General features: G+C 69.4%; 39 protein-coding genes (1 of these 39 running past the window's edge). 17 read left to right on the top strand and 22 right to left on the bottom strand.

Annotation, left to right across the window (positions count from 1 at the left end; genetic code table 11):
- The coding region (locus KY469_15085; protein ID MBW3664423.1) for a hypothetical protein at window positions 1–1,096 on the top strand (1,096 nt) is incomplete at its 5' end.
- A gap of 68 nt (window positions 1,097–1,164) precedes the next feature.
- Here KY469_15085 and KY469_15090 read toward each other — a convergent pair.
- Entirely contained in the window at window positions 1,165–3,159 is a 1,995-nt protein-coding gene (locus tag KY469_15090) for a hypothetical protein (GenBank protein ID MBW3664424.1), read from the bottom strand.
- A gap of 256 nt (window positions 3,160–3,415) precedes the next feature.
- Here KY469_15090 and KY469_15095 point away from each other — a divergent pair, with 256 nt between their 5' ends.
- Window positions 3,416–6,160 (top strand): hypothetical protein, encoded by a 2,745-nt coding sequence (locus KY469_15095; protein ID MBW3664425.1) that lies wholly within the window; start codon window positions 3,416–3,418, stop codon window positions 6,158–6,160.
- Between the two features lie 107 nt (window positions 6,161–6,267).
- On the opposite strand, the gene KY469_15100 is transcribed toward KY469_15095, so the two are convergent.
- The gene (locus KY469_15100) at window positions 6,268–7,434 is read right to left on the bottom strand and encodes an FAD binding domain-containing protein (GenBank protein MBW3664426.1); all 1,167 of its coding nucleotides are present in this window, start codon (window positions 7,432–7,434) and stop codon (window positions 6,268–6,270) included.
- A 67-nt stretch (window positions 7,435–7,501) separates the two neighbouring features.
- On the bottom strand, window positions 7,502–8,023 hold the full coding sequence (locus KY469_15105) for a pyridoxamine 5'-phosphate oxidase family protein (protein MBW3664427.1): 522 nt from the start codon (window positions 8,021–8,023) through the stop codon (window positions 7,502–7,504).
- 111 nt (window positions 8,024–8,134) lie between these two features.
- Here KY469_15105 and KY469_15110 point away from each other — a divergent pair, with 111 nt between their 5' ends.
- Window positions 8,135–9,589: an aldehyde dehydrogenase family protein gene (locus KY469_15110; GenBank protein ID MBW3664428.1), complete on the top strand. Its 1,455-nt coding sequence runs from the start codon at window positions 8,135–8,137 to the stop codon at window positions 9,587–9,589.
- 19 nt (window positions 9,590–9,608) lie between these two features.
- On the opposite strand, the gene KY469_15115 is transcribed toward KY469_15110, so the two are convergent.
- Window positions 9,609–9,977: a hypothetical protein gene (locus tag KY469_15115; GenBank protein ID MBW3664429.1), complete on the bottom strand. Its 369-nt coding sequence runs from the start codon at window positions 9,975–9,977 to the stop codon at window positions 9,609–9,611.
- A gap of 155 nt (window positions 9,978–10,132) precedes the next feature.
- On the opposite strand from KY469_15115, the gene KY469_15120 reads away from it, so the two are divergent.
- From KY469_15120 to KY469_15140, 5 genes are all read left to right on the top strand, one after another.
- Window positions 10,133–11,728: a thiamine pyrophosphate-binding protein gene (locus tag KY469_15120; GenBank protein ID MBW3664430.1), complete on the top strand. Its 1,596-nt coding sequence runs from the start codon at window positions 10,133–10,135 to the stop codon at window positions 11,726–11,728.
- A gap of 360 nt (window positions 11,729–12,088) precedes the next feature.
- On the top strand, window positions 12,089–14,197 hold the full coding sequence (locus KY469_15125) for a hypothetical protein (GenBank protein ID MBW3664431.1): 2,109 nt from the start codon (window positions 12,089–12,091) through the stop codon (window positions 14,195–14,197).
- Window positions 14,194–17,031 carry a PQQ-like beta-propeller repeat protein gene (locus tag KY469_15130; protein MBW3664432.1) on the top strand — a complete coding sequence of 946 codons (2,838 nt, stop codon included), beginning with the start codon at window positions 14,194–14,196 and terminating at the stop codon, window positions 17,029–17,031. Before KY469_15125 ends, KY469_15130 begins: the two co-directional genes overlap by 4 nt.
- 65 nt (window positions 17,032–17,096) lie before the next feature.
- Complete coding sequence (locus tag KY469_15135) at window positions 17,097–18,113, top strand: hypothetical protein (GenBank protein ID MBW3664433.1); 1,017 nt, start codon at window positions 17,097–17,099, stop codon at window positions 18,111–18,113.
- A 65-nt stretch (window positions 18,114–18,178) separates the two neighbouring features.
- Window positions 18,179–20,155, top strand: a complete 1,977-nt coding sequence (locus KY469_15140) for a molybdopterin-dependent oxidoreductase (protein MBW3664434.1) — start codon at window positions 18,179–18,181, stop codon at window positions 20,153–20,155.
- Between the two features lie 53 nt (window positions 20,156–20,208).
- On the opposite strand, the gene KY469_15145 is transcribed toward KY469_15140, so the two are convergent.
- The 6 genes from KY469_15145 to KY469_15170 all read right to left on the bottom strand — a co-directional run bounded on the left by KY469_15145 (window position 20,209) and on the right by KY469_15170 (window position 35,581).
- Window positions 20,209–22,524, bottom strand: a complete 2,316-nt coding sequence (locus KY469_15145; GenBank protein ID MBW3664435.1) for a D-alanyl-D-alanine carboxypeptidase family protein — start codon at window positions 22,522–22,524, stop codon at window positions 20,209–20,211.
- 94 nt (window positions 22,525–22,618) lie between these two features.
- Window positions 22,619–23,104, bottom strand: a complete 486-nt coding sequence (locus tag KY469_15150) for a hypothetical protein (GenBank protein MBW3664436.1) — start codon at window positions 23,102–23,104, stop codon at window positions 22,619–22,621.
- Between the two features lie 279 nt (window positions 23,105–23,383).
- Window positions 23,384–31,831 (bottom strand): tandem-95 repeat protein, encoded by an 8,448-nt coding sequence (locus tag KY469_15155; protein ID MBW3664437.1) that lies wholly within the window; start codon window positions 31,829–31,831, stop codon window positions 23,384–23,386.
- Between the two features lie 185 nt (window positions 31,832–32,016).
- Window positions 32,017–32,403 (bottom strand): hypothetical protein, encoded by a 387-nt coding sequence (locus KY469_15160; GenBank protein MBW3664438.1) that lies wholly within the window; start codon window positions 32,401–32,403, stop codon window positions 32,017–32,019.
- Window positions 32,404–32,478: 75 nt separating this feature from the next.
- Window positions 32,479–32,856, bottom strand: a complete 378-nt coding sequence (locus KY469_15165; protein MBW3664439.1) for a DUF4143 domain-containing protein — start codon at window positions 32,854–32,856, stop codon at window positions 32,479–32,481.
- A gap of 82 nt (window positions 32,857–32,938) precedes the next feature.
- On the bottom strand, window positions 32,939–35,581 hold the full coding sequence (locus KY469_15170) for a hypothetical protein (protein MBW3664440.1): 2,643 nt from the start codon (window positions 35,579–35,581) through the stop codon (window positions 32,939–32,941).
- A gap of 185 nt (window positions 35,582–35,766) precedes the next feature.
- Here KY469_15170 and KY469_15175 point away from each other — a divergent pair, with 185 nt between their 5' ends.
- The 3 genes from KY469_15175 (at window position 35,767) to KY469_15185 (ending at window position 38,759) form a co-directional block, all read left to right on the top strand.
- Complete coding sequence (locus tag KY469_15175) at window positions 35,767–35,988, top strand: antitoxin (GenBank protein MBW3664441.1); 222 nt, start codon at window positions 35,767–35,769, stop codon at window positions 35,986–35,988.
- Entirely contained in the window at window positions 35,985–36,392 is a 408-nt protein-coding gene (locus KY469_15180; protein ID MBW3664442.1) for a PIN domain nuclease, read from the top strand. Before KY469_15175 ends, KY469_15180 begins: the two co-directional genes overlap by 4 nt.
- A gap of 144 nt (window positions 36,393–36,536) precedes the next feature.
- Window positions 36,537–38,759, top strand: a complete 2,223-nt coding sequence (locus KY469_15185) for a S8 family serine peptidase (GenBank protein ID MBW3664443.1) — start codon at window positions 36,537–36,539, stop codon at window positions 38,757–38,759.
- 656 nt (window positions 38,760–39,415) lie between these two features.
- On the opposite strand, the gene KY469_15190 is transcribed toward KY469_15185, so the two are convergent.
- Window positions 39,416–40,873, bottom strand: a complete 1,458-nt coding sequence (locus tag KY469_15190) for a 13E12 repeat family protein (GenBank protein MBW3664444.1) — start codon at window positions 40,871–40,873, stop codon at window positions 39,416–39,418.
- Window positions 40,874–41,400: 527 nt separating this feature from the next.
- Window positions 41,401–42,618, bottom strand: a complete 1,218-nt coding sequence (locus KY469_15195) for an ATP-binding protein (protein ID MBW3664445.1) — start codon at window positions 42,616–42,618, stop codon at window positions 41,401–41,403.
- 363 nt (window positions 42,619–42,981) lie between these two features.
- On the opposite strand from KY469_15195, the gene KY469_15200 reads away from it, so the two are divergent.
- On the top strand, window positions 42,982–43,965 hold the full coding sequence (locus tag KY469_15200) for a site-specific integrase (GenBank protein MBW3664446.1): 984 nt from the start codon (window positions 42,982–42,984) through the stop codon (window positions 43,963–43,965).
- A 169-nt stretch (window positions 43,966–44,134) separates the two neighbouring features.
- On the opposite strand, the gene KY469_15205 is transcribed toward KY469_15200, so the two are convergent.
- Together KY469_15205 and KY469_15210 are read right to left on the bottom strand one after the other, a co-directional pair.
- Window positions 44,135–44,458, bottom strand: a complete 324-nt coding sequence (locus tag KY469_15205; GenBank protein MBW3664447.1) for a hypothetical protein — start codon at window positions 44,456–44,458, stop codon at window positions 44,135–44,137.
- Between the two features lie 161 nt (window positions 44,459–44,619).
- Complete coding sequence (locus KY469_15210; GenBank protein ID MBW3664448.1) at window positions 44,620–44,967, bottom strand: hypothetical protein; 348 nt, start codon at window positions 44,965–44,967, stop codon at window positions 44,620–44,622.
- 173 nt (window positions 44,968–45,140) lie between these two features.
- Here KY469_15210 and KY469_15215 point away from each other — a divergent pair, with 173 nt between their 5' ends.
- Both KY469_15215 and KY469_15220 read left to right on the top strand, forming a co-directional pair.
- Window positions 45,141–45,767: a hypothetical protein gene (locus KY469_15215; GenBank protein MBW3664449.1), complete on the top strand. Its 627-nt coding sequence runs from the start codon at window positions 45,141–45,143 to the stop codon at window positions 45,765–45,767.
- A gap of 274 nt (window positions 45,768–46,041) precedes the next feature.
- Window positions 46,042–46,965, top strand: a complete 924-nt coding sequence (locus KY469_15220; protein ID MBW3664450.1) for an NAD-dependent epimerase/dehydratase family protein — start codon at window positions 46,042–46,044, stop codon at window positions 46,963–46,965.
- A gap of 4 nt (window positions 46,966–46,969) precedes the next feature.
- Here KY469_15220 and KY469_15225 read toward each other — a convergent pair whose 3' ends face one another.
- Window positions 46,970–47,128 carry a hypothetical protein gene (locus tag KY469_15225; protein MBW3664451.1) on the bottom strand — a complete coding sequence of 53 codons (159 nt, stop codon included), beginning with the start codon at window positions 47,126–47,128 and terminating at the stop codon, window positions 46,970–46,972.
- Window positions 47,129–47,551: 423 nt separating this feature from the next.
- Here KY469_15225 and KY469_15230 point away from each other — a divergent pair, with 423 nt between their 5' ends.
- The 3 genes from KY469_15230 to KY469_15240 are packed head-to-tail and all read left to right on the top strand — an operon-like array spanning window position 47,552 to window position 50,225.
- On the top strand, window positions 47,552–48,682 hold the full coding sequence (locus KY469_15230; protein MBW3664452.1) for a glycosyltransferase family 4 protein: 1,131 nt from the start codon (window positions 47,552–47,554) through the stop codon (window positions 48,680–48,682).
- Window positions 48,682–49,590 carry a sulfotransferase gene (locus KY469_15235; protein MBW3664453.1) on the top strand — a complete coding sequence of 303 codons (909 nt, stop codon included), beginning with the start codon at window positions 48,682–48,684 and terminating at the stop codon, window positions 49,588–49,590. The genes KY469_15230 and KY469_15235 overlap by 1 nt, the downstream gene beginning before the upstream one ends.
- Window positions 49,587–50,225 carry a sugar transferase gene (locus KY469_15240; protein MBW3664454.1) on the top strand — a complete coding sequence of 213 codons (639 nt, stop codon included), beginning with the start codon at window positions 49,587–49,589 and terminating at the stop codon, window positions 50,223–50,225. Before KY469_15235 ends, KY469_15240 begins: the two co-directional genes overlap by 4 nt.
- A 35-nt stretch (window positions 50,226–50,260) precedes the next feature.
- On the opposite strand, the gene KY469_15245 is transcribed toward KY469_15240, so the two are convergent.
- The 7 genes from KY469_15245 to KY469_15275 form a co-directional block, all read right to left on the bottom strand.
- Complete coding sequence (locus tag KY469_15245; protein MBW3664455.1) at window positions 50,261–51,013, bottom strand: class I SAM-dependent methyltransferase; 753 nt, start codon at window positions 51,011–51,013, stop codon at window positions 50,261–50,263.
- Window positions 51,014–51,015: 2 nt separating this feature from the next.
- The gene (locus KY469_15250) at window positions 51,016–51,771 is read right to left on the bottom strand and encodes a glycosyltransferase (GenBank protein ID MBW3664456.1); all 756 of its coding nucleotides are present in this window, start codon (window positions 51,769–51,771) and stop codon (window positions 51,016–51,018) included.
- Between the two features lie 290 nt (window positions 51,772–52,061).
- Window positions 52,062–53,372 (bottom strand): oligosaccharide flippase family protein, encoded by a 1,311-nt coding sequence (locus KY469_15255; GenBank protein ID MBW3664457.1) that lies wholly within the window; start codon window positions 53,370–53,372, stop codon window positions 52,062–52,064.
- Window positions 53,373–53,432: 60 nt separating this feature from the next.
- Complete coding sequence (locus tag KY469_15260) at window positions 53,433–54,545, bottom strand: glycosyltransferase (GenBank protein ID MBW3664458.1); 1,113 nt, start codon at window positions 54,543–54,545, stop codon at window positions 53,433–53,435.
- Window positions 54,546–54,562: 17 nt separating this feature from the next.
- Window positions 54,563–55,876 (bottom strand): oligosaccharide repeat unit polymerase, encoded by a 1,314-nt coding sequence (locus KY469_15265; GenBank protein ID MBW3664459.1) that lies wholly within the window; start codon window positions 55,874–55,876, stop codon window positions 54,563–54,565.
- Window positions 55,876–56,376, bottom strand: coding sequence for a glycosyltransferase (locus tag KY469_15270; protein ID MBW3664460.1), 501 nt, complete (start codon window positions 56,374–56,376; stop codon window positions 55,876–55,878). The genes KY469_15265 and KY469_15270 overlap by 1 nt, the downstream gene beginning before the upstream one ends.
- Before the next feature lie 593 nt (window positions 56,377–56,969).
- Window positions 56,970–57,671, bottom strand: the 3' portion of a protein-coding gene (locus tag KY469_15275; protein MBW3664461.1) for a GDP-mannose 4,6-dehydratase. It continues 303 nt past the right edge of the window; the window shows 702 of its 1,005 coding nt (coding positions 304–1,005); the start codon falls outside the window, past its right edge — the gene reads right to left on this strand; its stop codon occupies window positions 56,970–56,972.

Genomic DNA, 57,671 nt, shown 5'->3' on the forward strand with positions numbered 1-57,671 from the left:
CGTGTCGTACTGGGACGGCGGCTACGTCAAGCTCGATGTGACCGACCCGACGAACGCCGAGTTCCTCGGCGACACCGACTACCAGGCCATCGACCCGCTGCTGAAGGAGCGCACCCGCATCGAGCTGCCGCCGGAGGGCAACGGCCACCAGGCCGAGTTCACCGCCGACGACCGCTTCTTCATCGCGACCGACGAGGACTTCGCCCCCTACGCGGTCGGCGACTTCCAGATCACCACCGGACCCAACGCGGGCACCTACCCGTCGGTGGCGGTCGGTGGCGCCGCGCCGGTGACGCTCCTGCCCGACAAGAAGCTGAACGGACCGACCGTGTACGTCGGCTACGCCTGCCCCGACTCGGCGGCGGTGCCGCCTCCCCCCTCGAGCCTGACGCTCGACCCGGGGGAGGAGCGCATCGCGGTCATCCAGCGGGGTCCGGTCAACGACCCCAGCGCCCCGGAGGATCCGTGCTTCCCGGGCCAGAAGGCCGACCAGGCGGTGGCGGCTGGCTACGACGCGGTGCTGTTCGTGAACCACCACGCGGGCGAGGCGGCGAGCCCGACCGCGCCGTTCTGCGGCTCCGGTGCCTTCACCCAGCCGGTCGTCGCGGTCTGCACTACCCACGATGCCTTCCACAAGCTGTTCGACAGTGTCAGCAGCGCGTACCCGGAGGCCGACCCGGTCCTCGGGGACATCGGTCACGAGATCTTCGTCGAAGCGGTGTTCGACGGGTGGGGCTACGTGCACCTGTTCGACGCCGAGACGATGCAGGACCTCGACCAGTACGCGATCCCGGAAGCGCACAGCGAGGCGCACGCGCTCGACTCCGGCGACCTGTCGGTGCACGAGGTCGCCACGCACCCGACCGACGCGCGTGCGGCGTACCTGTCGTACTACGCGGGTGGGATGCGCGCCGTCGAGATCCAGTGCAAGGGCAAGAAGGCCACCAACTGCGAGCTCGTCGAGACCGGCGGCTACCTCGACGAGAACGGGAACAACTTCTGGGGCGTCGAGACGTTCATCCGGGACGGCGAGACGTACGTGCTCGGCAGCGACCGCGACCACGGCCTGTGGGTGTTCACCGATCCCACCCGGTGACCGCACGTCGGTCCGGCGTCAGGGGTGGCGGGTCTCCCGCCACCCCTCCGTCGTACTGACCCGGCGCGTCAGACCGAGGTGCGCCGGCGTGTCGCCCGCAGGCGGAGGTGCGCCCCGACCGCCGCGAGCACGAGCAGCAGCGCGACGAGTCTCAGCGCGCCCCGACCGGTCGCGCCGTCCACGAGCGCCTCGATCTGCGCGAGCGCCGTCACGGCTGCGTCGAGGTCGCCGCTGACGTAGGCGGCGGTGGCGCCGTCGAGCCCCTCGGTGCCCACCAGCCCGATCCGGGCGATGGGGTTGGCGCCCCGCCGCCGCGCGTCCAGTTCGACGAGGTCGTCGCCCACCGACTCGTAGCGGTCGAGCAGCGCCCCGAGCTCGTCGAGGTCCCCGGCGGACTCGTACTCGGGCTCGATCGCGTCACTGGGGTCGGCGTCGACCTCCGAGGTGGCCGCCGCGAGCGCGGCGACGCGCTCGAGGACGGCGTGCGCTTCGGCGGCGCGCTCCTCGGCCGGTCCGAACTCCCAGCGGGCCAGCTTCTCGCGCACCGCGAGCGGGGCGCTCCACGCGCCACCGGCCGCCACCAGCTCGTCGTGGACCACCAGTGCCGCGGCTCGTGCGTCGAGCATCCGCGCCTGACCGTCGTTGAGGACGTGTGCGACGAACACCTCCTCGGCCCGTTCCGACCCGCCCACCCGCTCGAGCAGGTCGAACAGGTAGCGCCAGTCGCGCAGCCGTCGCAGTTTCTCGGGATCGCCGTCGCCCTGGTAGGCGATGTGACCGGCGAGCGCGGCCGCGATGACGTCGCGCAGCCCGTCGTCGCCGATCTCGTCGGCGAGCTGCTGCACCACCGCGTACGACGCGTTGTAGGCGAACTCCTCGACCGCGAAGTCCTCGTCATCGAACGCGAAGACCTCGGTCCAGTCGTTGAGCGGACGGGCACCGGGGGCGGCGGGATCGATCGGGTCGGGTGGCAGGCTCTCCTCGTCGAGCTGCGCTGCGGCGCGGTTGGAGATGGTCTCGGCCAGGCCCTCGTAGATCCAGCGCTGCGTGAACAGCTCGTCGTTGAACCACACGTGGGTCAGCTCGTGCAGCAGGGTGTGCACGTCGAGCTCGTCGCCGACCTCGATCAACGCCAGCTCGGGGACGTAGAAGCCGGCGTAGCCGACGTGGTAGCTCGCCGAGGACTCCAGCACGGTCAGCTCGTCCTCGGGCAGGTCAGCGCCGATGAGCTCGATCAGCGCGGGCAGGCCACGCTCGACGGTCTCGGTCGCGAACGCCGCCCAGGCGTCGTCGCCGGGCCACGCCTTGACGGCGACCTCGGCGTCGCCGATCGACACCTCGCGGACGACGAGGCGGTCGTCGTCACGGGCGGACGCGACCAGCAGCGCATCGTCGAGGTGGGCCAGGTCGTCGAAGCGTTGGATGCGGCGGCCGTCCTGCTGGTCGACCTCGCCGCGCAGCCCGTGCAGCGAGTTCGACAGCGACAGGTGGAACGACTCGGGGAGGTCGAAGACGATGTCGATGCGGCCTGGATCCCCCGGAGCGAAGACGAACCAGCTCGCGAACGCGTCGTTGACGCGGGTGACCGACTCCGACCGGGCGGGCTGGCCGGGCAGGTCGAACTCGACCACGATCGACTGCGGGGCGCCGTGCACCAGGTTGGGTGACAGGTCGACGTCGACCAGCGAGACACCGTCCTCCTCGGCGCGGACGCTCACGGTCAGCTCCCGCCCCGACGAGGTGCGTGCGACGGCGTTGGCGACAGGACCGATGGTGGGGATGGCGAAGCTGTCGACGTACGGCGTCTCGATGTAGAAGGTGCTGACGCGAGAGGGCATCGTGTTGGTGAGCGACAGCTCCATCGTGACTTGGACGAGCTGCGCGGGCGGGTCGAGCCGGTAGGTGGACGTCGCGTCGACGATCAGGCCGTCGTCGGCGTCCTGTGCCGTCGCGGGCTGCGCGAGCAGTCCGAGCGTCGCGAGCGCCAGCGCAGCAACGACGACCGCGCCGCGCACACGCGGGCGCCGACCGAACCGCGATGCGGAGAGCTGAGCGTGTCCCACCGATCCCCCGAGCGCACGGGGGACGCGTCCGGGTCCCCTCGTGGAGTCGTCTCTCACGTCGGCAGGGCGGACCCCCACTCAAGCTCGTCCCCGCTACGGGTCGGGTTGTGTCCAGGTACGGCCATGACGTGGCCGCGTCATGGATCCTCCGTACATCGAGGAAGGGTTCTCGCGGGTCAACGTCGAAGGAGCCGGTACGGGAGAGAGCGTGCTCCTCCTCGCTCACGAACGTGGAGGAGCAGAGGGAGGATGCACGATGCGCGGACGTCACCGTTGGCTGTCGTCGATCACGGTGCTCGCCTTGGCGGTCACCTCGCTGGCTGTCACGAGCGCTCGGACCGGACCGACCCTGGTGGCCACGAACGAGCCGGCCTACCAGGCTCTGGCCCGGGTGTGGTCCGACCCCCACGGGTGCCTGTCGTACGGGCTGCCGCAGACACCCCCGAACGTCTCCCCCTGGGCCAAGGGGCGGGCCTGCGCCACGCAGTTCCTGTCCTACCAGGAGGTGATCGACGGGGCGCGCTTCCTGCAGCAACGCTTCCCCGAGTTCGTGTCGGTCATCCGTCTCGACCAGGCCTACGACGATCCCGACTTCCGGTCCGCCGGCATCCCCCGCACGGTGACCATCGATGACGGCACCGCCAAGGTGCTGAGCCGCGACCGGCGGCCGCTGTACCTGCTCAAGGTCACCGACTCGACCTCCGAGATCCCCGAGTCGCACCGCCTGCACTTCGTGTACGGGCTGTCGATCCACGGCATCGAGCGGGCCGGCGTCGAGGGCGGCGTGCGCGCCCTCGAGGATCTGGTGACCTGGGCCGCGTGCGAGCGTGAGGAGTACCAGCAGGACACGCCGGCGTGCGCCATCGAGGGGCCGTTCCCCAAGCCCATCGTCGAGGGCCAGACCGATCGGCCGGTACCCACGGCGGGCGAGACGCTGCGGCGCTCGGTCATCTACTTCCAGCTCGCCAACCCCGACGGCTGGGCGCGCGGTCAGGCCGATCCGGCGGAGATCCGGGACGGCTCCCCCAACCTCAACTACACGCCGGGCGTGTTCTACCAGCGCTACAACGGCAACGGCGTGGACATGAACCGCGACTGGCCCGGGCAGGGCTACGTCTACCGGCCGTACTCGCCTGCCTCCGAGCCGGAGACTCAGGCGTTCACCGAGGTGCTGCGCGGCATCCGCGACACCATCTCGCCCGACGGACCGCTCGGCCAGCGCTTCGCGGGCGGCATCGACCTGCACGGCCAGCTGGTCGCCGAGGCGTACTCGTTCACCCTCCTCGGTGCGGGACAGCGCGACTACCGCAAGAACCTGTCCACCGTCGACCAGTCGCTGCGGACCTGGGAGGACCAGACCCAGCGGCTGGCGTGGTCGCCCTACATCGGCACCCTGTTCGACGTGGCCGATCAGTGGGGCACCGTGATCGACACCATCGGCTACCAGGTGTCCGGCGCGATGGCGGACTGGTACGAGAACGACGCCATCGGCCTGGGGGCGGTCGGTATCGACAACGAGATGTCGCTGTCGCACCTGGCGCCCAACAACGTGTTCGAGCCGATCAACGAGCAGATGCACATCGACGGGAACAAGGGGCTGATCTACTCCCAGATCGCCTCGATGCTGTCCGAGACCGACGAGGACTTCCTGCTCCAGCCGACGGGCAGGATCGGCTACGTCCGCAACCCGGTGCGGATCGAGGGCGACGGTGCGCCCCGCCTCGACAACCCCGGCTACCCAGCACAGAACGACATCGACGTCGTGGTGCCGTGCCAGTCGACCCTCGGCGTCGACATCGACGCCACGCTGCCGTGCAAGGGCGTCACCTACCAGGGAGGCGGGACGCCCTGGGTGGAGTTCGACGTGCGCGGTCCGGCGGAAGGGATCTGGAACGGCGGTATCACCGTGACCACGACCCACCTGCACGCCACCGGCATCTCGGCGGGCACGATCGCGAGCGTCTTCCTGGAGCGTCTCGACGAGGAGGGCCAGTGGCAGACCGTCGCCAGCGACTTCAACCAGTCGATCATCTACCTGCAGGCGGGCCAGATCGTGACCGCCAACGACCCTGAACCGGGGCGCTGGCGCGTACGGCTGGGCAGCTCCGCGGGGCAGCCGGCTCGCATCCGGATCGACTTCAACCCGGTGACGGCGGAGGAGGATCCGGGACAGGCCGCCTTCTCCGCGTCCTCCATGGACTTCTTCGAGGATCTCAACGACTACATCGCGGATCCGAACCTGCAGGTGGAGCCGGTCTCGGTCGAGCAGATCGCGGCCGACCCGAGTGTGCTGGACGTCTTCGACTCGCTGGTGGTCGTCAACCGGATCGGCGAGCGTGGGTTCCTGACCGGGAAGCTCGGTCTGTCCGCGGCGGTCGCCGACGCGTACTTCGCGGCGCTGCGGTCGTTCGCGGAGGGCGGGGGCAACCTGGTGCTGACCGACGGGGCGCTGGTCGCGGCCGAGGAGTTGGGCGTCGTGCCACTGGGGTCGGTGGCCACGGGCAACGCGGGTGCGGGCCGTGGCCTCGCCGCCCGCTACGAGTTCGACGTCCAGGGGCGCGGCGACACGTGCAACGTCGACCCGCTGCTCGCCGACGTGTGCCTGCCCGGCACCGCCGGCGGGACCACCCGCGTCGCGGTCGAGCCGACCCCGCTCGGCTACTCGCCCGATGGCAACCTCGACGACGGTCTCGACGCCATCGAACCGGTGGCACGGATGCAGCAGGCTTGGGTCGACCGGACCGCGTGGGAGACCGGCTGCACCAAGACGGACCCGGCGGAGTGCACCGCGTCGACGTTCGTGGGCGAAGGATCCGGGCAGACCGCGCTCGGCGAACACGCGGTCGGCGACGGCGTGGTGCGTATCGCCGGGGCGATGTTCCCTGACCCCAACTTCGCCCCCGGTGGCCCGCGTGACATGCGCTTCGGCGTCGCGTCCTACGCGCTGTCGTTCTCGGCCTGGCAGATCTTCCTCAACCTCGTCGACTACCAGCGCACCTGACCGCTCCGCGTCTCGAGTCCAACGAGACGCGACCGGCTTTCAGGCCCGTCGCGGCTCGGGCAGCCGCGGATGGCGCTACGGCCGGGGCGCGGGTCGTCCAACTCCCGTCACTCACCGGGCCCGTAGAGACCGAAAGCGAGCTCGGGGTCGCCGGGTACCCAGGAGTCCTCGAACTGCGAGCGGTTGCCGATGGCGCGGGCGCGTTCGAGCAGCTCCGACCCCAGCCGCAGCTGGCGCCGCTCCCAGTCGGCCAGCGCGTCACCCAGCTCGTCGTGCTCGACCAGGACATCGGCGAGGATCCACGCGTCCTCCGCTGCCTTCGCGGTGCCTGCCGCGGCGTGCGGCCGCACCGCGAAGGCCGCGTCGCCGATGAGCAGCACCCGGCCGAAGGCCATCCGCGGCACCGAGATGTCGTAGATCACCTGCACGAACGTCGCCTCGGTCCTGAGCACGACCTCGGCGATCTGTGGGGCGAGGTGGTGCTCGGCGAACGAGCGGATCTCGTCGACGAACTCGTCACGGGGCGCGCCCGGCGGCAGCGAGGTGCTGTGCTGGCGGCCGTCGCGATCGGTGAGCAGGTCCTCGAGCTCCGCGCCCGCCCCGACGTTGCGGTACCAGACGAAGTTCATCAGGCGGCGCCCCGGCTCGAGCTCGCCCTCGATGCTGGGGATCGGGTAGACGAGGATGTGGCTGTCGGGCACGAGCTGGTAGGTGATGGCGTCGCGTAGATCCTCGAACGTGGCCTCGGTCAGCTCGGCCTCCGGGACGGTGCCACGCCACGCCACGTACCCGGCGTACTCCGGCTCGACCTGCGGCAGCAGCAGCGACCGCGCCGTCGAGGCGATCCCGTCCGCGCACACCAGCAGGTCGCACCCGTGAGACGTGCCGTCCTCGAAGCGCACCTCGACGTTGCCGTCGGTCTGCTCGAAGCCGATCATCTCCTTCTCGAGGTGGTAGCGGTCGGTGCCGAACAAGTCGAGCAGCGCGCGGTAGATCGTGTTCCACGACGAGAACCGGATGCGGCGGTCCTCCTCGAACTGCACGCTGCCGTCGGGCTCGAGGTAGCGCACCTTCGGGGTCGCGGTGATGACGGTCTCGACATCGAGCACGTCGTGCTCGACGAAGTAGCGCACGGTCGCGTCGAGCACCGCGATCCCCGCCCCGCGCGCCTCGAGCTCCGCGGTGGACCGCTCGAACACCTCGACGTCGCAGCCGCTGTCGCGCAGCACCAGCGCGGCGGTCAGCCCCCCGAGGGACCCGCCGACGACGGCCACACGCAGACCCTCGTGCGCGGTCCGGTTCTCGCCTGCCTGGCCCGTCGCGATCGTCCTGCGCCCCCGGCTACGGCCGGCCGAAGGTGGTCACCTTGTCCACCCTCGCTTCGAACAGCACGCGACGCTCGTCGATCGAGGGGTCACGCAACCCGTAGGGCGGCTCGTTGCCGGTGTACTTGACCCAGATCCGGTCCACGTGCTCCGCGGCCCGCTTGCCCTCCTCGGGGTCGTCCTCGTGGACCTCGTTCGTGACCGTGCCCCAGATGCTCAGCCAGTGGTAGGGGTTCTCTGGGTTCATCAGGCAGATCGTGAACTTGGGGTTGTCGCGGAGCCAGCCGGTCTTCTTGCGGTGCTCGGCGAAGTTCAGCAGCAGCGTGTTGCCCTCGTAGTCGAACCAGATCGGGTTCAGCGCGGGCCGCCCGTTGGGCGCGGTGACGGCGATGATCGCCGTGACCGGATCGTCCATGAGCTGGCGGTACACGTCGGGCAGGTCGGTGAGGCTGGAGATCTCCTCCTCCTCCACGACCGTGAACTGTCCGGCGCCGGTGCCCTCGGCGACATCGCGGAACTTGCCTACGGTGAAAGCCATCGCGTCTCCTCGCTCCAACTCCCTTCACACTAGACCAGCCCGGGATGCCCTGCACCGGGCCACCACTTAGCGCTTAGGCTCGCTGCGCGACCGATCGACCGAGGAGGAGCGGTGGCCCGCGAGCGCTACGACCTGGTGATCGGCGGCGAGTCCCGCCCCGCCGCCTCCGGCGAGCGGTTCGTGACCTACGATCCGGCGACCGGCGACGAGCTCGCGTCGGTCGCGCGCGGCGGGGCCGCCGACATCGACGCGGCGGTCGGGGCGGCCCGCGCAGCGTTCCGCAGTGACTGGCGTGACCTGCCCGTGTTCGACCGTGCCCGGCTGCTCCGCAGCTTGTCCGCGGCGATCGCAGCCCGCGAGGACGAGCTCGTGGAGCTGGAGTCGCTCGACAGCGGCAAGCCGCTGAGCCAGGCCCGCACCGACGTGTCCGTGGCGGCCAAGTACTTCGAGTACTACGCGGGCATCGCCGACAAGATCCAGGGTGACACCATCCCGGTCTCCCCGGAGGTGTTCGCCTTCACCACCCGCGAGCCCTACGGCGTGACCGGCCACATCGTGCCGTGGAACTACCCCCTGCAGATCGCCTCGCGGACCCTCGCCCCGTCGCTGGCCGCCGGCAACTGCGTCGTGCTCAAGCCCGCCGAGGAGACCCCGATGACGGCGGTCATCCTCGGTGAGCTCGCGCTCGAGGCGGGGCTGCCTCCGGGAGTCGTCAACGTGGTCCCGGGGATCGGCGAGGAGGCCGGTGCCGCGCTGGTGCGCCACCCCGACGTCGACCACATCGCGTTCACCGGTTCACCGGAGGTGGGGCGCGAGGTCATGCGCTCGGCGGCCGACAACATCACCCCGGTCGGGCTGGAGCTCGGAGGCAAGTCGCCCCACCTGGTCCTGGCCGATGCCGACATCGACGCGGCGGTGCCGTTCATCGTCAAGGCGCTCATCCAGAACGCCGGCCAGACGTGCTCCGCCGGGTCGCGGGTGGTCGTCGACCGCACCATCCGTGGCGACCTGGTGGACGCGCTGGCCGACGCGTTCGGGGTGGTCAGCATGGGCCGGGGCATCGAGGATCCCGACCTCGGCCCGCTGATCTCCGAGCAGCAGCTCGAGCGCGTCGTCGGCTACGTCGAGCGCGGCCGCTCGCAGGGCGCCACCCTCGTCACCGGAGGCGAGCGCGCCGGCGGGGACGGCCTCACCAACGGCTACTTCGTCCCGCCGACGCTGTTCGTGGACGTGGAGAGCGGCAACGACATCGCCCAGGACGAGATCTTCGGGCCCGTCCTGGCGGTGCTCGACTACGACGACGAGGCCGAGGCGCTGCGCATCGCCAACGACAGCCGCTTCGGTCTGGTCGCGGCGGTGTGGACCCGCGACGTCGATCGCGCGCTGTGGCTCGCCCGCGAGCTGGAGGTCGGCCAGGTCTTCGTCAACACCTACGGCGCCGGCGGGGGGGTCGAGATGCCGTTCGGCGGCTGGAAGCAGAGCGGGTTCGGGCGCGACAAGGGCGTCGAGGCGGTGCGCGAGTACACCCAGGTCAAGACCGTGGCCGTGCGCGTCCGACCGAGCTGAGAACATGTCCGTCGAGGAACTAGTCGAGGAACTCGACCGTGATGAACCGGATCTGGCTGTCCCCGGCGTTCTCGAAGTCGTGGATCATCGAGTCCTCGGGGGAGTTGCGCTGGTAGCTGGTGTCGCCCTCGTCGTACCGGCGCACTTTCAGGGTGCCGTCGTCGGAGCGCTGCCGGCCGATGCCCGCGTCGACGACGGTCCAGAAGTACTCCCGGTCGTGGATGTGGAACGCGCCCCGCTCGCCGGGTTGCAATCGCACCTCCCAGACGCGGACGCGCTCGTTCTCGAACAGCACCTTCGACCCGATCTCGCGGTTCTCGGGCGCGGCCTCGAGCTCGTCCGCGAACTCCGACCGGTCGAACGTGCCTTCCTCGAGCACCTCGGGCATCGCCACCACCTTCCCGTCGCTCCCGGCCAGCCTAGGTGGCCTGTGCGCAACACATGCTTCCGCCTGACCGGCCGAGCTCGCCGCTGGCGGTGTTGCCGTCGTCGTCCGTACGGCTCCGGTACGACCTCCTCCGGCGCCTTGCCAGCGGTCGCGGCGTGAGCGCGGCGGCGGACGGTCCCGAGCGCGAGCTAGCCGCGACGATCGTCGGGGCGCTGGCCGCTGCGGGGACCGACACGATGTTCGGGGTGCCGGGCGGGGGCGCCAACCTCGAGTTGGTCGGTGCCGCCGAGGAGGCCGGCCTGCGGTTCGTGCTCGCTCACGGCGAGACCTCGTCGTGCATCATGGCCGGCACGTACGGCGTGCTGCGCGACCAGCCCGGTGTCGCCACGATGACCCGTGGCCCTGGCGCGGCGTCGTCGGTCAACGGGGCTCTGCAGGCCACGCTCGACCGCGCCCCGCTCGTGCTGGTGACCGACACCGTCACGGCCGATCAGGCCGCGTGGGTTCCCCACCAGCGGGTGGACCAGCGCGCGCTGTTCGCGCCGGCGACCAAGCTCAGCGCGACCATCGGGGCGGATGGCGACGCGCTGGCGCGGGCCGCGGTTGCGGTCGCGCTGGCGCAGCCGGCCGGGGCGGTGCACCTCGACTTCGACCCCGGCGTCCGCAGCGACGCGCCGCCGCCGGTCCCGATGCTGGCGGCCGCGGCCGACCCTGCGGCGATCGAGCGCGCGCAGCAGCTGCTGGCGTCCGCGCACCGACCGGTCGTGCTGGCCGGCACCGAGGCGTGGCCGTGGGTGGCCGAGGTGCGCGGGTTCGTGGAGGCCACCGGCTGCCCGGTCATGACCACCTACCAGGCGCGCGGGATGGTCTCGGACCGCTCACCCCACGCGGCGGGGGTCTTCACGAACGGGACGATCGAGCGGCCCCTGATCGACTCTGCTGACCTGATCCTCGCGGTCGGTCTCGACCCCGTCGAGCTGATCCCCAAGCCGTGGACCTACACCGCCCCGGTCGTGTCGCTGCTGCCGTGGCACATGGACGAGCCCTACTACCTGCCGACGGTCGAGCTCGTGGGCCCGGTCGGGGCGAGCCTGGCCGAGCTGCGCCCCGCGGTGGTCGCGGATGGCTGGGACGCCGACGAGGCGGCGAGGTTCCGTCGCGACGCACTGACCTCGCTGCGCGTCCCGTCCGGTGACCGCTTCGACCCGGCCGATGTCATCGAGGCGATCGACGACTGGGCCCCTGACGACGCCACCGTGACCGTCGATGCGGGCGCCCACATGCTCGTCGCCGTCCCGATGGTCACGGTCACCGAGCCGCACGGCCTGCTGATCTCCAACGGCCTCGCGACGATGGGTTACTCGATCCCCGCGGCGATCGCCGCGTCGCTGGCCCGGCCGGGGCGGCGCACGGTCGCGTTCACGGGAGACGGCGGGCTCGGCATGATCCTGTCCGAACTCGAGACGATCGTACGGCTCGACCTCGACCTGACGGTCGTGGTGTTCAACGACGCCGCGCTCAGCCTCATCGAGATCAAGCAGGGCGAACGGCACGGCGGTCAGCCCGCGGTGCGCTACCGCGGCACCGACTTCGCCACCGTTGCCGAGGGCATGGGGTTGCCCGCGACGGTGGTGACCACCCGCGCCGACCTCGAGCGGGTGCTCGCCGCGCACGAGCGGGGCCCGGTGCTCATCGACGCGCGCGTCGACCCCTCGTCGTACCGCCACGTCATCACCGTGACCCGCGGCTGAGCCTGACGTCGGCGGCGCCGGAGGGCCGACGTCGGCGGGGCGGAGACCGTGGCTCCGTGGAGACCTGTGCTCACATGTGAGGCAGAACCTCCACGCAGCGAGGGCGGGGCGGGGCAGGGCGCGCAGGAGCGGGGCGCTGTGCGGCGGGTCTTTGCCGTTGGCAGCAACTCGCCAGTTCCGCGGCAGGTCATGCTGGGGTCCGTGACGAAGTCAGCACCGGAACCGCAGGACGACGGTCGACACAGGGGGACCGACGTGGCGCGACGACTCCGATCACGGGAACTCCGATCACGGGTACTCCCATCACGGGCACCACGGTCGGGGGCGCGACGACCGACGGGGGCGCGGATCGGGAGGTCCGTGGCCGTGATCGGCGTCACGGTGGCCCTGGCCGGCCAGCCGCTCGCCGCTAACGCCCATCCCCGCCCCGGCGTCACGGCGCGGGTCTCGGTGGCGAGTGATGGCGCCGAGGGCGACAAGCCAGCCGCCAACAACCTCCCCGCGATCAGCGCGGACGGCCGCTTCGTGGCGTTCGCGAGCTTCGCCTCCAACCTCGTACCGGGCGGCACCGACCCCGAGTACGAGGACGTCTTCGTGCACGACCGTGCTACCGGTACCACCGAGCACATCTCGGTCTCCAACGACGGAACCCCCGGCAACGACGCCTCGTGGTGGCCCTCGATCAGCGCCGACGGCCGCTTCGTCGCGTTCGCCAGCGCCGCGACCAACCTCGTCCCCGGCGACACCAACGAGCGCTGGGACGTCTTCGTGCACGACCGGGCGACCGGCGTGACCGAGATCGTCTCCGTGGCGAGCGACGGCAGCCAGGCCGAGAACCCGTCGTACTGGTCGGCGATCAGTCCCGACGGCGGGTCGGTGGTGTTCGTCAGCACCGCACCCAACCTCGTCGCGGACGACACGAACGGCCGGCAGGACATCTTCGTCCACGACCGCGCCACCGGCGTGACCGAGCGGGTGTCGGTGTCCAGCGACGGGACGGAGAGCAACGGCCACTCCCGCGGGCCCGTGGTCAGCGCCGACGGTGCCTCGGTGGCGTTCTACAGCTCCGCGTCCAACCTCGTCCCCGACGACGACAACGCCGGCGACGAGGACGTGTTCGTCCACGACCGCGAGACCGGCACCACCGAGCGGGTCTCGGTGACCAGCGACGGCCGCGAGGTCGACGGCCTCGGCAACAACACCTGGACCCCGGCGATCACGCCCGACGGCCGCTTCGTGGCGTTCACCCACTCGGCGTCCACGCTCACCCAGGGCGACAACAACCTCTACTGGGACGTCTTCGTGCACGATCGGCAGGCGGGTACCACCGAACGCGTGTCGGTGGCCAGCGACGGCCGAAGCGGCAACAACAACGCCAACTCCCCGTCGATCAGCGCCGACGGCCGGTTCGTGGCCTTCGACAGCTTCGCCAGCAACCTCGTCCCGGGGGACACCAACCGCGCCTCCGACGTCTTCGTCCACGACCGTGCCACCGGTGCGACCGAGCGGGTCTCGGTGGACAGCGGCGGGAACGAGAGCGACCGCTCCTCCTGGCCCACCGCCATCAGCGCGAACGGCCGCTTCGTCGCCTTCAACAGCCTCGCGAGCAACCTGGTCCCCGGGGACGGCAACGGCGGCCGGGACGTCTTCGTGCGTGATCGCGGCGCACCCCTGGGCGTCGGCGGGCTGGTGGCCGAGCAGACCGGAGGTTCCGTGCGCGTCTCGGGCTGGGCGACCTCCTCGGGCACGGTCACGAGCGAGGCGACCGACGCCGACGACGACGGCGCGTTCGGCCCGCTCGACGCCGACACCCTCGGAGCGGAACTCACCGGGGCCACGCTCACCTACCGCCCCGAGCAGGAGGACCACCTCGTCCGGTGGAGCCTGGAGTCGCTCCCGCGCGGGCCGCTGGTGGCGGGAGCGGTCGGCGGCGGCTACCCCGGAGTGGTGTACGGGCTGGAGTTCGAGGCCGACGGCACCCGCTTCGAGATCCGTGCCCTGCGTGAGTCAGCCACCTCCGATCCTCCTCGCGTGCCCCACGCCGCCCTCTACCGCTGCGCCCCGAGCTGCGTGCAGGAGGCACTGCTGGACGGCGGGTTCGGGACGGTGACGACCGAGGTGTGGGTGGCGCTGCCGCTGGACGTGCTCGGCGCCGAGGTGGAGAGCGAGCTGTCATCGTTGCGCGCTTTCACGGCGATCGGGGAGGCCGCTGTCGGCGGCCTGGTGGAGCTGGACGAGATGGACCTCCCGGCGGCCGGGATCCCCGACCTGCGGGTGGAGCTGGGCATCGCGCCGGACACCACGGTCGAGGACGAGGTCGCCTTCGCACACGCGGTGGCGCCCTCGGAGGGCGCGTTCACCGCTGACGTACCCGTCGACGGGCTCTCCCCCGGCACGTACCGGGTCTGGGCACGGACGTGCCTGGGCGCGGCCTGTGGGCCCGCGTCGTCGGTGGAGGTCGCCCTGTGACCACGCGACCGCGGTGGCCGCGCCACCTGTTGCCGCTGGTCGGCGTGTGGCTGCTGCTCACGCCGTTGGCCGCGGTCGCACACGGTGGAGGGGTCGGCCCGCCGGTGCTGCTCGACCAGGTGGTGCCGACGGTGATGGAGGAGACCGCCACCGTCCCGGTTGACCTCGACGGTGACGGTGCCGACGACCTCGTCGTGCTCAGTCGGGATGGGGTCGCCCAGCGGTACGCGCCCGACGGGACGCCGCTGTGGTCAACGTCCTACGTCGAGATCGCCCATGCCATGGGGGTGGAGCCCTACCGGGCGAACCTGCCCTTCTGGGCCGACTTCGAGGGTCTGACCTCGTGCGGCTCTGCTCGCTCGGTCGCCTTCCACGACGTCGACGGCGACGGGACGCGCGACGTGTTCGCGCTGTTGTGGCTGCGTACGCTGGCACCGAACGTCGCCCGCACGGCAGCGGTCCAGCTCGACGGCGTCACCGGCGAGGTGCTCCGCGCCGAGCCGCTGGACGGACGGGCGCTGGCCCAGACGGTCGGGGACCTCGACGGCGACGGCCGGTTCGAGCACGTCGTGGTCCGCGAGGACGGGCCGCCCGTGGACTGGCGGAGCGGGCCCGAGGAGGACCGGTCGATGATCGAGGGCAGCGGCGCGACTGCCACCGTCCGCGCGACCGACGTCGCGACCGGCGAGCTGCGATGGACCTTCGACACCGGCGCGACCTGGCCGGTCGTGTCGGGCCTCGTCCTGGCCCCAAGGGCCCAGGGCAGCGACGTCGTGGTGAGCCTCGGCGGGTCCAACGACGGGCCCAAGTGCACCGGCTCGGACGTCGGGGCGCAGCCGCAGCGGGTCGTCGCGTTGGCCGGCGCCTCCGGTGCGGTCCGCTGGGACACCACCGTCGACGGCCTCGGTCAGGACCTGCTCGGGCTGCCCGACGGTGGCGTCGTGACGTGGACCGACGATGCCGGCGGTGTGGTGGAGGTGCTCGAGGGTGCCGACGGCTCACGCCGCTGGCGGGTCGGTGGCCTCGCCGGTGGCGGGGTCCTGGGAGCGGTCAGCCGGGCGGGCGGTGAGCTCGCCGTGCTGTCGGCGCGGCCCGTCGACGACGACGAGGTCGAGAGCCGGCTGGCGCTGCTCGATGTCGCGACCGGGGCCACCGTCGCCGACACCCCGCTCGACACGGGCTCCGGCGAGCTGCCGTCGCGCCCGGACCTGCGGCTCGCGGGAACCGGCCTGGAGGACGAGACCGCCCCGGTCGTCGTCGCACGGACCGCCCGGACGGTCTCGGCGGTGACGGCCGCCGGTGACCTCGCCTGGCAGGAGACCAGCGCCGGGACCGCGCGGCACGTGCTGGTCGTCACCGATCCGCCCGACGCCCCGCGGGTGTGGACCCAGGGCACCTTCGAGCGCACCCGCGCGACCGACGACGGCCTCCTCGTCAGCATCGGCTCGATCGACACCACGGACATGTATCGCCTGGTCGCACGGTCGGTGGCCACCGGCGACGCGGACGGCAGCGTGCCTCTGCTCGCGAACGTGCTCGGCGCCACCCGGGCGGACATCAGTGGCGACGGCGTCCCCGACCGGATCTTCGGCGGGCTCGGTCAGGTCCTGATGGCCACCGACGGCACGACCGGGGACGTGGTGTGGCGGACCGACCTGCGCACGCCCATCGTCGACGTGTGGTCGGAGGACCTCGACGCGGACGGCTCACCGGACCTGCTCGTGGAGGCCCCGAAGCAGGCCTTCGGCGTCCGTGGCCACGACGGTGCGGTCCTGTGGAGCTACTCGCTCGAGTTCCCCGTCCTCGACGGCTTCGCGGCCGGCGCGGGCGGGGCGTGGCGGGACGCCGAGGTGAGCGACGTCACCGGCGACGGTGTGCGCGACCTCGTGCTGGGCTTCCGCACCGGGACCGATGAGCGCTGGTCGCCGGCTGGCAACGGCAAGGTGATCGTGCTGGACGGCACCACCGGGGCCGAGCACTGGCGCACCGAACTGCCCTTCTTCGTTAAGGGCGTCAACGCGGTCGCCGTGGGCGACGTCACCGGCGACGGCGTTCCCGACGTCGCCGCATCGCTCGACGCCATCGGCGATGCCGTGTACTACGGCGTTGTCCTGCTGGATGGCACGGACGGCAGTCAGGTCTGGGCCGTCCACGAGTTCACCGGCGGGAAGCGGGACACGTGGGGACGTGACTCGGTCGAGCTGGTGGACCACGGGGGTGACGGCGATCTCGACGTTGCCGTGCTGACCCGGGAGATGGGCGACCTGTTCCCCCAGCTGCGCTACGCCGCGGACGTGCGCGTCCACGAGGGCGCCTCCGGTGCGGTCCTCGATTCGGCCCGCGTCGCCACCCCCGACATCGAGCTGAACGCCGTGACCGCGCTCGACACGGCCGACTTCGGTCCCGCGGGGGAACTCGTGGTCGCCTACGGGCGCTACTTCTCGGAGGGCAGCGGCCACGTCCTGGTCCACGCGTACGACCCCACCGACATGAGCACACGTTTCGCGATTGGGGTCCCGACCGACACCTCGGCCCGAGACGTGGTCACGGGCGATCTCACCGGTGACGGGATCGCGGAGATCGTGCTGCCGACCACGACCGGCCTCTTCGTCGTGGATGGCGCCGCCGCACTGGCTGGCGAACGGCTCGTGCTGGCACGAACCGAGCCGCACCACCCGCTCAAGGGGGTGCTCGTCGACGCGGACGGCGATGGTGTCGCCGAGCTCGAGACGCTCGAGACCCCGGCGGGATGGCCGCTGCAGATCGGGCCGGAGTTCATCAACCACACCGCCGGGGCGGTCCGCTCGCTGGGCCTGCTGGACCTCTCCCCGTGAGACGCGACGGGCGGACGTGTGGCGGGAGTTGACACCGGGACGCTGGTCGGCCTAGAAGCGACGCCGTGGATCCTGACGAGTTCAGCCTTACCGCGGTCGGTCTGACCGAGGCCGAGGAGGGGATCTACCGCGCGCTGGTCCGGCGCCGCCACGCGTCCGCGGCGGAGATCTCACGGGATGTGGGGACGACAGCAGCCCAGGTGCGCCGCGCCATGGAGCAGCTCGAGGCGAAGGGCTTCGTCAGCCGCATGCCGGGGCGCAAGGTCACCTTCGTCGCAGGGCCCCCGGAGGTCGCGGTCGAGGCGGCGATCCACCGCCAGCTCGAGGGCATCGAACGTGCACGCCAGACCGCGCACCGGTTGGCTGACGAGTTCAGGAGCGGATCGGTGGCGGGCGCCCCGGTAGAGGTGGTCGAGGTGGTCCTCGGCCGCGAGGCAGTTGTCCAGCGCTGGGCGCAGCTGCAGCAGCTCGCGACGGAGGAGCTGCTCGCCTTCGACCGCCCGCCCTACTCCCGGCCCACGCCCGAGGCGAACCCGGACGAGGACGTCGCGCTGAGGCGGGGCGTGCGGTACCGCATCGTGTACAGCCGTGAGGCGCTGGAGTGGCCGGGGATGCTGCCGCACATCGAGCGCTACATGGCCGCGGGCGAGCACGCGCGGGTCCTCGCCGAGGTCCCGATGAAGCTCGACATCGTCGACCGCAAACTCGGCCTGGTCCCCCTGACCCTCGACGACCCGGGGCGGATGGAGGGCGCCCTCCTGGTCAACCCCTCACCCCTGCTCGAGGGGCTCGAGGTCCTCTTCGAGACGCTGTGGGACCGCGCGGTCCCGCTCGACGCGGCCCTCGGTGTCGAGCCGGAACCGGACGCGATCTCGGATGAGCACGCCGAGCTGCTGGCCCTCATGGCCGCCGGCCTGAAGGATGCCGCCATCGCCAGGCAGCTCGGAGTGGGGTTGCGGACCGTCCACCGACGGGTCGCCGCGCTCCTGGATGCGCTCGGGGCGGAGACCCGCTACCAGGCCGGTCTGCAGGCCGCGAGGCGGGGGTGGTACGAGGGATCGCCGCAGGAACCTCGCGCGTGACCGAACCGAACGCCCTCGCGGCTCGTCCCCCCGCAGTACCGTGCGGGCCTACGGGAAGGCGGGGCGTGGGCGAGATCCACGAGGTCAGAGGCTGCTGTCCGCTGGATTGCCAGGACAGTTGCTCGTGGGTGGCCACGGTCGAGGACGGCCGCGTGGTCGGGATGGCCGGGGCGAAGGAGCATCCGGTCACCCGGGGCTCGCTGTGCGCCAAGGTGAACGACTACCACGAGCGACCGTACGCACCCGACCGGCTGGTCCGCCCGCTGCGGCGCGTCGGCCCCAAGGGGAGCGGGACGTTCGAGCCCATCTCCTGGGAGGCCGCGATCGACGAGGTAGCGGTGCGCTTCCGACGGGTGGTGGACGAGCACGGCGCCGAGGCTCTGCTGCCCTTCCACTACCTCGGGTCGATGGGCGTCGTGCAGCGTCGCGCGCTGCACCGCATCTTCCACGTGCTCGGCGCGTCACGTTTCCACGGCAGCGTCTGCGGTCAGGCCGGCAACGCCATCGCGGCCGAGGGCTTCCCAACCGGCATGGATCCGGAGGAGATGTCACACGCCCGGTTCGTGCTCGTGTGGGGCGCGAACCCGCTCACCACCTCCCACCACACGTGGCACTTCCTGGCCGAGGCCAGGAGGCGCCACGGCGCCCGCATCGTCTGCATCGACCCGCGGGTCACGAGGACGTCGAAGGCCAGCGACGAGCACGTGCGGGTGATGCCCGGAACGGACTGGGCGCTGGCCGCCGGGATGGGCAGGGTGATCCTCGACGAGGGTCTCGCCGACCTCGATCACGCGCGGCAGGTGGCGACTGACCTCGACGCCTACGCCGCAATGGTCGATCCGTGGACCCCCGACCGTGTCGCCGAGACGTGCGGCATCGACGCCTCGGTGGTGGCCCGTCTGGCGCGCGAGTACGCAGAGGCGCGTCCGGGACTCATCCGGCTGAGCGTCGGCGTGCAGCAGACCGCCAACGGCGAGGCCCTCGTCCGAGCGCTCTACGCGCTGCCGATTCTGGCCGGCCACTGGCAGCACCGGGGCGGAGGCCACTTCTGCGAGACGGTGCCGGTGATGGACGAGGCCGCCGCGGCCCGCCCCGACCTGCTCCCCGGCAGCGTCCGATCACTGGACATGGCGCGGCTGGGGGAGAGCCTGACCGACCCGGAGCTGGATCCACCGATCAAGGCGCTGATGGTGTGGACCGCCAACCCCGCGGTCTCCCAGCCCGACTCGGGCCGGGTGCGCCGCGGCCTCGCCAGGGAGGACCTGTTCACCGTCGTGGTCGAGCACTTCCTGACTGACACCGCACGCTACGCCGACGTGGTCCTGCCCTCGACCACCCAGCTCGAGCACTTCGACGTACAGGGTGCGTGGGGCCACCACTACATCTCCCTCAACAACCCGGCGATCGCACCGGTCGGGCAGACCAAGTCGCACGGGGAGATCATGCGCCTACTCGCAGCGCGGATGGGCCTCGATCATCCCGCTCTCCGCGAGAGCGACGAGGACATCGCTGCCTCCGCCCTACCACCTGGCCTGAGCCTGGACGAGCTGCGCTCGGGTGGCTGGTACAAGTCACCTCCGGCGCCGTTCACGGCGACGGCCAGCGGCGGGGCACTGCGGATCAGCGGTCCGGCGCCGTCGCTGCCGGCTCCACCGGGTGACGGGCTGCTGCGGTTGCTCACGCCCAAGAGCCACCACTTCATGAACTCGACGTTCGCGAACATGCCCAGGCAGCGCAAGGCGATGCGCCGGCCCACGCTGGACATGCACCCCGACGATGCGGGTTCGCGCGGCCTGGTCGACGGCGACCACGTCGAGGTCAACAACGGCTCGGTAACCGTGCGGGGGTGGCTCCGCACCACCGACGACGTGCGCCCGGGGGTGGTGGCGATGGCCGGGAAGTGGTGGGGCGCGCCCGACGACGACAGCGCCGTCGCCAACCTGCTGTCGTCGAGCGCGTGGTCCCCGGGTGGGCAGCCGACGTACAACGACACGTGGGTGCTCGTCGCCGGGGCGGCGCCGTCGACACCAGTGGCTGGCTGAACCGAGGCCATCGAGCGACTCGCCGTGGTCGGTTATCGCCGCCCGGTGGGACGTCAGCGCCCCAGGTGAGGAGCGTCAGCGAAGAACTGCGCCTTGAAGCCGGATGGGTTGAACTCCCAGTGCCACGGTTCGCGGCGGTACTGGTAGAAGCCGAACTCCGCGCCTCTCGTGAACATCCACTTGTAGGCCGGCGAGGCGGTCATGCGCATGATGTTCTTGAAGTTGCCGGTGGAGGTCTCGGTCCACTTCTCGCCGGTGGCGCTCATCGATGATGTCCACAGGTTGAGGTCCATCGCCAGTCCCATCGAGTGCGCCGAGAAGCTCGCGACCGCCTTGGGGTTGTCGGACCTCTTCGCCGCTGCCTCGGCCTTGCTGCGGTCGCGGAAGGCGTTGCGGACCGAGATGACCACCCCGTCCGCCTTCGCCGCCGCGTACAGCTCCGCGAACTTGTCGGCGGCGTGCTTGTTCATCATCTTGCTTCGGGCGCTGCCCTGACCCTCGAGCGTGGCGAGCTGGCTGGAGATGTAGTCGTCGTACGCCTTCTGGTCCTTGGCGAACCGGGCCTTGGTGAGCACCGCGTCGGGACCCAGGTTGGCGCGGCGCTCGCCGCCTCCCGGCCGCACCCGCATCAGCGCGAGGAACAGCGCGTCGGCATCGTCCTGGTGCTTGCCCACGAAGTACCTACCGCTGCTGTGCTCCTTCAGCGACGCGTCGCGTCGGTACCGGGCGACCTCGTCGGCGCTCATCGAGCTGATCGGCTTGGACTTGCGTCCCGGGTAGTCGAGCCAGCCCCACTCGATGCCCTCGAACCGCTTCCGTTCCTTCTCGGGCAGCAGCTCCAGGGTGGAGCGCATCGCGTCCTTGACGAACGCGGCCTGCCCGCCCGGATCCGCCGCGCCGGGCTCGTGGCCAGGGGGTGTCGGCGCGGTGCTAGGGGTGGGGCCGGCCGGGGTGGGGCCGGCCGGGGCGGGGCCGGCCGGGGTGGGTCCTGCCGGGGCTGCGGGGGCAGTCCCACCGGTTCCGCCCTTCGCGGCCGGGTCGGTGCGGGCGACGTCGCGCAGGAACGGCTTGGCGATGCCGTCGCGGATGGACAGCCACTCCTTGGCGAGGTGGGGCTCGTCCTTGCGGATGCGACGGCCGTTGAGCTCGGGGTGGCGGGCGAAGAACAGTAGGTTGGTGAGGTTGTTGGTGTCGAGCCCCTGGGTCTGCATCCACGTGGCGAGATCGGGAAGGCCGAGCATCCCGGCGATCGTGTTGGCCGTGCCGAGGCCCGAGCCGATCAAGCTGACCACGAGCCCGAGCAGGTCCGCGCTGGCGGGCGGTCCGCTCGCCGCCTTCGCACCCTCGGGCGGGGCCTGGTCGACGCGGGGCGGGAGCTTGCCCCCCGCGAGCGTGCCTGAGCGGGGGATCTTCCGGATGATGTTGTTGGCCTTCCACTCCTCGTTGCCGCCGCGCTCGGGCTTGTCCTTGCGCTTGCGGTACTCGGCGCGGATGGCGTCGGCGACGACGTCGAGGAACTCGTCGCGCGTGAGGTCCTTGCCCGTGGTCTTGCGGATGGTCGCGGCCGCGGCCTTGACGGCGAACGCCGGTCGGTTGTTGTAGGCCTGGAACAGCCACGCCCGGACCGTGGGATCGTTCATGTACGGGTGTGTCTTCTTGCCGACCTTCTTGCCGACCTTGCCGTACAGCTCGCGCTCGTCCTGCAGCGCGTACACGACCAGGGCGGAGATGATCTCGTCGTCGAGGCCGGCCTCGAGGAAGCGCGTCGGCCACGGTTCGGTGCGCAGCTCCTCGGGATCGTCGGCGCCCTCGATCTTCGGCTGCTTCACCGTCTTGCCCCGGAGCCGGATGGCGTACTCGCCGCTGCCGATGCGGATGTCGTGACGGGCGAACGCGGAGGGCGCCATCCGGATGACGTCGTACAGCGAGCCCCAGCCCAGCACGACCTGCTTGAAGCCCATGCTGACGTACTGGTTGTCCCACGTGTTGACCCCGGCGACCTGTCCGCGCGACTCGACGTTGGCGACGGACTGGAGCAGGAAGATGTCGCTCTCGGACAGCGGGATGGGCTCGCCCCCGTGGGCCAGGCTCCCGCCCGCCTGCATCTCGCGCAGCTTGACGCTCAGCTTCGGGCCGGCGTAACGCGCGACCCCTTTGCGGCCCTTCTTCTTCCGCTGCACGGTCGGGGCGCCCGGCGGCTCGGAGGTGGAGCCGACCAGAGCGCCGACCGCCGCGTTCCCGGCGCGCTGCTGCAGCTGCAGCAGCCGCACCACCGGCGGCGACGCCTCGGTGCCGCGTCGTGGGTTGGAGGTCGTGAGCGGTGCGGGGCGGCGAGCATCACGCCCGGTCCGCGCCTGCGAGTCCCCCACCGTTCCCCCTGGTGTCTCTGACGCACGTACCCTGACCCCTCCCGGCGCTCCCGTCAAGGCCGCGGAGCGCCGGGGTCTCGCCGTCGGTCAGCGTTCAGCTCCCGTTGGAGAAGCCGCCCTCCTGGACGACGACGTTGCCGTTGATGCGCTGCTGCTGCTCGTCCTCGTCGTCGCGGTCGCAGTCCGGATCAGCCATGTCCACCGTCTTATCCAGACCGAACGTGTCGCTCTCGCGGGGGCCCCCGTTGCCGTCGCCGCCATCCACGGCGTGGGCCTCCCAGATGTCGCCGTTCTCCATCTCCATCTGGAACCACGCCTCGTCGTCCTCGACGTGCAGGCAGAAGATGACGCCGTGGAACCCCTGGCCCTGTCCGGTGCGGCTGGCCTCTCGGTAGTCGAACTGGCCCGTGGCCAGGGTGCCCTCCGGGGCCACAGCGATGGCCTCGTAGCCGATCGAGGCCCCGCCGCCGGGGTCGCCCCAGTAGCCGAACCCGCTCGAGTAGTCGTTGGTGCCCGCCCCGCCCGCCGCGACGAGGCTCAGGGCGAACAGTCCCGCGATCAGCGCGGCCAGTCTCTTCATGTTGGCTCCTCTCGGTGGACGTCCGTGCGTCGATGCGGCATCGGTCCGCGGCACCCGCGGGTGACCGCCCGACCCGACCCTCGCGATCCACGGTCGCGGCGGGGCGGTGGCGGGTGCCGCGCGCATCTTCGGCCATCCCGCGGAGATCGCGGCGTCCGAACGGCCGGGGTGGCGGACGACGCCGCCCCGCCCCGACTCCGTGGAGACCTGGCCTCACATGTGAGGCCAGGTCCACACGCAGCGGGGTTGCGGCGCGGCAGGGTCTCCGCTGCTACGGGGTCACCGCGCGAGCAGCTGCTCCACGGTGGTCTTCACCCCGTCGCCCAGGGCGTCGGGACCGCCGACCAGGACGGCCTCGTCCACCTCGTCACGCAGGCCGCGCACCCAGTCGGCGGTCGACGGGGCGCTGGCGAGGCCGTCGGGCGGGACGAGCAGCAGCAGCCCTCCCGCCTTGGCGGCTGCCGGGCCCGTCGCCAGCGCGTCGGGGAACGCGGCCCCCGTGGCGAACCACAGGCGGTCGGGTGACTGACCCGCGTCGACGGCTCGCCGTGCCACCTCGAGCGAGGTGGTGTACCGGGTGTCGCCGGCCAGCCGCTCCACGGACGGTCCCGAGTTCGCGATGGCACTCTCGACGTCCAGCGAGACCGCCGCCGGACCACCAACGATCACGACGTGGCTGGCACCGCGGATGACCTGTGCGGTCACGTCCGGCAACGCGTCGGGAGCCACGAGCAGGATCGGTCGCTGCTGCTGCGATGCCAGCGCCGACACCGCGACCGCGTCGGGCCAGCCCCGGCTCAGGTCGGGACCGGTCCCGGCGGTCACGTACACGCTGCTGGCCGATGGCAGGTTCTGGGCGATGCGCACCGCGGTCTCGTAGCGATCCGCTCCGCCGATGCGGTCCGCGGACAACCCGGCCGATGTCAGTTGCTCGAGGACCGTGGCCGACACCGCCTCCGGGCCGCCGAGGACGTACGCACGGCGGGCATCCAGCCGAGCGATCTCGCGGAGGACAGCGTCGGGCAGCTGTCCGGTGTCGGTGAGCAGGATCGGGGCGTCCACGGACGCTGCCAGCGGTCCGCCGGCCAGCGCGTCGGCGTACCCGTCCGCCCGGGCGATCACCACGGCCGGCGCCCCGTCGGGGAAGACCCGCTGCGACAGCGCCACGGCGGTGCCGATGCGGGTGTCACCCTCGACACGGACCACGGCAGCGGTCGCCGTACCGTCGGTCGGTACGTCGGTGGGATCGTCGACCGGAGGGGTCGGCTCGTCGACCGGAGGGGTCGGCTCGTCGACTGGAGGGGTCGGCTCGTCGCCCTGAGCGACCCCGAAGCCCCACGTGCTCGCGTGGGACGTACGCACCACGATGACCACGTCGTCACCGTCGAGCGTGCGGCTCGCCACGCAGGGGTCGGGGTCGGCACCGGTCTCGTCCCGACATGCCCCGGCGACATCGCCGTCGCGGGTCACGTCCAGGTCGTCGATGTCCAGCCCGTCGGGCAGCAGCGTGCCGTCGAGACGCAGGGTGAGGACGAGCGGATCGGCGACCGTGGCCGTCGGGGCCTCGATCTGGAGTCGTACGCTCAGCATCTCGTAGCCGGTCGGCGCGTCGGCCGCTTCGGACGCCTCGAGCACGGTGATCGTCCCCGCGACCGGAGACGTGACCGCCACACCGACCGGGTCGGCGCTGGTGGCTTCCGCGGCGCCACCGGTCGACACGGTGCCTCCCGCGACGACCTCGCTCGAGACGGAGTCGTCGTCGCAGACGTCACCGGTGCCGTCGCCGTCGGCATCGGACTGGTCGGTGTTGGCCGTCTCCGGGCAGTTGTCGTCGAGGTCGCCGACCCCGTCGCCGTCGGCGTCGCGGACGAGCACCCGCACGACCGCGGTCGCGGTCCCTCCCGTCGGGTCGCTGACGGTGTAGGCGAACTCGTCGGTCCCCGAGAACGCGCCGTCGGGCGCGTACACGATGGTGCTCGTCTCTGTGACCGTGGCGGTGCCGTTGCTCGGCTCCGTGTCGATCGTCACGGTCAGCGCGTCAGCGTCGACGTCGCGGTCGTTGGCGAGCACGTCGATGTCGACGGGGGAGCCGTCGACCGAGGTGGCGGTGTCGTCGCCGGCGACGGGGGCGTCGTTGACTGCCGCGACCGTGATCGTCACGGTGGCGGTGTGGGTCGCGCCGTGGACGTCGGCGACGGTGTAGCCGAGCGTGTCGGTGCCCGACCAGTCCGCCGCCGGGGTGTAGAGCACCGCCCCGGTGTCGGTGACCGTGGCGCTGCCGCTGGTCGGCTCGGTGCTGATCGTGACCGTCAGCGCGTCACCGTCGACGTCGCTGTCGTTGGCCAGGACGTCGACCGTGACAGGCGTGTCCTCGTCGGTGGCGGCCTCGTCATCGACGGCGACCGGCGCGTCGTTGACCGAGGTGACGGTGATCGTGATGGTTTGGACCGCGCTCGTCGCGGAGGCGGTGCAGGTCGTGCTGACCGGCGCGCAGTCGTCGGGGTCGCCGCGGTCGCTCACCTGGTAGGTGAGGCTGTCCGCCCCGTGGGCGTCGAGGTTCGGGGTGTAGGCCACGATCGGTCCGGAGCCGGTCAGCCCACCCAGCGTCGAGCCGGACACGATGGTGTAGACCAGGTCCGCGTCCGCGGTCTCGACGTCGGCGGCCAGCGCTCCCAGGTCGATGTCGACCGGGCCCGCATCCTCGTCAAGCGTCACGGAGCTGTCGCTGGCGGTGGGTAGGTCGTTGACCGGGTTCACGGTCACGCTGATCGTGGCGAGGCGGCTGGTCGCCGCCACGTCGCAGGGCGCGTCGGTGCAGCCGTCGGGGTCGCCACGGTCGGTCACCCGGTAGGTGAGCGTGTCGCTGCCGTTGACGTTCGCGTCGGGCGTGTAGGACACCGTCGCCCCGGTCAGCGTCGCCTGCCCGGAGGTGGGCAGGTCGACCAGCTCGTAGGTGAGGTCGGCGTCGGCGGTCTCGAGGTCAGCCGCCAACGCCGCCAGGTCGATCCCGAGCGGGGCCGCATCCTCGTCGAGGGTGACGCTGGTGTCGGTGGCGTCGGGTACGTCGTTGACCGGGTCGATGGTGATCGTGACGGTCGCGACCTGGCTCGTCTCCGGGGCGTCGCAGGGCGCCTCGGCGCAGTCGTCGGGGTCGCCGCGGTCGGTCACGCGGTAGGTGAACGTGTCGCTGCCGTTGATGTTCGCGTCCGGGGTGTAGGTGAGCGCCCCCCCGCTGCCGGACAGCTCCCCGACGGTGGGTGCGGACACGACCTCGTACACCAGATCGCCGACGGCGGTCTCCACATCCGACGCCAGGTCGGTCAGATCGACGGGGACCGTGCCGTCCTCCTGGACCGTCACCGCGTCGGCGTCGGCCACGGGCACGTCGTTGACCGGGTCGATCGTGACAGTGACGGTTGCGGTGGTGCTGGTGAGCACGCCGTCGCAGGGCTCGGCAGTGCAGGCGTCGGGATCGCCCCGGTCGGTCACGGTGACCGTGAACGTGTCGGTGCCGTTGGCGTGCGCTGTGGGCGTGTAGGACACGACCGGCCCGGCGGCGCTGAGCGTCCCCAGCGTCGGGTCCGTGACGATGGTGTAGGTCAGGTCTGTGTCGGCGGTCTCGACGTCGGCGGCGAGCGCCCCGAGGTCGATGTCGACCGGGCTGGCGTCCTCGGCCAGCGTCGCCGACCCGTCTTCGAGGCTCGGGCGGTCGTTCACGGGCAGCACGGTGACGGAGACGGTCGCGTCGTCGATGTGCCCGAGTTCGTCGGTGACCCGCACGACGAAGCTGTCGTCGCCGTTGAAGTTCGCGTTCGGCGTGAAGGTGCCCGCCCCGTCCCCGGCGCCCAGCCCGTCGACGGTCCCGGCGGCGGGGCCCTCGAGCACGGACCAGGTCAGCTCGTCCTGGTCGCTGTCGATGTCGGTGGCCACGACCTCGAAGGAGATGACGGTGTCCTCGTCGCCCGAGGGCGCGGTGTTGGAGGCGACCGGCGGGTTGTCGTTCTCGACAATCGTCGCGGTGACCGCAGGCGGCACGACCCCGAGGTAGGTGAGCTCGAGGCTGGTGATCGCGTGGGACACAGTGCCGGTGTGGGGGTTACTCTCCACGTCGGTGTCGTCCACCACGGTGGTGGCGACGGTCTGGGGGAGTGCCCAGTCGGTCGGGGTGAACGTGAGGGAGGTCGGGTCGACCGTCACCTCGATGTCGGGGAGGGCGGTGACGATGACGTTGGCCGCGGGTCCCGACGTCCCGGCGAGGCACAGACGGTGATCGACGGGGGTCGGGTCGTCCTCGTCGAGGTCGATGGCCTGGGGCCACACGTTGACGGGGACGTCGGGGTCGAACGCGACCAGGGTCGAGCCGCCGTTGAGGACGACGTGACGCAACTGGCGGCCGTCCTGTGCGGCCAGGCCGGTGACGTTGGCGAACGATCCGTTGCGCGTCCCCCAGGTGAGCGCCGGGAAGGTGCCACACGGGTCGGGGACGTAGGCGGCGGGGCGGGTCACGGCCAGCGTGCCCGCGAGGTTGGCGGTGCCCACCACCGACAGCTGGTCGTGGCCGGTGTCGGTGAGCTCGACCTCGACGGTCGAGGCGCCGTCCACCGATAGGTTGCCGCCCAGGTTCAGGGTCCCGGCGGAGTTGCCCGGTGCCACCGTCAGGGTCAGGCCGACCACGTGGGCGTCCACACGTCCGGTCCCGCTCAGACGGGTTCCCGTGTTGAACCTCAGCGTGCCCAGTCCCACCTCCGGAGCCGATGAGGTGACCGCTCCGCCATCCGTCTGCCGGATCGAGCCGCCGGCCTCGACGTGCAGGGTCAGGCCGGGGTCGAGCTGGAGGGTCCCGTCGTTGACGAGTGCTCCACTGAGCCAACGGGTTCCGCCGTTGCTGTTGTCGACCTCGATCGTGCCCGCGTTGGTGTAGCTGCCGGTCGGCACACGCAGCCGGGTGTTGGAGTTGGTGCTGTGCTCCGAGGTCAGCACGATGGTGCCGTGGTTGGTACCGCTTGCGGGCGCCTTCAGGCGCGTGTCGGCGTACCAGCCGCCGACGATCGAGATGGTCGCCCCGGTCGGCACGTCGCCGATCAGGGTGTGCTCGCCGCCGCCGTGCAGGCGGTAGCTGCCGGCATCGGCCGCGGCGGGGTCGGCCCCGGTGAAGTCGAGCGTCGCGTTGCCGCTCATCGAAACGTCGTTGCCGCTGACGGTCCCGCCCTGGAACGCGACGGTGCCGCTGCCGACGGACACCGACCCCTGCACGTCGAGCCTGCCCGCCGACTGCGTCAGCGTGTGGGTCGCAACTGACAGCGTCTCGTTGGCCGCGATGTTGATCGCGCCCTGGTTGGTGAGGCCGGTCCCGGTCGCCGAGCTGTCCAGCGTCAGCCCGTCGATGAGCTCGAGGACGCCGGTGTTGACCAGTTGGCCGGCGAGGTTGCGGCTACCGCCGGCTCCGGGCTCGGTGCGCAGCGTCCCGGCGTTGGTGAAGGTGGCGTCGTCGGGGACCCACAGCCGCGCATGGGCGTTGGTGCTGTGGTCGGAGGTCAGCACGATGGTGCCGTGGTTGGTGCCACCGGCGGACGAAGTCAGGCGCGTGTCGGCGTACCAGCCGCCGACGATCGAGATGGTCGCCCCGGTCGGCACGTCGCCGATCAGGGTGGACACGCCGCCGCCGTGCCGGCGGTAGCTCCCGGCATCGGCCGCGGCGGGGTCGGCCCCCGTGAAGTCGAGCGTCGAGTCGGCGTTCAGCGTGAGGGCGTTGCCGGTGACGGCCCCTCCCTGGAACGCGACGGTGCCACTGCTGACGGACACCGATCCCTGCACGTCGAGCGTGCCCGACGACTGCGTCAGCGTGTGGGTGGCGACCGTCAGCGTCTCGTTGGCCGCGATGCTGATCGCGCCCTGGTTGGTGAGGCCGGTCCCGGTCGTCGAGCTGTCCAGCGTCAGTCCGTCGTTGAGCTCGAGGACGCCGGTGTTGATCAGCTGGCCGGCGAGGTGGCGGGTACCGCCCGCTCCGGGTTCGGTGCGCAGTGTCCCGGCGTTGGTGAAGGTGGCGTCGTCGGGGACCCGCAGCCGCGCGTGGGAGTTGGTGCTGTGGTTCCCGGTCAGCACGATGGTGCCGTGGTTGGTACCGCCGGCGGGCATGTTCAGTCGCGTGTCGGCGTAGGAGCCGCCCTTCACGTTGATCGTCACCCCGTCGGGGACGTCGCCGATCACCGTGGACACTCCACCGCCGGTGAGGTCGAAGGCGGCCGCGCCCGTTGCCCCCGGCGCGGAGCCGCCGAAGTCCAGGATCGTGGACCCCGCGAGACCGATGGGAGTGCCGGTGGCGGCCCCACCGGTGTAGTTGAACCGGCCGTCGGTGACGGACAGCCGGCCCAGGACGTCCAGGGTCCCGCTGGTCTGGGTGAAGGTGCGGTCGGCGATGTCCAGCGTCTGGTCGGCCGCGATGGTGAAGGTCCCCGCGTTGGACAGGGTCCCCCCCGACGCGGTGCCGGCCAGCGTCAGCGACCGCTGCAGGTCGACCGTGCCGGTGTTGGTGAGGTTGCCCTGCAGGTAGCGGGAGCCACCGGCCGCGACCTCGCTGCGCAAGGTGCCGGCGTTGGTGAAGGTGGCGCCGTCGGGCACCAGTAGCCGCGCGTAGGCGTTGGTGCTGTGGTCCGCCGTCAGCACGATCGTGCCGCGGTTGGTCGCCGCGGCGGGGGTGGACACCCTCGTGTCGCGGTACCAGCCGCCCTGGATGGTGACGGTCGCCCCTGCGGGCACGTCGCCGATCAGGGTGGACGCGCCGCCGTCATAGAAGAGGTAGCTACTGGCGACCTCCGCGTCGGCGGGCATCCCCGACAGGTCCAGCGACGCGTCGCCAGCGAGCCGAACGGCGTTGCCGGTCATGGTCCCGCCGCTGTGCACGAAGGTGCCGCTGGAGATCTTGACCAGCCCGTCCGCGGTCACGCTGCCGGCGGCGTGCGTGAACCGGTGGGCACCCACCTCGATCGACCGGTCCGACGCGACCTGAACCGTTCCCGTGTTGTGGATCGAGGAGTCGTCCGCGGCGCCCGACAGCTCGAGGTTGCGGCCGACGATCAGATCGCCCTCGTTGCGCAGGTCACCCTGCAGGTAGCGCCAGCCACCGCCGCCGTCCTCCAGACGCAGCGTTCCGCGGTTGGTCAGCGGCTGACCGGCCGGCGCCAGCAGTCGCGCCCTGGACTCGGTGGAGTGGTTCGTGGTGAGCGCGACCGTGCCGGCGTTGACCCATCCGGCCGGCACCTCCAGGCGGGTGTCGGTGTACCAGCCGCCCAGGACGGTGATGGTGACGCCAGCGGGGACGTCCGACAGCGCCTGGCTGGTGCCGCTGGTGAAGGTGTAGCTGCCGGAGCCGTCCGTCCCGGACGGGACCGTGCCGAAGTCCAGGCTGGAGGTGCCGTTGAGACTCACACCGCTCGCGCCGCTCACGGTGCCGCCCGCGTACTCGAAGTCGGCACTGTCGAGGCGCAGGGCACCCTCGGCGACGAGGCTGCCGGCGCGCTGCACGAACGTCCCGATGACGGGCACATCGCCACCGATGCGACCCAGCGCGGTGGTGGTGCCCGCCGCGATGTCGATGTCGCCATCGTTGACGAACGTCCGGCCTTCGGCCAGGGTCAGGTTCCGTTGGATGTCGATGCTGCCGGTGTTGGTCAGGTCGGCTTCGAGTCGGCGCCCGCCACCGCTGCCCGCGACGACCAGCACGTCCCCGGCGTTCGTCACGGCCCCCGCCGAGCGGATCCACGACGTGCCGGGGACGCCCGACTGGCCGGTGAGCGTGACCGTGCCGCCGAGCGTGGCGCCATCCGGCACGATCAGGCGGGCGTCGCGGTAGTAGTCGGCGACAACCTGAAGATCGTGGCCCGGCGCGGCGTCGCCGACCAGCGCGACGTCGCCGAACAGCCGGTAGGTGCCCGAGCCGGTCGCGTCGGCGGAGAACTCCACGGTGCCGCTGTCGATGATCGGGGCGTTGCTGGTCTGGGTGCCGCCGGCGATCAGGTAGGTCGCGCCGCTGACAACCTTCAGCGCCCCGCCGTTGATGAGCGTGCCGTCCGTCTGTGCGAAGGTCGCCGGGCTCGACACCGTGGTGGTGCCGCCGGTGATCTCGAACGTCCCGGAGTTGGTGTACGTGCGGTCGCCCGCGAGCGTGAGCTGTGTGGTCACCGTCGTCTCGCCGGCGTTGTCCAGGCCGATCGACAGGCTCCTGCCGATGCCGCCCCCGCCGGGGAGCACCTCGAACGTCCCGGTGTTGGTGAACATCCCCCCGACCAGCTCGGCGGTGCCGCCGTACGCGTGGGAGGTGAGGACCAGGGCGCCCCCGTTGGTCACCGCGCCCGGCACGGTGAGGGTGACGTTGTGGTAGTAGCCGCTCGAGATGGACAGCTTCGGGGTCGTGGTGCCGCTAGCGGTGACCGTCAGGTCCGCGACCGTGGCGTGGTTGGCGACGGTGACGGTGTAGGACGCGACGTCGCCCGCGGACGCGTCGATGCAGACGTGGTCGGTGTCGACGGGGGTCCGGTGCGCGCCGTCGGCGGCCGCGGTCCACTTGGTCGCGTCCGACCATGATCCACCCACCGCTCCCGCCCACGAGATCGTGCAGGCGGTCGACGCGCCGGCGCGCACGACGGTCAGAAGACCGATCGTGGCGACGGCCATCGCGGCGAGGACGAGGTACAGGCGTGCGTGCCCGAGACGTTGCGAGCCGTTCGGCATCGGTGGATCCCCAGAGCAGGTAGGCGCCCCACTGGCGTCCGCATCGGCGGGATGATGCTCCTACGCCGTTCGGACTTCCACGGTTAAGGGGGGTCATCCTGGAAGATGACCCAACCGGGTTGGTCCGGGTTGACAGACGTGTCGATGACCCTGGCGCGGACGCTGACGGGAGGGGGAGAGGCGGGTCAGAGCACCTGCGCGAGCGTGACGGCGAGACCGCCGATGCCGAACACCGCGGTCGCGGTGGCGATGATGATCTGGCGGGTCTGGCCCGACACGGCCGCCACCAGCTCGCCCCGGAACGCTGCCAGCATCTCGTCGCGCAGAGCGGCGAGGCGATCGTCCAGACGCTGCTCGAGCGCGTCGAACCGTGCGTCGACCTGCATGAACCGTGCATCGACCTGGGCGAACCGTGCGTCGAGACGCTCCTCCAGCGCCGCCACCTGGGAGCGTGTGGCGAGCTCGACCCCGCTCGCGGGGAGCTCGTCCAGGAGCATCGCGGCGGCATCCTTCCCGACGGTCGGCACGAACAGGTCGAACAGCTCGGCTCGTCGCCGTTCGGCGCGGGACATGGTTACACCTCGGCGCCATCGTCACAACCGTCGAGAGCGACCCTAGGCGGCGTGATCCGCCTGCGGTCCGGGGGATCACGCGGGCTTGTGGATGCGGCGGGGCGAGCTGCTCGCGGTCGGGTGGCTCCAGGTCGACATCGACCGCCGCGTGCTGCACGTGCGCCGCACCCCGTGTTGGCGGAGGTGGTGGAGGTGGCCGGCATCGGGGGTGAGCAGTTCCGCACGGAGCTGTGCCGCCACGAACGTGTCCAGGGAGCGGCCCATCAGGTCGCCGTCGGCCATCACCTCCCCGACACGTACGCCGAGCACTGCGGCAGCCAGCCCACCGTCGACGAGGTAGCGCTTGCCGGTCCTGACCAGCCGCTTCAACCGGTTGGACCACCACGCGGGGGCGACCTCCAGGACCGCCGGTACCTCACCGAGCGAGCCAGGACGAGGAGAGACGCCACGCATCCTGGAGCTGTTCTCCAGCCCGAACCTCGTCGCTGCAGCGGCGTTGCCGGACTCGGTACCCAACGTCGTCGCATGCCCCGGCTCAGCGGTGTGCCACGGTCCCGCTGCGCAGGTCGAAGTGCATGATGTCCTTGCCCGTCCGGTACTTGCCGCCCCACACCAGACCCGCCTCGGCGAGGGCGAGCACCAGCGTCTTGGACAGGTCCATGAAGCCGCCCTTGGCGGCGTTGGTGTGCTTGCCCCACTCGCCCCGGCCGCCCTCGACCTGGTCCTTGCGCTGACGGTCCTGCCACCAGGCCAGGTCGTGACCGCCCTTGCCTGCGCCGACGGTCGCGCGTAGCTCCGCGTCGGTGAGGCTGAGGTAGCGCTTGACCGCCTCGGACTGACGGTGCAGCCGCTCCCACTGCTCACCGGTGTCCTTCAGCGACTTGGCTCGCGCGTCCTCTCCGGTGCCGTGCAGCAGCAGAGTCGCGTGGCGGACCACGGCCGAGCTCGCGTCGCCCTTCGCCTGGGTGAGCGAGCCCTTCTTGCCGGTCTGGCCGAGGAAGAGGTTGCCGGCGTAGTTGACGTCGATGGCCAGGCCGAAGCAGTGGTAGCTGGGCAGCGAGCCGCCCGTGGCCTTCTTCGGTCGCCGCAGCCCCACCACCCCGTACAGCCCGACCGCCTGGGCGATCTCGTCCACCGACTTCCCCGGCATCTGCGCCGCGAGGATCCGTTCCGCCTTCTGTAGCGCGGCGAGCAGCTCGCGGTGTACGCCGCCGACCTTGCTGCCGCCGCTGGGCTTGATCGGCACCCCCAGCAGCGTGGCATCGGGCACGTGACCGGAGAACCACTCCTCGACCGTGGTGCCCGAACGCGCCAGCGCGGCGGCGACGGCCGCGCTGTCCTCGGCGGCACCACCTTCGCGCGCCTGCTTCTTGGCGGCGGCGATGCCCTCCAGCCGCCTCTTCGCGGCGGCAGGGTCGGTCGGCACTGGGACCGTTGCTGGGGTGACCGGTCCGCCGCCCGGCTCGCTCCGCACGGTGGCCGGGGTCTGCGTGGGAGCGCTGGGACCGGACGGCGCCGTGCCGGAGACGGCCGGGTTGGCGGCCCCGGGATCCGCAGAGCCGCCGCCACCCACCGTCGCGGGGCGGCGCGCCCTTGCGACGGCGGGGCGCGCGTAGGTCTTGCGCAGCTGGCGCCACTCGCGTGCCAGACCGTCGGCGTCCGCGGGGATGCGCCCGCCGTTCAGCTCCGGATGGGCGAGGTCGAAGAGCGCGTCGGTGAGGTCGATCTCGCCGCGCTGGCCCGACGCGACGAGCAGATCGGCGGCGACCTTCAGCGGAGGCGTGCCGGTCGCCATGACGGCCGCGCCGAGAGCGAGCGTCCACAGGCTCAGCCCGTGCCGGGTGGCGAGCCGTGCCAGGATCGCCGGCGCGGACAGCGGTGCCATCGCGGGCGCCCCGCCGCCGTGCGCCCCGGCGGTGGCCGGCGCCGCCGCCCCGACCGCGGCGGATCCGGCCGCGGCCGCGGGGATCGCGGGAGCAGCGGACCCCGCGCTCGGCCCCGGGGCGGAGGCGGGGGCCGGGGCGGGCGTGGCACCCGCCCCGCCCTTGAAGGCGCCGAGCGCCGACCCCAGGGTCGTGCGCACCATCTTCTCGTGGGTCGTGGCGATCGGCTCCACCTTGGCCAGCTCCGCCACCCGGGCGGTGTAGGGCTGCATGGCCTCGGCGTGCCGGCCGAGCCAGGCGGCGATGTTCGCGGCGAGCTTCTCGTGGATGGGCCGGTACATCGGCGAGCCGGGCCGGTAGTAGGCGCGCAGCCGGGGGGCTCGCGCGAGCGCGTCCTCCTTCTGCGGCGGGGCGACGGCCGGATCGGTCAGCACCTTCCGGAGCGCGTCGAGCTGCTCGAACAACCACGACTCGATGACCGCCCGTTCGCCGTGGCCGTTGATGGCTTCGAACAGCGCGACCATGGCCGGGGCGACACCGCCGCCCTTGCGCTTGCCGCGGGGCAGGTTCCGCCCGACGGTGCGGCCGCCTCCACTGTGGCCTCCGAGGATCAGCCGTCCGAGCTTCGCCCCGCCAGCCAGCGCGCCGACCTCCTCGAGGCGGCTGAACACCGCGCGTACGTACGCGCCGCTCTGCGTCTGGCCGAAGTCGGACCGCTCGCCGCCCTGCGGGAGGAGCCCGACGAGCTGGGGCATGCCGCTGGCCTCGATCTGTTGGCCGATGCGGTCGAGCGCCACGTCCCGGACGGTGCCGTCCTTGGTGCGTTGGCGCCACCCCGCGTAGGGCCGGCTCTTGGTCTCGGCGTGGCCGTGGAAGTGCAGCAGCACGTCGACCGGTTGGGTGGGATCGAGCCGTTCGGGCACCAGCGCGATGGCACGGCCGGCGGCCGACTCGCCGGTCAGAACGGCGCTGGCTCCGCTGCGTGTGGGGTCCTGGTGCCCCAGTGGGAGTCCGTCGATCGGGATGCGCCGTATGGAGCCGCTTTCGACGCGGCGCTCCTCGGCGTTCCAGCCTCCGGCCGTGACCCCGGTCCGCCACCCGCCGGCTCGCTGCAAGGGCAGCAGCGACCGCTGGACCGCTCGGTTGCCGAAACGTCGCTGCAGCTCCAGCACGCGGGCGGCGAGTGCCGTCTGGCGCTGTTGGATCGGTGGGTCGGCGACCCTGCTGGGTGGGGCGGAGGCCGGTGCGGGGCTGCGGCCACGCAGGATCTGAGGGCTGGTTCGCTGGACGCCCACCGGCGCTCCCTTGTCGCTCGGTCACCACGGCCCGTGGCGACGCCCATGACCGCGATCGTGGCATGGATGAGCGACCTCGGGAAGGGCCGACGGGGCAGCTCCCGGTGCCCCACAACCCCTAGTCCGGGGAGACCGCCCGCAGGCGATATCATGTGATACCACTGGGCTGGTCGAGGAGTCTCGCAGTGACCGACGTGCTCATCCGGGACGTGCCCGACGAGGTCGTCTCCGCCATCGAGGCGAAAGCCAAGCGGCTCGGCCTGTCACGGACCGAGTACCTGCGCCGCCAGATGGTCAGGGTCGCGTCGGGGACCGATGAGCCGGTCACGGTCGAGGCGCTGCGACAGCTCGCCGAGACGTTCGCCGACCTCGCGGATCGAGACGTCATGCGGGGTGCCTGGGAGTGAGCGACTGGCTGATCGACAAGTCGGCGCTGTTGCGGCTCGGCGAGGCCACCGACGCGGCTGGGTGGGCTGACCGCATAGACCGCGGGCTGGTACGCATCACGACCGTGACCCGGCTGGAACTGGGCTACAGCGCGCGCAGCGCCGCGGATCTCCGCGAGGGCATGCGGCGCCAGCCGATGGCGTCGCTACCCGTGGAGTACCTCACTCCCAAGATCGAGGACCGAGCCGTCGAGGTCCAGGCACTGCTCGCCGATCGCGGGCGGCACCGCGCCCCCGCCATCCCCGACCTGCTCATCGCCGCGACCGCAGAGCTCGTCGGACTCACCGTGCTGCACCTCGACAAGGACTTCGAACTCATCGCGGAGATCACGGGCCAACCGACGGAGCGTCTCGCCGCCGCGTGACACTAGGCACGGCGGAGCCGTGTCGCTGGGCCGGTCATCGCGCGACCTGACCCATCTGGGCTACAGCCACCGCGACCGTCCGGGATGTAGCGTGGTCGCCGGACACGCGGCCCGCCTGTCCGCGTTCGACCTGGAGTGCAGCCCGTGGATCGTCGTGTGTCCGTCGTCAGCAACCTCGTGCTCGTCCTCGCGCTGACGGTGGTGGGGACCGCGTCGGCGTCGCCCGCAGCGTCCGGCGATCGTGGCGGCGACCGCGTCGACGTCATCGTCGTGCTCGACGACGTCCCCGACGCCCGCGCTGCGGCGCAGGACGTCGCGCGCGACCACGGAGCGCAGCTCGGCCTGGTCTACGAGCACGCGCTCGAGGGCTTCTCGGCTTCGGTGCCGACGGGGCGCCTCAACGGGCTGCGTCAGGACCGGCGCGTCGACCTCGTCGAGCTCGACCAGTCGGTCGAGGCGTTCGGTGAGGTGCCCACCGGCGTCGACCGCATCGAGGCCGACCGCGAGCTGGGCCTGACCGATGCGTCGGGCGTGACCTTCGGAGGCAAGGTCGACATCGCCATCATCGACACCGGCATCGACCACAGCCACCCCGACCTCAACGTGGTCGCCGGGACCGACTGCGCGCGGGGCGGACCGTTCAACAACAGCTGCAAGGACGGGCTCGCCGGCGACGGCAACGGCCACGGCACCCACGTCGCCGGTAGCGCCGCGGCCATCGACCACCTCAGCGGCCTCGGGGTCGCCGGTGTCGTGCCGGGCGCCGACCTGTGGGCGGTCAGGGTCCTGGACAACAACGGCAGCGGCTACATCTCCTGGATCGTCGCCGGCATCGACTGGGTGACCGCCCGCGCCGACACCATCGAGGTGGCGAACATGAGCCTGGGCTGCGAGTGCTCCAGCTCCGCCCTGGACACGGCGCTGACCAACTCGACCAACGCCGGGGTGGTGTACGTCGTGGCCGCCGGCAACAGCGCCAAGGACGCCTCGACCTTCAGCCCCGCCAACCACGACCAGGTCATCGCGGTCTCGGCGATCGCGGACTTCGACGGTCTGGCGGGCGCCGCCGGCTCGGCCACCTGCCGCACCGACGGTGACGACACCCTGGCGAGCTTCAGCAACTTCGGGGCGGTGGTCGACCTGGCCGCACCCGGGGTCTGCATCACCTCCACCTGGCCGGGCGGCGGCTACCACACCATCAGCGGCACCTCGATGTCCAGCCCGCACGCGGCCGGCGCGGCCGCGCTGTACGTGCACGCCAACGGCGTCGCCAAGAGCAGCAGCCGCTGGTCGACCGTGCGCAGCGGGCTGCAGAGCACGACCTGGTCGGTCGCCCCGACCGACACCTGCGGCTACGACCCCGAGGGCAAGCAGGCGGGCCGGCTGCTGATGCTGGAGGCCTGCGACGGTGGCGGCATGGTCGGCACCGCCCCGACCGCCGACGCCGCGGCCGCGGAGACCCTCGAGGACACCGCGGTCACCGTCACGCTCGGCGGCGGCGACGCCGAGACCTGCGACCTCGGCTTCTCGATCGTGACCGGACCCAGCGACGGGTCCCTGAGCTCGATCACGGACGCAACGTGCTCATCGGGCACGGCCCCCAAGACCGACAGCGCTTCGGTCGACTACACCCCCGCGACCGACTTCGCCGGCAGTGACAGCTTCACCTACCGCGTCACCGACGGCGACGGCAACAGCGCGGACGCCACGGTGGCCATCACGGTCAACGGTGTCAACGACGCTCCCGTCGCCGTGGACGACAGCGCCGGCACCGCCACGGACACCCCGGTGACGATCGCCGTCCTGGCCAACGACACCGACGTGGACAGCGACCCGCTCACCGTGCTGGCCGGAGCGACCGCTCCGACGAGCGGCGCGATCGTGGTCAACGCCGACCAGACGATCACCTACAGCCCCGACGCCGGGTTCACCGGCACCGACTCGTTCACCTACAAGGCGTTTGACGGCACGGTCGACAGCAACGAGGCGAGGGTCACGGTCACCGTCACCGACGCCGCTGTGGTCACCGCCTCCGTGGAGGACTACAGCGCCTTCGGCGGCAAGTCCAGCGACAACCACCTCGACATCACGATCCGCATCACGGACGCGAACGACTCGACCCTGGGTGTGCCCGCGACGGTGAGCATCCAGCTGTACCGCAACGATGGCGCGGTCGGCGGCACCCTGGTGGGGTCGACCGACGGCGCCGGCTGGGTCACGTTCGGCTACCGCGGCGTCGGCCCCGGCTGCTACGCGACCGACGTGACGGCGGTGTCGCCCAGCGGCAGCTACAGCTGGGACGGATCCGAGGTCGTCGCGGTGTTCGAGAACAACGTCACCAGCTGCGAGGCAGTGCTCTCCCGGTAACCGCCTGCGGAGGGGCCGTCGGCCCAGTCGACCGGTGCCGGGAGCACGTGGAGTCCGTGAGGAGCTGCCCTCGCTGAGGATGGATGAGCCAGCTCGTCACGAGCTGGTGCCGCGGAGTCCGCGAGGGAGTCACGATGAGCCGCCCGGCCACCACCTCGCTGGGGGTGTTGGATCCTGGCAGAGCGAGCCACTCGTCGGAGGTGAGGTCGCGTCGAGCGTGGTGGCCATCGCACCCAACTCGACCTCCGGCCTGAGGGAGCGACTCGACCTCATCGCTGATGAGATCGGAGGCGGGCGTGGTCCGCCAAGGATGATCCCCTAGCGAAAGGCGGCGCTAGGGACAGTCTGAGAGGGACCGGGAGACGCCCGCGCTCGGACCTCAGCTGCGCGCGGCGCGTGACGACGGGTCGGCCGTCCGGTGGCTGAACCGCGGACGGTGTGCGCGGTCAACAGGTTGCTAATGGGCGCTACGTGCAGGTCGTGAACCCGATGCGGTCAACGCGCCCGACGACCTCGACCCCGACGGCGACCGGCGGGGTGATCGCGGCGCTTCCACCGACGAGCGTGATGTGCTCGAAGCTGCATGCGTACCGCTCGAGCCAGTCGACGGTGCGCGACCGCGTGCCGCTCCGGGGATCGGTTCCGGGTACCGGTCGTCAGGCGGCGCGGTAGACGGCGTGGTCTTCGGAGGCGATCCCGGGCAGGGTCGGGGCGTCGTCGGGTGGGGGGTTGGTCGCTTCGCTGGTTGCGGTACCTGATCGTGGTTGGGGTTGGGGGCGTGGGGGGTCGGCCCCGTCGTCGCGGGGCGGTTCGGGGCGGCCGGGTCTGGCCCGGGGTTGCGATGCGCCGTCGCCGAGCAGGTCGGTGCTCAGATGGCGGCGGCGGGCCTCGGCGGCGGTCTCGGTGAGCACGGTGTGGCCGTCGGGAGAGGTCACGGTGACGGTGGCATCAGCTGAGAGCTCGAAGCTCCAGCCGCCGTGGTGGCGCATCCAGTGGTTGACCGTGCAGACCAGCGCCATCTTGTCGATGTCGGTGGCGCCGATGGGCCAGGGAGGTTCGTGGTGGGCGATGGTCCACTGGGCCGGGACGTCGCATCCGGGCCAGCGGCAGCCGCCGTCGCGGGCACGCAAGGCGCGGCGCTGGGCGCGGGAGGCGTAGCGCTTGCTCTGTCCCAGGTGCAGCGGCAGCCCTTCGGCGTCGGTGATCAGCCACTGCAGATCCGCATCGCAGGCGAGCTGCTCCAGCGCTTGGGGGTCGAGGGGGCCGGTGCGCGGCAGCGTCCCCGGTTCGGCACCCGCACGTTGTTCGAGCTCGTCGAGGGGCAGCAGCGCCAGCAGCACGGGGCGGTCACCACCGTCGTCGGGCAGCTGCTTGGCGGCGCCGGCGCGCTCGATCAGCTCGATGAGGGCGTCCCAGCGGCGCTGGGCGGCGGTGCGGTCGTCGTCCTCGCCCCGCGGGGCGGCGAGCGCGTCGATGCCAGTCTGGATGAGCTCGCCAGCCAGGTTGGGGCCGTAGCCCTCGAGGCGGGTCCCGCCGGCGGGGTCGTCACGGAAGTCGAGTCGCCGGTTGTCGTAGGCGCGTCGGGCCCGGTCCGCGGCCTGCTGGCGGTCGATGAGCCGCTTGCCCTCGTTGCGGACCGCGGAGGGGTCGCCGCGCCGGGCGGCGGTGAGCAGCTTGGTCTCGGCGTCCGGATCGTCCAGCCCGGCGGTGGCGTCGGCGATCTCGGCGGCGTGTTCGGCGGAGATGTCGCCTCGGGCGAGGGCTTGGCGGGTCTGGTCGAGCCCACCGAGGGCCTGGGCGGCGGTCGCGGTCTTCTTCGCGTCGCCGGGACGGCGCCGCAGCTGGTTGCGCAGGAACGAGGTCGTGTCGCGCTCGCCGACCTCGCGGGCGCCGTCGCGCTGGTCGAACGCGGCGGTCAGGGTCAGCACGGTCGCATCGAGGCGGTTGCGCTGCTTGTCCAGCTGCTGGATCAGCCCGGCGAGCTCGGGGACGGGCAGGTCGTCGGGGTCGATGGTGTCGAGCTGATCGATGGACGCGGCGAGGGTGTCGACGTGCGCGAACGCGCCCGCGCGGCGGGCGCTGCCCGCGCTGCCACGTCGCGATCTGGCCGTCATCGACATCCCCTCTGGTCCGGCGCTTCCATATATACGTTCCGAACGTATGCTCGATAAGATACCTCTCCGGTGTGACGGTGTCAAGCACCCGATCTCGAGAAGATGTGAACAACCCTGCTCGCCACGAGCTGGTGGCGTGGAGTCGGCGGGGGGGCGGGTCGCAGGCGATATCAATGTGATACCACCAGGGCTGGTCGAGGAGGTCGCAGTGACCGACGTGCTCATCCGGGACGTCCCGGACGAGGTCGCCCCGCCATCGAGGCGAGGGCCAAGCGCCTCGGGCTGTCACGGACCGAGTGCCTGCGCCGCCAGCTGGTCAGGGTCGCGTCGGGGACCGATGAGCCGGTCACGGTCGCGGCGCTGCGACAACTCTCCGAGACGTTCGCCGACCTCGCGGATAGGTGACCACTCCTGGGAACGATCGTCTCCGGCTGGGGTACCGCCGTTCGGGTGAGAAGCGTTGGGCGCCGTGCCCTTCACTGGGTGTCTCTCGGCTGAAGGGTGCGCTTGGACGGTAGGCCGCGACGTCACGAGGGTCTCCCCTTCACCCGCTTCTCGGGCACGACGAGGTCGGGGATGCGCCGTTTCAGGAAACGATCGAACTGCGGGACCGTGAACGCGGCGTATCCGTAGCTCGGCGTGTAGAGCAGTCCCTTGTCGATCAACCGCGCCCGAGTGGGGCCACACTGCTGCGAGGTCCGATCGAGCAGGAAGGCGACATCGCCGGCGGATTGCGCCTCGGGTCCCAGCTCCGCCATCGCACGCAGGTAGGCACGCTCGAGTTCGGTCGTCCTGTCCAGCCGGACCCTGAAGAAGCTGCTGTCGAGCTTGGCCTCCACCTCGCCCTGGGCTCGGTGCACGTCGGCCACGGCGATCACCGGACCGTCGGCGAGATCCCAGACGGACTTGCCGAACTCCTGGATGAAGTAGGGGTAGCCCTCGGTGTACTCGACGATCCGTGCGGCGGCAGCGTCCTCGTAATCCGCACCTTCGTCGCGGGCTGGCTGGCTGAGCGCTCGTCGGGCGTCCTCCTCCGCGAGGTGGCCGATCTCGGGGAACTTGAACAGCCGCTCGGCGTAGGACTTGGCCTCTCCGGCGAGCTCGGGGAGCTGCGGAAGTCCTGCCGCGACGAGCGTGATCGGCAGCGATCGCTGGACGGTCCTGTGCAGTCCTGCGATCAGCGCCTCGAGTTGCGCGGTCGACAGGAACTGGATCTCGTCGAACAGGAAGACCACGCCGGTCCGGTGGTCTCGGGCGGCCTCGCCGAGCGCGACGAGCAGGTCCGTGAGGTCCGCGTCCAGCATCCCGCTGTCGGCGACACCCTCGAGGGCCTCGACATCCAGTGATGCCGTCACGCCACCGTCGCCGGTCACGGTCAGGGTGAACGACTTGAGGGTTGCTGCTGCGCGGCGAGCCTTCGCCTTCCAGCGCTTCGACGGAGCCACCGTGAACAGGGCTCGACGCGCCTCGCGGGCTAGGACCCGCCGGAACGCGTCGTCGTCGTGCTTGGCGATATCGAGCTCGACGACGGCCCAGCCGGCGTCGTCTGCGCGCTGGCGGAACTCGCCGAGGAGTACGGTCTTGCCGACGCCTCTCAGGCCGGTGATGATCATGGACTGCTCGGGTCGGCCCTGTTCCAGCCGATCGAGCAGCAGCTCGAAGTTCGCCAGCTCGTCACTTCGCCCCGCCAGCACCGGCGGTCGTGCCCCGGCGTTGGGCGTGTACGGATTGCGTCGCGGGTCCACAGGCCATCAGGTTAGCGGGATTTCCATAGTTTATCTAGCGACGATAAAGCTGGATAAACTTGCTGAATCGTGGTAAGCATCCTTTCCCTCGCCCACCCGTGAGCCTCGACGTCTGCGAGCAGCCCCCGTCAGTTGCCGGAGGCGGTCGCGCTGGGGAGGCCGGAGGCTCGCCGCAACGACAGCCGATCTCGCCCCTCACGTGGTTGACGCCCACGACGACCTTCTGGAGTTGGCCCATCCGGTGTCGGCCCTCACGTGCTAGCCGTCGCCCCGCCGGAGACTTTTCCCCAACCTGCGCCGGACCCGCAGCCCGGTGACGGCCCTCGCCGTGGATGCTGGTGATCCGCGAGGGACCAGGTGCACATGGACGGCCTCACCTTGGGCGAGTACATCGATGAGTGGCTCGACGTGGCGCGGCTGCGGCTCGCCCCGACCACGCTCGCGTCGTACGCCGGCATGGTCCGCCGCTACCTGCACCCCGCGCTCGGCGCGGTCCCCATCGCCGAGCTGACCACCCGGCGCATCGAGCGCACCTACGCCGAGCTGCTCACGCGCGGCGGACAGGGCGGCAAGCCGCTGTCGCCCCGCAGCGTGGAGTACTGCCACGCGATCCTGCACACGGTCCTCGCCGATGCCGTCAAGCACGGGGTGGTCGTGGCGAACCCGGCCACCGGGGCGACGGTGCCGCGTCACCACGGTGACGGGGCGCAGGCCAAGGACCTGACCGTCTGGACCGCGGAGGAGCTGGCTCGGTTCCTCGAGCTGGTCGCCGACGACCCGCTGTTCCACCTCTGGGCGCTCGCGGCGACCACCGGGATGCGCCGGGGAGAGCTGCTCGCGGTCGCCTGGCCGAGCGTCGACCTCGACCGCCGCGTGCTGCACGTGCGTCACTCGCTGGTCAGGGTCGACGGCGCGTTCCGGCTCAAGCCGCCCAAGAACGGCCGAGCCCGCTCGCTCGCCCTCGACGACTGGACGCTCGGCGTCCTCGCTGACCGCCAAGAGGTGCAGCAGCGCGAGGCCCGGGTTCGCGACCGCCCGTCCACGCTCGGGCAGCAGTGGGAGCTGGTGTTCACGACCCCGGAGGGCGAGCCGCTCGACCCGCTGCGGGTGACGTGGGCGTTCCGCAAGCTCGTGGCGTCGCTGCCGCTACCCCGCATCCGTTTGCACGACCTACGGCACGGACATGCGACGTTGCTGCTGCAGGAAGGGACCCCGATCAAGGTCGTCTCCGATCGGCTCGGCCACGCCAGCGCGAGGTTCACCCTCGACGTCTACGCCCACGCACTGCCGGTCATGGACGCCGCCGCAGCCGACCGCTTCGCGCAGCTCCTCGGACACGCGGACTGACTGATCTGATCGTCACGAACGGCTCGCCACCACCCTCACCGCGGTCTCCCGGCCCACCGTCGGGGCGAGATCCTCGACCCGCGTCCGGCCCACACATCGAACTGATCCGTCCCTCGATCGCCGAGTCGAGGAAGCACTCCTCGCGCTCGACGAACGGAACGCCGCGGCGTCAGCCGCTGGCGAAGCCGATCCCGCCGACGGCCACGACGGCGGCGACGAGGCCGAACAGCATCGTGACCGTCAGGCGGCGCAGGTCGTCGCGGAGGGCACCGATCTCGCGGTGCATGTCGGTGCGGAGGGCACCGATCTCGCGGTGCATGTCGGTGCGGAGTGTGCCGATCTCGTGGTGCAGCTCGGCTCGCAGCCCGCTGATCTCCCCGCGCAGGACGGCCTCGAGCGTGTCGAGGTCACGCTTGGTCGCCACGTCGGCCCAGCCGACCGGTGGCAGGTAGTCCATCAGGGTGGCTGCTGCCTCGTCGTCCATGCTGGCCACGAGCATCTCGATCAGGTGGTGACGGCCTGCTGTTGGATGCTCATGGTGCCTCCGCCGGTGGTGGGCGGCAAGGAGCATCGCGGTGGATCGCGGCGGACGGCAACGAACGCGACGGGGAGCTGTGGACACCGGCCGACCCGTCGGGCTCGGGCCCCGACCGGTCAGCCGGTGGCGAAGCCGATCCCGCCGACGGCCACGACGGCGGCGACGAGGCCGAACAGCATCGTGACCGTCAGGCGGCGCAGGTTGTCCCGCAGGGCACCGATCTCGCGGTGCACATCGGTGCGGAGCGTGCCGAGCTCGTGGTGCAGCTCGGCTCGCAGGTCGGCCCGCAGGCTGTTGAGCTCGCCGCGCAGGACGGCCTCCAGCGTGTCGAGGTCGCGCTTGGTGGCCACGTCGGCCCAGCCGACGGGCGGCAGGTAGTCCATCAGGGTGGCTGCTGCCTCGTCGTCCATGCTGGCCACGAGCATCTCGATCAGGTGGTGGCGGGCCTGGTGTTGGATGCTCATGGTGCCTCCGCCGGTGGTGGTCGGCAAGGAGCATCGGGTTGCATCGCCGTGTACGGCAACGAGCGCGGCGGGGCGGCTGTGGACATCTCGGCTCGCAGCTCGGCCCGCGGCGCTCGCCGCGAACCCAGACCCACCTTGTCTGGAGCCCCGACGCAGCGAGCGGCGAGTACACCGTGGAGGTGACCGTCACCGCCGCCTGCGCGCCCGATGCGTCCGAGCCCAACGACGACGGCGCCATCGTGCCGGCCGGCACCTACCGGGTCGTGGTCACCGTCACCGACGTCATCGCCGGCACCGTCGAGGACAGCCTCGACGTCGTGGTGGAGGCGCCCTGCAGCGACGACGTGCTGGAGGACGACGACACCACCGCCGACGCGACCCTGCTCGCCGACGGCGCCAGCCAGGACCTGCTGTGCGACGACGTCGACCGCTTCGCGGTCCAGGCGGCCTTGAGCGACACCATCACGGCCACCCTGACCCAGGACAGCGCCACCAGCCCCGACCTCGACATCACGCTGTACGGCACCGACGGCACGAACCAGCTCGCGACGACCGAGACCCAGACCGCCGACACCGAGACCATCACCTTCGAGGCCACCACCAGCGGCACCCGCTACGTGGCCGTGACCGGCGCGATGGCGCCGTGGAGGCCAAGCCCTACACCGTCATGCTCTCTCTTTGCGGGGCGGATGGGTTCGAGCCGAACGATTCCCGTGTCGGTGAGGTGCCTGAGCTGCGAGCGGGGCGCCGGTCCTCGGGGTGATCTGCCCGGACGACGTGGACTACTTCGTCCGGGTTGACGGCGGGGCCGTCGAAGGGTTGGAGGTAGGTGTGGCGTCGTGGGTGCAGGCTCCGCAGGGTGATTGGGTGGGCTTCGGGGCTGATGGTTGCTTGTTGGCGGGCTGGAACGGGTCGTCGGATGCGGGTCATCTGCCGGCGGCGTCGCTGACGGTGGAGTAGCCCACGAGGGCAGCGCCTGGACGCCGACGCCCCGACGCGCCCCTGACCGGGACAGGGCGCAGGTAGCCTGGGGCCCGTTCGCCCGACCGCTCCCGACTCCGTGAGGTTGCATCCATGCACGTCGTCGTCACCGGAGGTGCCGGCTTCATCGGCGCGAACCTCATGCGCACGCTGGTGGACGGCGGGCACTCGGCCGTCGCCCTCGACAACCTCTCCACAGGGTCGAAGGAGAACCTCGACGGGCTCGACGCGCAGCTGGTGGTCGGCACAATCCTAGACCCCGACGTGCTCGACGAGGTGCTGGCGGACGCGGACGCCGTCGTGCACCTGGCCGCCCGCCCGTCGGTACCTCGCTCCATCGAGGACCCAGCGGCCAGCCACGAGGCCAACGCCACCGGGACCCTCCAGGTCCTGGAGGCAGCACGCCGGGCAGGCAACCTCCACACCATCGTGGCCTCATCCTCCTCGATCTACGGCGCGAACCCGACGCTGCCCAAGTCCGAGGACCTGCGTCCCCAGCCGATGAGTCCCTACGCGGTCAGCAAGCTGGCGACCGAGACGTACGCGCTGGCCTACCAGGAGTGTTTCGACCTGCCGACGCTGGCGTTCCGCTTCTTCAACGTGTTCGGTCCGCTCCAGCCCGCCGGGCACGCCTACGCCGCCGCGATGCCAGCATTCGTGGACGCCGCGCTCCAGGGCCGCCCGCTGCCCCTGAACGGTGACGGGCTGCAGACCCGCGACTTCACGTTCGTGGGCTCGGTCGCCCGGGTGATCACGCAGGCGGTGGATCGCACGGTCACGTCGACCGAACCGGTGAACCTCGCGTTCGGTTCACGTCGCTCCCTGCGTGACGTCATCGCCGAGCTGGGGGAGCTGCTAGGCCGCGATCTCGAAATCGAACAGCGACCGGACCGCCCCGGCGACGTGCGCCACTCACAGGCCGACCAGACCCGCCTGAAGAAGCTGTTCCCGGACATCGAGCCGGTCGAGTTCACCGACGCCCTGCGCCAGACCGTCGCCTGGTTCCAGAAGGGTTGACGCCCTACAGCCGCTCGACGTTAGGCAGGGCGCGGGGGAGCGCGTTGCGGGTGTCGAACACCAGCGTGGCGTGCTTGGCGACCAGTTCGAGGTCGATACCGACGTGCGGCGTCACGATGACCACGCGGTCGGACTGCGCGACCGCCTCTGCCGTCAGCTCCACGCTGTTGAGCTACCCCCCGTCCACCGCGTACGCGGGGCGTGCGGGTCGTGGTACTGGCTGACCTACCTCATCATTGACAGCGACACATCGGGGGCGACCCGCGAAGACCTACGCCGCGACCCTCGTGACGGCGGGATCGAGGCGCGCCCCGTCTGGAAACCGATGCACCTCGAGCCCGTTCCGCTACCAGTCCCATCCGTTGGAGGGGGTGTGGCCAAGCGGACCCTCGAGCGGGGCTGTGCCTACCCTCCGGTAGTTCGCTGGGAAACGACGAACTGTCGGAGATCTGCGCACTCCTACGCAAACGCCTCGGCTAACGTCGTCGTGGCTGTTAGCCGAACGTCATCGCAGACCTGGGTCAACTCACGGGTGCGCGCCGATACGCTGCGACCACTTTCGGACAGGAGGAGTCCATCGCGGGCGATGCTGGTTGCCAACCGTTTCTTCGCCCTCTCGAACTCCCGGCTTCACCTGATCTCGAAGTTGCAGCTTGAGGGGTGGGAGGTTTCTGCGGTCGCTGCCGTGGATGAGTCGGACGTCCACGATTCCCGTGCGAGGCTGGAATCTGTAGGCGTGGTAACTCACGCCGTTCGCCTCGAACGGGGAATCGCACCGTACGCCGACCTCCATTTCTTGCGCGCTCTGGCGCGCCTACTGAATGAGACCCGCCCAGATCTCGTGCACTTCTTCAACGCCAAACCGATTTTGTTCGGAACGGTGGCAGCTCGAACGTCATGCCGAGGAGCGAAGGTGGTGAGCACCGTGACAGGCCTAGGCCAACTTGGACTCTCTCGGGGACCGTTCCGCCATGTGGCCATGCTGGCGTTGAGAGCGGCACTATTGGCCAACGATCTCACGATCTTCCAGAACCGCAGCGACGCGAAGATGATTGCGCGACGGAGGGGTCCCTATCGGCGCTCGCGAGTGATCGAGAGCTCGGGCATCGACACGTCAGCGTTCCAGCCGGGATTCTCGGAACGTGAGGACCCACTGGTGGTTGCGATGATGGCGCGGCTCATCTGGACCAAGGGCGTTCGTGAGTTCGTCGCCGCGGCACATGAGCTTGCGGCGAAGCACGAGGGAGTAAGGTTCGTGCTGGCGGGTGAACGGGACCCGAACCACCCAGAGACCGTGCCAGAGTCGTTCGTCCGCAACATGACCCACACGGGGGCAGTCGAATACGTGGGTCTGGTACGCGATCCTGCCGAGTTCCTCCGAAGCTGCGACGTCTTCGTGTTGCCCAGCTACCGCGAGGGCTTTTCCCGCGTCTTGCTCGAGGCGATGTCCTCTGGCGTGCCCGTCGTAACTACGGATGTTCCCGGTTGCCGGGACGTGATCAGGGACGGTGAGAACGGCATCGTGGTCCCGGCGCGCGACGAAAACGCGCTCGCCTCCGCAATCGAACGTCTCATCTCGGACGCCTCTCTGCGACAGCGTTTGGGCCAGGAAGCGCGACGCTCGGTCGAGCAACGCTACTCGGCGGAAACCATCAGTGAGCAGTACATGGATGCCTACGTGAGCGCGGGAATCCCGGTCAGGACACAGAGAGGCTGATGGGAAGTCAAGGCACGGCCGCCTCGCCCCTTCACGCGCGACCAGTCATCATCATTGGCGCTCCACGCTCTGGCACAAACCTGTTGCGTGACCTGCTAGGCGAGCTTAGGGGCTTCGCGACGTGGGACTGTGACGAGTTGAACCCGATGTGGAGGTACCGCAACTCACGCGCGGATCATGACGAACTCACCGAGGAGCAAGCCACCGACGACATCGCCCGTTACGTGAGACGCAGGTTCGACCGACTCGGTCGTCGCGAAGGCGCCCACACCGTCGTCGAGAAGACATGCGCGAACAGCCTCCGACTGCCCTACGTACACAGGCTTCTCCCCGAGGCCCGGTTCGTGATTATCACCCGGAACGGGCTGGATGCGACGGCATCGATCATCGACCGGTGGCAAGGCAGCACTCCTCTCGGCTACCTCGCTCGGAAGGCAAGGCACGCGCCGCCATCGGTCCTGCCGATGTATGCAGCGAACTTCGTTAGCGCGAGGTTCCGACGTGTTACCGGCATCCATGAACACGCCAACACTTGGGGACCGAGATACCGGGGGATCGACGATGAACTTCGGCACCACGGGTTGGATTATGTGGCGGCCCGCCAATGGACAGCTTGTGTTGACGGTGCGATCAAGTGGTGGGAGAGTCAGGCCACTCCACACGTCTTCTCGCTCACGTACGAAGCCTTGACGAGCTCGCCAACGGCGACGTTCGGGCACCTGTGTGACTTCCTTGATGCGCGCCCCTCTCAGGCTGGGGCCTGGCTCATCGAGACCGTGCCGAACAGCAGGAGCGTGGGAAAGGGGTACCGTTCGCTCTCCCCTAGCCGACGCGCGACCATCCTGGACGTAATCGAGTCCACGATGGCACGCCGAGAGACACTGCCCGCGGCGGCGAGTATCTCGTGACGCCGCGCGACGAGAGACGGAAGCGGGCGTTCGATCTCGCCGTCGGCGGGGCCCTGTTCATCGTGGCCCTGCCTGTTCTTCTTGCGGGGGCTCTCGCGGCTGCGCTGTCCACCCGCAGTCATGGCTTCTTCGTCCAGGCACGGGTAGGACGACACGGGGAGGTCTTCAAGGTTGTAAAGCTGCGAACAATGCGGAACGGCGCTGGCAGCCCTCTACACGTGACCATCGGCGGCGATGTTCGCATCACACGGGTGGGCCGCTTCCTTCGGCGTTCACGCCTCGACGAACTACCCCAACTCATAAACGTGCTGCATGGGAGCATGAGCCTCGTGGGTCCGCGGCCAGACGTCGCCGACGCTCTGGCGTTCATCGACGCCGACGCTCGCGCAGAACTCCTGTCGGTGCGTCCCGGCCTGACTGGGCCGGCCTCGTTGGCGTACATGGACGAAGAATTCCGAGTCGCGGCTGCGGACGATCCGGTCGAATATTTCTCGCAATCGATTCTGCCGCACAAGGTGGCGCTGAATCTTGAGTACGTGCGCAACTGGTCCGTTTCGACCGACCTGAGATACCTAGTCACGTCGTTGTTGGACGTCGCAAGCTACGTTGTCTCCGGTCGCACTCCGCGTGAGTGAACTCCTGAGCGGAATCGCGAACCAGGGTTCTCGAATCATGGCGCCAGTTCAGCGACGGCAAGGATGTGGATCCCGTCCTCGGGGGCTGCATGCCTGCAGTATCGCTCGTACGCTTTCCATGCGATTCGCAGGCATCGCTCATCTCGGACACTAAACCAACGGTTCGAAATGACACGGCGCAGCACGAGACGCCAACGGTTATCGCGGTGAAGGTACCTTACCTTCTCTATTTCGAACTGTGGCGAGAGATGGGCTTTCAATAGGCCTACATCGTAGTGACGCTCGTGCTTGTCACTTAGCGGTATGACGGTTGTCGGTACCGTGACGATCAACCGCCCATTTGGCGCTAGGCATCCGGCAAGCCCATCTACAACGGCAGGCAGGTCGCCGTCCGGCACATGCTCTATTACCTCCATGGCTGTAACCACATCGTACGGTCCGTCGACCTCACCGAGGGAGGACCCGAATACCGACATACCTGGCCCTCTCGCTGTCGCGAAGGCACGCGCGAACGCTACGGCCCTTTCTGACATATCGACCCCGTCTACCTTGTCGATACCCTGCGAAGTGAGGTGGCCTACCAGGCGACCGTCACCACATCCGAAGTCCAAGACCCTCCTTGCCCCTGATGCCGCGACTTCGTCCGCCACGGAGGTCAGGAGGTTCGCGTACTCGAACACCCATCCTAGATCTCTACCCGGCACCCAGTAAGCTCCCGCGTCAACAGGCAACCAGTGATATGGAAAGGCGTACTGAGTCTCCTGCGCGGTTTGCTGAGGGTTGGTCATCGTTAATGCCTTTGTTCCCGATCCGAGAGAAGAATCGCCGCCCAGAGATCGACGCCGACCTCCGTCGAGTAATGTTGCTTGACACGAGTCCGGGCAGAGTGACCGAGTCTGGCGCGCAAATCAGGATCGTTGAGGAGACTCATAAGGCCATCGAACCAGTGCGCGTGCTCACTAATTAGGATGCCACAGTCGCCTACGATATCCGAGTGAACTTGATTGAATGTAACACACGGAATAACACCATACGACATGTATTTTAGGGTCTTAAAACCGCACTTACCTCGCTCAAGTTCTCCATCCCGCAGTGGTGCTATGCCAACATCTATCGATCTAAGAAAGGCATCCTCTCCCTCGGCACTCCATGACACCTGGTGGACTCCCTCTTGTCCACGTAGCAGCGGAGGGACTCGCCCCCCCATAACAATCAATTCTACCCCCCTATCCCTAACAAGGGCGCGAAGAGGACTAGCGAGTATCGCTAGCTGGTCCTCTGTGGCCGGAGACCCGAGCCATCCGATACGTAGGGCGCGCGTTCGCTCTTCGTCAGGCTGCCGTTCTAGAGCCGGAACTGCGACGCACGTTGGAATGACTCGCACATCGTACGCACCAGATGACTCAGCCCACCCTGCGAGTACGCGGTTACCTGCGACGACGACTTGTGATGACTCTACGAGGATCGTAGCCAACTCTCGTTTCTGCGAAGAGGGGGATGCGTACAGGGCATCATCGACATCCCAGATTGCTTCGGTGCGCGTCATGAACCTCCGGATAGCACCCGCTGGTGGTAATCCCACGGGGGGGACTAGCTCCTTCTGGACGACAGTCCGACGGCTCGATGACGGATGGAAAGTGACGCAATCGAGGAGTCGCCGAGCGACCGGCAGAAGGGTCGCCGCTACCGAATGGCCGTATCCTCGGGGCGGGCCCATGTGCCGAACTTCGGCTGCCATCCCCTTCGTCGAAAGCCCTGAGAGGTACTGGTAGACCCGGTATCGGGAACTCGCCCCGCGCTCGTCGTACCGCGTGAACCACGTGACAGATAGTGGACTCATGTCCGGACCTCACTGACGGGGGCGTCACTCCCCCGCGAGGTCTCATGGCGCTGGGTCATCCCCACCACTGCGACAGCCATCGCTCCGATATACGCGACGACACTCACAACAGCCGCGCCAGGCATCCCATGCGCAGCTATAACAGGCACCCCCGCCCCCGCGGACAAGACCAGCGCCAGCAACGACCCTCGGAGGTAAGACTTGAACCGGCCCTGGCCCATGAGTCCTGTTGCGGTGACCCTCCACATCGACATGGCGACGCCCGCCACAGCCAAGATTCGGGCAGGCCCCACGGCTCCGCTGTAGCGCTCACCGAAGACCGCGGGAATGAGCCAAGGTGCCAGGACCCATAGGCCGCCAGCGACCGCAACCGACAGCACCAAGGTGAGGGCGGCGAGCAACCGCAACGAGCGCTTCTCCTCGGCGCGGGAACGCTGCTGTGCGATGTGATCGAACGTGACCTGAGCTATCGCAGTGGGGACTACGACCGTCAGTTCGGCGACCGCCACGGCGACCGAGTAGAGCCCTACCTCTCGGTTGCTCCTCAGCCACCCAAGCAGAAGCCGATCAAGGCGATACGCGAGTGTCATGGAGATGCTGCCAGCCTGAGTCATCAGACCGTGCCGGAGAAGAGATGGTCCAGTGCGGCGCTCTTCAGCTTCAGCGACGCCACGTCTCGCGTCGGTTAAGTGAGCCATCACCTGAGGCAAGAGAGGCAAGAGGCCAACCACCGAGCTACCGAGGAGGACGACGAGGTACGGAGTCAGTTGCTCTGTCCCGAAGACCAGGTACAGAGACGATGCCCCACCCAGAAGTGCACCGGTCCGAACAGCTTCCGACCATCCGGCACGTACGAGGAATCCTTCAGCCCGACCGACACCGAGCGCGAACACCGTGATCAGGCTCAAATAGAGTAGGGATACCGCAAGCACGAGTTCGCTTGGAGACTGAAGCACGTCCATCGAATAGAAGATGACGAGCGCGAGGGGTAGTAGCGCCACTGTCGCAACGCCTAAGGCGCGCGAGGAATCACGCACAAAGATCTGGCGTACGGCGGATTGCACATCCGACCTAGGTAAGTGGTAGCGCAGCGACGCGTCGAGGCCGAACGACCCTAGGACCGCGAAGAGGCCTGCGACGGTGATTATGATGGCAGCACGGCCGCGATCCACGGGCCCGAGAGCGCGCGCCAAGATGATGCTGCCGCCAGCACGGAAGCTGGCAGCGACCACTAGTATGATTGACGTGGATGCGAGTTGACGGCCGGCGCGCCGGAGTCCCTCTCCACGTTTGTTCAAGGCGCTCATGACCAAGGCTTACTGTCGCGACGGGACGATGCCGGTTGCTGGCGGATCAAGCAATGGAACTCAACGAGTCAACGAAGTGAACAAATCGAACCAGCGTTGCACCATGGCATCAGCGGAGAACAACCGCCCCCGTTGCTGACGAGCACGGATGTCGTCCACTGCGCTCATCTGGCTACAGAACTCCTTCACCGCTCGAGCTATTGCTGTCACGTCTCCCACCGGGCACAACTCTCCGTAAGAGCCGCCGTCGAGTATGTAGCTGGGTCCGTAGGGAGCGTCTGTTGCGACAACCGGGGCGCCGACCATTAAGGCTTCAACGATAACGTTACCGAAACCCTCCAGCTTCGATGTCAAGACGAGCGCACAGGTTCGGGATAAGAGTTCTTCCGGTGCTTCGACGAAACCGCGGAAATCGACGCGGTCGCGAACGCCAAGGTTGTCAGCGAGCGAGACGAGGTTGTCGTATTCGAGTCCCGTTCCGGCGATCACCAACGTGTACGAAGAAAGATCTGCAACAGCGAAAGCACGGATTGCTGTGGCCACGTCCTTCTCAGGACTCAGCCTCGAGATGACGAGAAGGAAAGGGTCTTCAAGGTCAGGCGACCACGGGAGGGTTGAGAACCGGCTGCTGTCGATTCCATTCGGCACGACGTGCACGCGCGAGGGGTCGCAGCCTATTTCGACTAGTTGCGCGCCAAGGCCGGGGGAGATTGGCGCTAGCACGTCGATGTGACGGAGCACAGCATCCCTCATCGGGCGCCGTTTGGAGCCATCTTCCACAGCGAGTTGGATCGGGCTTTGTATCGAGGCCACAACGTGCGCTGACGGCGCGCCGACTCGGGCCGCGAAGTAGGCCCATATCGGGGTCAGGAAACTTACGACTACCGACGGATGGAAGGCTCTCAATGCCTTAGCGGCTGCCCTTATCCCTCGGGCATGGTCGATGATTCCTTTCGGCGTCCTCCTGTCCGTCCCCAGCACGACGAGATCTGCGCATGTAGCGGCGAAGCGATCGGCCAGCGGACCCCCACCGGAGCGGACGACCAATTGTGGGGCAACGGCGTCACGGGGCCAACGTCGCAGCAACTCTAAGAGTGCTGTTTCGGCGCCCCCCGCGTTGAAGTCCGGAAGCAGAAAACTGACCCGTGGAAGCTGTTGCATCGCGCGGCCCACCGCTTGATCGTCAGGTATCACTTAGGAGCCGACCACGAGAGAGCAGGCGAGGACCGGTGCAATAAGGCTTTGGAGGACTTCGGTGCGACGTCCACTTTCGCACCTAGCCATAGCAGTACTGCGGTCTGTATCCAATACGAAAATTTGATGTAGGAGGCACTGCTCGGCGAAGCGAATATGACCAAGGCCACGATCGAGAAGGCGAACGTCCAACATACGCTCCCCTTGTTCATACGCCGGGCATGTAGCGTGACGACACCCGCGAGAATCCCAAGGATCCAGCCCGTCAACGCTACCCCAAACAGCCGGAAATCCTTGTAACCGATGTCGATGAACGTCGCCACGTTGAACCGGTAAGGAATCTCGTAGAACTCTCCAATGTGGCTTGGCGCGTCGTAGTCGGGGAGGAAGACTTCTGCCACCTTGGCTAACGGATGGAAGGTCAGCGCCCCCCACGTTACTGGAGGATCGGTGTCCTCCAGTAGTCGATCTAGGGTCGGCAGCGGTCCCGCTGAATAATGGAGTGGCAAAGCTACTTCTTGAAGGGGGCCTGAAATGTCGACGAGTCCCGACGACACGAGCGTTGAGTTCTCGTAGGACTTACCCAGCATGTTGCCCATCAGGCTGAAAACCGCCAAAACCACCGCGATCATAGTGAACACAAGTCGGAGGTCGCGAACCCTGAATCGAAGCCGGTCTGAGCTGACGTACAGCACAATTAGAGCCCAGATGATAGACTTCGTAAGGTTCGTTCGTGCTGTCGTAGCCAGCAATGCCGCGCTTGCGAATCCCGCGCTGGCCACAAGTGCAAAAAGGCGGGGTTTCTCGCCCCTGAGCCTCACATATCCAAAAGCTGCTAGGGGCAGAATCATCTCGAATGCATAGAAGTAGTGAAAACCGGTAGGAATCGAGCCGCGGCTGATGGCTAGTCTAATGGTGTGCGAAGACTCCAGCATCGTTGACAGGCCAAAACGCGACAGCAGGTTAAAAAGATAAATTGTGAATAGCGCCGCCCCGACCAAAAAAATGGACCAATATGCCCGCCAATAAAGAGCGCCGTTACCGTCGAACTTCAGATCTTTCGTTGGAGCGTCCCGCCGCTTGGACACGATTACGAAATACCCCAGCAGTATCGAGCCGAGGCTCAACCCCACGACGGCCCATGTGCGCGAGCCGATCTCCACGTACTGATAAGGCACTAGGAGGTAAGCCGTTATCAGGCCCCACCACCGCGCCGCGAGGAGCGTCATGAGACCGAACTCGCCGCCGTCAAGGCGCCAGGTCACGACGAGTAGCAGGGGCAGCACGAAGATCGCGCCCAGGAGTCCCATCAGGCGGACCCTGAGCGCAAGCCCTCGTGAGTCAGGTGACGCAACGCCTCGGTGAAAGCGGCGAATCGAGCCTGGTTCGCATCCTCGCGGAAGTATTCGTAGCCGCAATCCGACATTTGACAGAGCGCTGCGAAGTACGCATCGTCGTTAGACAATCGCTCGATCTCGTCGCGCATCTCGGCCCTCGTCCGAACAAGACGCGCGTAGGCTCCTTCGGCGGTTACCTCGCGGACGGATGGGATGTCGAGCGCAATAACGGGTACACCCTTCGAATACGCCTCCAATATGGCGTTGGGCATCCCCTCCCAATCGGAGGCGAAGATTAGGGCACGAGCCTCCGATAGGAGTTGTGCTGGCGAATCGACGTATCCTGCGAAGGTGACCGATGGTCGACCAACCGCAAGCCTCTCAAGGCTGGGTCGGTATGGTCCATCGCCCGCTATGACAAGAGGGTGATCCGTAACGGCATCCAGGTACGCCCGCAGGACGAACTCCGGCAACTTCGCGGGGGCTAGACGTCCCAACCAGAGGAAGTGCTTGCCTGGACGTACCGTACGAGGTGACAGCGGGGCAGTGTTGGGAAAGATCTCGGAATCGATTCCAAGTGATCGAAGTTCTTCAGCGACCGTTCTTGAAACCGCAACCACAAGATCACTCCGTTCTACGGAGGACCGAATAGCAGCGAATTTGGAGGAGTTCCCCCAATCACGCGTCGAACTCCTTATCCACGAAATCCGTACATAGTCGCCTCGTCGGCGGTACTCAAGTCTTTGGGCTGTGGCCGCCCAGAGCGTGGCAGATCCTCCGAACACGTGAGTACAGCGAGAAGGGGACTCTCTGAGTGTGTGTCGTATGCTCTTTATGACACTCAGACGTCCCCACTTCCCCGTCCGATTGGGGATAATATGGATCGTTGGCTGCGAGTCTATTTTCGGCGCTAGGCGCATCATCGCTAGTTCCATACCTCCCTCGCCGGTGCCAACCGTAATCCAATTCATCGTCCTCTTTCGCCAACCATGCCCGAAGCGTCATAGCGAGCATTAGTCTGTATTGATTCCCCTTTGGCCGGGCATGATGGCACCCGTCCCGAAACTCAGGCCTCTGCTCTCGACCGCATGGCATCAGCGGATATCTCCGACTCAGCCTCATCAATCACCTCACGCAGGATCTCATCGAGACTATATTGAGGCGTCCACCCGACTAGCTTGCGCAGCTTTGTTGTGTCGGGTACGCGCCGACGCATGTCTTCGAACCCGGTCTGATAGGCCTCTTCATACGGCACGAGGGTAATCTCCGAGCTAGACATCGTCTGTTCGACGACTCGCTCGGCCAGAGCGATCATTGAAATCTCCTCCTGCGCACCTATGTTGTACACGTCCCCCACCGTACGCTCGTCATCCAGTACCGCTACTAGCGCCCTCACCACATCAGCGACGTGGGCGAAGCATCGTGTTTGTTGGCCATCCCCATAGACCGTAATCGGTGCCCCCAGCAGGGCTTGGCGGACGAACCTCGGTATCACCATGCCGTAGGCGGGGGACTGCCGGGGGCCAACCGTGTTGAAGAGCCTAACGACAGTCGTGGGGAGACCCCGTTCTCGGTGGTAGGCGTAGGCCAGCACTTCATCGACCGCCTTCGCCGTGGAGTACGCCCAGCGGGCTACTGCTGGAGAACCGAGGATTCGGTCGTCGTCCTCGCTCAGGGGGCCATAGCCGTTCTTCCCGTATATCTCCGAGGTTGACGTCAGAAGAATTCGACGTCGGTACCGGTGTGCAGCCTCAAGTACGATCTCCGA

This window comes from Actinomycetota bacterium (genome assembly GCA_019347575.1).
GTDB lineage: Bacteria > Actinomycetota > Nitriliruptoria > Nitriliruptorales > Nitriliruptoraceae > JAHWKY01.

Coding starts and splice junctions, on each gene's coding strand:
- KY469_15095 (MBW3664425.1), top strand. CDS start 3,416: ATGCGCGGACGTCACCGTTGGCTGTCGTCGATCACGGTGCTCGCCTTG.
- KY469_15105 (MBW3664427.1), bottom strand. CDS start 8,023: ATGGCTTTCACCGTAGGCAAGTTCCGCGATGTCGCCGAGGGCACCGGC.
- KY469_15115 (MBW3664429.1), bottom strand. CDS start 9,977: ATGCCCGAGGTGCTCGAGGAAGGCACGTTCGACCGGTCGGAGTTCGCG.
- KY469_15150 (MBW3664436.1), bottom strand. CDS start 23,104: ATGAAGAGACTGGCCGCGCTGATCGCGGGACTGTTCGCCCTGAGCCTC.
- KY469_15155 (MBW3664437.1), bottom strand. CDS start 31,831: ATGCCGAACGGCTCGCAACGTCTCGGGCACGCACGCCTGTACCTCGTC.
- KY469_15160 (MBW3664438.1), bottom strand. CDS start 32,403: ATGTCCCGCGCCGAACGGCGACGAGCCGAGCTGTTCGACCTGTTCGTG.
- KY469_15165 (MBW3664439.1), bottom strand. CDS start 32,856: ATGCGTGGCGTCTCTCCTCGTCCTGGCTCGCTCGGTGAGGTACCGGCG.
- KY469_15190 (MBW3664444.1), bottom strand. CDS start 40,873: ATGACGGCCAGATCGCGACGTGGCAGCGCGGGCAGCGCCCGCCGCGCG.
- KY469_15200 (MBW3664446.1), top strand. CDS start 42,982: ATGGACGGCCTCACCTTGGGCGAGTACATCGATGAGTGGCTCGACGTG.
- KY469_15210 (MBW3664448.1), bottom strand. CDS start 44,967: ATGAGCATCCAACACCAGGCCCGCCACCACCTGATCGAGATGCTCGTG.
- KY469_15220 (MBW3664450.1), top strand. CDS start 46,042: ATGCACGTCGTCGTCACCGGAGGTGCCGGCTTCATCGGCGCGAACCTC.
- KY469_15230 (MBW3664452.1), top strand. CDS start 47,552: ATGCTGGTTGCCAACCGTTTCTTCGCCCTCTCGAACTCCCGGCTTCAC.
- KY469_15235 (MBW3664453.1), top strand. CDS start 48,682: ATGGGAAGTCAAGGCACGGCCGCCTCGCCCCTTCACGCGCGACCAGTC.
- KY469_15245 (MBW3664455.1), bottom strand. CDS start 51,013: ATGACCAACCCTCAGCAAACCGCGCAGGAGACTCAGTACGCCTTTCCA.
- KY469_15250 (MBW3664456.1), bottom strand. CDS start 51,771: ATGACGCGCACCGAAGCAATCTGGGATGTCGATGATGCCCTGTACGCA.
- KY469_15255 (MBW3664457.1), bottom strand. CDS start 53,372: ATGAGCGCCTTGAACAAACGTGGAGAGGGACTCCGGCGCGCCGGCCGT.
- KY469_15265 (MBW3664459.1), bottom strand. CDS start 55,876: ATGGGACTCCTGGGCGCGATCTTCGTGCTGCCCCTGCTACTCGTCGTG.